This is a genomic window from Mucilaginibacter angelicae (genome assembly GCF_042434235.1).
GTDB lineage: Bacteria > Bacteroidota > Bacteroidia > Sphingobacteriales > Sphingobacteriaceae > Mucilaginibacter > Mucilaginibacter angelicae.
The window spans coordinates 691298-746232 of the sequence record NZ_JBHLTS010000004.1 but is presented as its reverse complement, the minus strand read 5'-3'; the positions used below and the strand labels follow the sequence as shown (position 1 = coordinate 746232).

The following is a 54935-nucleotide window of genomic DNA, read 5'->3' as shown; positions in this document are numbered from 1 at the left end:
GTAAATATACTCAACAACTCAGGGCGTTGAAAATAGACCGATTATTAGCAGACTAGGCTATTTCTATCAATTTCAAAAAAAATAATTTCCTTTTTTACCTTTCAGTTGTCCTGACTGCTATATAGTTCATGTGAATATTTATCCGACCTTATTAAGCTTTTTTTCGGTACTGCTAAAAGACAACTGGTAAAGGTCCTGAACCGGATCAAATGGAGATTGATAGATAAAACCCGCGGTCAGAAGTACTTTTTGTGCGGCATGGTTTTTTTTATTGACAACGGCCCCGAGAACCCGAATATTACGCTGACGGAGTTCTGCGATAATCTCTGGTAGGAGAGTAGTCATGATCTTTCTTCCCCGGGCTTTACCCGACAGGTAAAATTCTATAAAATAGGGGTATTGTTCCAATCGGTAATGAGCCCGAACAATCTGAGGTGAAATAATATCAATTATGCCAAGCAATTTACCCGAAACTTTTTCTGTAATAAAATGGACAAAATTATGACCACAATGAAAATTAAGAATAGTTGATTTCAGCCATGTATCCGCGTCTGCCATAGAGCCGAGTCTTTTCTCCGGTATAAAATGGAGCGTGTCATCATCAGACAGGATCTGATAAATATCAGTCACCATTTTTTCATACCGATTGAAATCTTCCGAACGGAAAGGATGAATATAGAGACGGTCGTTTTCAAGAGATACAGGTTGTAGCATCAGCGCAAAATATTAATCTTAACACCGCCTGTCAAACTTGGTTTTAAACATTTTTGATTTTATAAACCGGGTTATCGCCGTCTCTACATACATTTACTGCAGCCAGATCTTAACTTATCTTTTTGCAACTTTCAGCATCCCTCGGCCGTTCAACGCGCAGCAGATAACAATATTTGTTAGTATCAGGAACAGCTATACAATGCGATCTGCAATGATCATCAAGTAGTTTTGGTTTTGCGATCAGCCGGATCTTCCAATTGGGAATATCTTCATTGCCCTCATTCTTCGTCAGGAACTCATCGATGATCGTCGAAGGGGCTGTGCTGATGAGCTTAATTATCATTTTTTTGAGATAGTCCCGGTAGTCGGTGTTGGCTGCAAGGATTCGCAGATCAGCGATATCTTTGATCAGACTATGTTTATTCAGTCTTATCGCGGATGTCCATGACCACCAAAATTTATAAAATTCCATGTTGCCAATTGTAAGCATCGCCCGCCTAAATTCATTAGACACTTCATTGCCGTTAAAGTAGGTTTTTAAAACTTTGTTGATGTTCGCCATCTTCATGAAATCGTAACCCTCGTCGTTCTTTTTTTGTACGCAATAAAGGATGAATTCTATTTTACCTCTGCAGAAATTGGTGTCCTCGGCTTCAAAAATAACATCCATGTTAGACGGATTGATTATCGAAGCCTTGTCGGTTTCGTGTTTGACTTGCGCTGAACCAAAATTCGATTGAATGGATGATCCTGAGAGGAAAGGATAAATATTTTTCGAGCCGGGACTAAGGTCGTTTATGAGATTAATTGCCCCGGTAAAAGATTGTACGCTGTCGATGGTAGAGTTATAGATAATATTTCGGACAACCCTCATCCAGTGGCCGAATAATCTAGAATCAATGTCCTTTACTTTTGAAAGATAACTTGTTTGCGCATAAAATAATACGCGTTGAGGATAGGTAGCTTTACCGGAAGCAATAATTGAAAACAAGTTGTTTTCTGTCTTAGGTAAAAGAGTCCATAATGGAAAAGAAAAATTAGGCTGTTCGTCCAGGATCGCACTATAAATATCTAAATCACGGCATAAATTTTCATATGCATTAATATCAAAATCCTCAGGACTAACATCGCCGGGGTTGTTAAACAAATTCTGAATTTTCTTGTCGCGATCCTTTGTTTTATCCGGCCGGTTTGCCCATGAACATAGCACTGAGTTGCTTATAACATTGATAAACGCATTATCAAATGTCTTTTCTCCCTTTCCGTTGTCCCAGAAGAGATCCGTCCATGCGGTATCTGCCTTGTGGGATAGCGTTTCAATGGGCGGTTTTCCGTCTTCCCATGAATTTTTATCTATATGTTTAATAATGTCGGCCTTGAAATTTTCAAAAGAAGAAAGTTGTTTGCCACGAGCATTCATTTTAATGTACAGGTCATCGGACAGTCCGAAATCTGCGAGTGGTATATGATGGAAAGTAATCGGTCTGACATCTTCTCCTGTGAGATACTCCCATTTGATTGGCAAAACTTTGAATTTTTTGTGAATTGCGTCCAACATAATCAACATTGCCTTAATTGTTGGATCGTGTTCCCATGAAGAATAGAACCAGGCGGCATCTTTTATAATTCCGCTGATCGTATTTGTTGCGGGATCTATCGGGATATCTGCCGCTACGATTTTTCTACAAAAGTCGTTTGAGCTGGTTCTGATCGTGTAGGTAAATTTGGTGAGTTCTTTTCTTACTGTTGAGTCTAAAGAGTTTTCCTTGGATGCAATATACCAATGTAAAAGAAATAGTGTAGTCAGACGTTGTTGCCCATCAAGTGGCTGGAAGGCGTTTCCTTTGCTGTTACTCCCATAGACAAAATCCAGTTCGACGGGAGCGGTAACCAGAGCGCGGCCCAGAGCATCCAGGAATTTATTCCTGATTTTATTTTTGTCAGGCCTTCCCTGGGCGTAGTCCCGCTGTATGATTGGTATTTCAATCTTTTCGCTGGATTTGATCAGTTGCCAGAATGAAAGTTGTTTTGATATTTGTGTAGCGTTATTCATCCTTTTTGTCCTCCAGTTGTTCAGATAAGTATTTTAGTAAAACGCGTTTAATATCATCGAAATAATCCTTCTGTTCCTGTTCGCCCCAGAATGTCATTTGAGAGACCTGAAGACTGTTAAATTTGAGAAAGACATTCCGGGTGCATATCGGTATGAAAGTACCGTTCTTGTCTCTTTCGATGATCTTGCTTCTTTTTACCGGATATACAGAATTTTTGTAGCCACGGTTAGTTTTTGAATCCAATAGGACCAGATTTCCAATACCATCGGTGCCATCTGTTTTTCCACTTTCATTAAACCAGTCTATGATATCGTGATATAATTTGGAGAATTCCCCCTTTTGTAAGTTGAGTGCCCGGTCTTTTAATTCTCTGTTTTTCTCCAGAAACGGCACCGTTTCGTTCAGCCAGTCTTGTTGGTGTTTTTCGTTTTCCGGCATTTCTTCTCCTGCTGAGTTAATATGTTCGATATCCCAACGCTCCTGCTTATACCGGTCAAACGGAAACCTTGAATCTTCCTTACTATTATTGAGCATGGTCTGTATATTATGGAGCAGTAAAATTCGTTTTATAACTGGTTTTGGATAGGATAAAGTGCTCAACTGGACCTTACTTAGTTTCCTTTTTATTTTAGCGTTTAGTGCTGTTCTGAACTGTTTTTTAGTGAGCCCTTTAGATAGTTCAATTAGCGTAGGTATTTTTTCGCCAAAGGTGATCAGAAAGCCAATCTTATGATAAAGTTTCCGGTCGTCAAACCATTCGGTTAATTTCTGAAAATACAATTTAATTTCATCCCAGTTTTGGGTAACTTCCACAGTAGAGTTTGTTTTAAACTTTTTACTGAAGTAATCGAAGGTGAAGTTCTCGCTTACCGATTCGTCATTTTCCGGCTTTTCTGACATCAGATTGAAAATAAATTCAATGCGGGTGTCAAGCAGGTTTTCTTTCTCATTGATAAAATACCAGAAAGAGGGGTTTTGCAGTGAATATTCGATATTGTCCCATTCGTGGGCAATTTCTAACTGTTTCAGGTTAATATCGTATTGGTCAGATTTTTTAAAATTTGAGGTGTTTAGAAACAGTGCTTTGATTAATTCCGCGTTTGTAAGGGGGATTTTACCAATGTTGATGCGGGTAAATAGTGCGATCGAATCATCTTCGCGGCTTTCGTACCAGATGACTTTTGTTGATTTCAATAGTTTCGATTCAAAGATATTTTCGTCAAATCTTATGTCTTTTTGTTTTTCGGTAAACCAGTCGAAAACCGCTTTATACGCATTTGACATGTGCGAGAAGTCAATGTTGCTGTTGTCTATGACTTTTTCGTTCAATTCATTTTTTAAGAATGTCCAGGAACGTTCCCGAGTGGCGTAATGTATTTCAAATAGTGTTTTCCGGCGATTTTCGGTAAAACGCAAATTGAGATAGTGTAGAATAATGAAAATGGTTGTCAGCCTTTGTTGCCCATCGATTACTTCGAAACAGTTTTCGGGGTCAGAAAAATTATATTTTTCAATAATTTTCTGGCTTACTTTCTTCACAGCGAGCGGCTGGAGGCAATACCAGGTTGTTTGATCAGGTATGGCAGTTTCTTCCGGTTTGAAAGCATTGATATCGTTTAGTAACTCTGTTATTTGTTGCGGTTGCCATCTATAGCCACGTTGATATTCGGGGATATAATAGATATTGTTAAATAATTGCGAAACAGTTCTCAATGCGAGACTGTTTTTTGATGCTGTTTGTGCTGACGTCTCGACGGGTATATTTTCCATTCGATATGAAATAAGGTTAGTGTCCTAAATTAGAGATAAGAGAATTATAATGAAAATTTTATTCGTATTGATAATCGGGGGAAACAAATCCTGAAATTGAGCTAAAGGTTAGGACATCGTTTTATTCAGACCCGGTAACTAAATCTGTGCCTTTGTTATAAGCAACTCCCAGGCTGTAATTACACCAACCATATTCCCCTTGAAGCTCAAATGACCGTCTTGGTTGTAATCTGCATTGCTGGGGATTTTTTTTTCGAAGCGGTTGCCCGCAGAAACTATAAAGAGGACAACGGTGACTTCTGAGGCCATCCATCTCCGATTTGTAGTAATCAACATGACAAAGAAATGTTTTGAGATCATAGGACAGCAAGTGATCGGGTAAATAAGTCCCTAAGAAGTCTTTCATAAATTCATCTTTTCCTTCGAATTCAAATACCATATCACAAGGCGAAATTTGCTCTGTCATGCTTACCGGATCTGCCCGACGAACACAGTCTATTTCAAAAACGGGATTATTGATACGAAGATCGTATCCCTTGGCCATTTCGTTACAAAGGTGGTTTGCCGCCGCATATAGTGATGCCCTGTTTTTAAAAATACTGCGTATTTCATCCAGGCTGGATAAAAAATGCTGTTTTTTTGAAGAAAGACGGATAATAACCTTGTTTTTGATCTCTGCCAAATATCCTGGCAGGAACGGGACTGTAGCTGCCTCTTTTATCATGGTGATGAACATTTCGCCGCAGTTCCAATAGGACAAAGAGATGGAGGCAATCTCAAGAAGGGTGCGAAGATCGATCTTTGGAAAAATATAGGTCGCCACTTGCTCCATAATTTTGTATTCCGGGCCGACCTTACTTTCCGGTATCAGTGGTATACCGCGTTGCTTGGAAACGATCTGGTCGAGTAAATGAGCTATTCCTTCGTACAAATAATACTTGCCAAAATAAACAGAGGTGGTTCCTCTGTGATTGGTAGCGGGTTCTGCGTATTCATATATAACTTTCGGTGTATGAACCTTAATTGGTTTCGGATCAAAAGGATCAAAGGCATCAAATTGCTCCATTTCAATGCCCAGGATGTTGTAAACAATTTGTCCGCTCAGTTCTTTTACCGCACCGCCCAGCAATGCATCGGTAGTGAGCCTAATCAATTTAAGTTTTTCTGCTTTTTCGCCAGTGATTTCACTTACGGTCGAGCTTTCCGGTACATTTACATATTCAGAAAATATTGATCGTGATACAGCTTCCATGTAAAATTGCGTTATTCCTGTCATCGTCGTGATCTCGTGCGTATAATGAACCAGTTCGTGAAACACAGTTATGAAGTTTTGTTTGAGTAAATCCTTTTGGTCTTCGTCGGAAAACGTATGCTTGTCAAAATCATAGCTTAATATGTCCTCCCTGCTGATACCTGTGTTAATTTTTATCAGAAACTTATTTGTAAGATAAACACCCGCATAACGGTCGTTCAGAATCTGCATGTCGTGAAAAAAATCGCTGGTCATTTTTCTAAATTAAACACCAATGTAATCAAACAATTTGCATCACATCAAGGCTTGGTTAATTTATTATTCACGATAGCTTTGCCAGAGAATTAAACGCTGTGAAATATTTCTTCCACCTAAAATAGCGAGAGCTGAACCTTCTTAATCTGATATTTTTCGATAGCGTTTAATGTGCTTTGAATAATAGGTTGTTTGTAGTTTGAAGTATCACTATGGTTCAGTTTCTCAGTCATCATTGCCTCTAATTCGGCGATGCCCGAGTTTATTGCGGCTTCCCGGTGCTGAAATTGTTTTCCATATACGGACAGTCCACATCCTCCTCCGGCGGTTCCAAAACGATAACTCAGCGCATTAGTCCAGACCTGGGCAACACCTTTGCCTATGGATAAAGTGCTGTGCTCGCCGTATCTTGCTTCATTTCCGAATATCAGACTTTCTGTTTCAATGAAAGCCGGCCTTTTGAACCAACCATATTGATCGAAGGCAATGTCAGTAAATCCAAATTCCAGGCCTTTCCTGTAGGCATATACATTCATAAGGATGCTTCTGAAAGAATCGCCGAACTGATTGAACCAGTTGAGCAGTTTAATATCACGCTGTTGAGCCGCGGCAAGTATTTCATTCAGAATTCCGGGTTCATATCCGGTCAGGCGATTTTCATCCCGATAAGCGATGATTTGATTTTGTGATTGGAGATTTAAAATAAGCTTTTCCATGAAATTAATTTTTTATGCCGGTATAAAGCTGAGGGAATGACCTGTCAAGGGCCCCGGTATGCCGGGGTTTATATACCCTTGACAGATCAGGAAGTGCTTTACCTTAGTATCAAAAATTTATTTCATGGAATGTCGCCTTCAATTATTGAACAAACCGGATGTGCTTACGGAAATATGGATATTGTGGGTTTCGTTTTAGAATGGATTTTCATGGCCTTCCTGCTAATGCCCAGGCATACTATTAGTAACGAGTTTACTCCGGAACCTCGCTTGTTATTTTAGAATTATGAAATCCCGCTCCTGGTATTTTGACCAGACTTTTATATTTATATCAATTTCCCGTTTACGTACCTGTGTGATGCAGGCGTTCAGATCCTGAAATACCTTTTCATAATATGGTTGAAAAATTTCACCATCCGGTACAACAAAAATTAATTTATCCTGCTGAAAGGCGATCGTACTGTTATAGGCCGGAAATTTCTGCAAAATATACTTATGTACCCTTTGTAAATATTCGTTGCTCATTGTTGCTTCCGTTATTTAAAATTTCGTCCTTTATGGAAAGCTCCCTCAGTGGATACTGCAGGTGCCGTTGATCGCCCGTCATAATTGACCGGTTTAGTTGTCTCATCCCCGCGTGCCAGCGTTTGTGGCAGATCAGCCGGGGTTTCCGTTAAACTCCGCAACAAGGCCGTAAGGTTAAAGCAGCGGTGAACCACCAAATGCGTCACCCCGTTAGCAATCTGCAATTTCCCTGCTACCATCAGTAATCTTGACTGCACGATTTCCTTGCGATATTTATCAAACAGCATTTGCCAAACCACCAGGTTAGCCGAACCCGTTTCATCTTCGAGCGTCATAAACAGTACCCCTTTAGCCGTCCCCGGCCGCTGCCGCACCGTGATCAGCCCTGCAATACAAACCATATCGCCGTCTTTTTTATACAATAACTCGCTGACCCGTACATTCCTCATTTTCGTCAGTTGCGGCCGAACCAATTTGATAGGGTGATCTTTCAATGATAATCCCGTTGAGATATAGTCCTGAACCACATGCTCACCCTGCGTCATTGGCGGCAGTTCCACCGGTAACTCTAAAGCCGTTTCTGATAGCTGCCCGTCAAAAAGCCCGACCGGCCTGTCAGCCAATGCCGAAACTTCCCATAAAGCCATGCGCCTGTCTGCGCCCAGAGAACGGAAAGCGTCCGCATCCGCCAGTTTTTCCAGCGCCGCTTCCGGTACACCCGCCGCCCGCAATTGCTCGATATGCTGATAACCATCTTCCCGCATGACCGTTAGTTGCACCATGTCATCCTCCCGCAATCCTTTCACCTGTCGGAAACCAAGTCGTACCGCGTAGTAGCGATCGTTCTTCGTTTCCAGCTTATTATCCCAGTCCGAGTAATTGACATCTACAGGCAAAACCTGTACTTTATGCTCCCGGGCATCGCGCACAATCTGCGCCGGCTGGTAAAACCCCATAGGCTGGCTGTTTAATAAGGCTGCGCAAAACACATCAGGGTAATGACATTTCAACCAGGAGGAAATATACACCAACAGAGCGAACGAAGCTGCGTGGCTCTCCGGGAAACCATAACCTTCGAAACCCTGCAACTGTTTGAATACCCGCCGCGAGAAATCTTCCTCGTAACCCCGCGCCACCATACCCTCCACCATTTTCTTTTCGTAGAGATGCAGTTTGCCATTAGCCTTGAACGACGCCATGCTCCGCCGCAGCTGGTCGGCTTCCGCCGGGGTAAAGCCCGCAGCTACAATGGCGATCTCCATCGCCTGTTCCTGAAATAATGGTACACCCAAAGTCCGGCCTAATATCTCTTCCAGTTCTTTGGAAGGATAAACCACCGGTTCTTCGCCATCACGCCGCCGCAAATAGGGGTGTACCATATCTCCCTGGATCGGCCCGGGCCTGACAATAGCCACCTCGATCACCAGGTCATAAAAACAACGGGGCTTTAAGCGCGGCAGCATCGACATCTGCGCCCGGCTTTCGATCTGGAACACTCCGATAGTATCCGCCCGGCAGATCATATCATAAACCAGCGGGTCGTCTTGGGGCACATTCGCCAAAGTCAGTTGAATACCGTAATGAGCTAATACAAGGTCAAATGCTTTGCGGATCATCGTCAGCATCCCCAAACCCAGCACATCAATTTTTAAAATGCCTAAATCTTCCAGGTCGTCCTTGTTCCATTCCACCTGCGTACGGTCAATCATGCGTGCGTTCATGATAGGGCAGAAGTCGGATAGTTTACCCTCAGTGATCACAAATCCGCCGGTGTGCTGGCCAAGTTGCCGGGGGAAACCCATCAGTTCGCAGGTTAGCTGCAATACTTTCAGGATCAATGGGTCTTTAGGGTTCAATCCCTGTTCGCGCAAGCGCTTCTCATCAAATCCTTCTTCGTAGAAATCCCAGATCGTGGCACCGACTCTTTTGATCGTATCTTCCGACAAGCCCATCGCCTTACCTACATCGCGGATCGCACCCTTATGCCGTTCCTGCGTAACCGTTGCCACAATGGCCGCCCGGTCGCGCCCGTAATCATTATATATAAACTGGATGATCTCCTCGCGCCGTTCGTGTTCATAATCAACATCGATGTCCGGCCACTCGTCGCGTGCCTCAGACATAAAGCGGGAGAACAATAAACGGGATTTCGCGGGGTTAACCGCCGTGATCCCCAAACAAAAACAAACTGTAGAGTTCGCCGCCGAACCACGGCCCTGGTGCAGGATACCCAGATCTTCTGCCTTTTGCGTTTTTTTATATACCCGCAGAAAATACCAGGCCAGGTTGCGTCGCTCGATAAAAGCCAATTCAAATTCGATCTGCTTCCGGTGCTTTTCAGGGATCGGGTCGCCAAAACAGGCTTTTGCCCGTTTCCAGGTTAGTTTCACCAACTGCTGCTGCCTGGTCAGCCCGTTTACCAACTGCTCTTCCGGTTCCAGATATTTGAGTTCGTCGAGTGAAAAACGGCAGGCATCTACAATCTCTAAAGCATTAGATAAGGCAACCGGATATTGCCGGAATAGCCGCGCTACCTCATCTAAGGGTTTTAAAAAACGCTCTGCGTTTGGATATAGTTTAAAGCCCGCCGTGTAAATGGTGCATTTCTCCCGTATACAGGTCAGCACATCCTGTAACTCCCGTCGTTCCGCGATATGGTAGTGCACATCGCCGGTAGCTACTAAGGGTACACCTGTTTCCGCTAATCTAAATAAGCGCTTTGCATCCTGGCCCTGGTAATTGAAGGAAGCTGCTAAATAAAGCGAAAGCCCGAAGGCTCGCCGGTATTCCCTGAGGTCACGCAGAAAAACAGGATCTAACTCAAAACTACTATTCAGCCTGTCAGGTGGAACAACTACAAATAATATCCCTTCGCTATGTGCATATACATCTGTTTTATACAATTCACATTTGCCTTTTTCCGCTCGCAGGTTGCCTAAAGTCAATAAAGCAGAAAGCCGCCCGTAAGCTGCGATATCCGTAGGATAGGCTAATAAACTTGCCCCATCCGCCAAATCCAGCCGGCAGGCAGGGATATAACGGATACCTGCCGCTTTGGCCGCCATATGCGCCCGCACGATCCCGGCCAAAGAATTCCGGTCAGTGACCGCGATAGCTGAATAGCCCAGAGCCGCCGCCCGCTCCACCAGTTCATGCGGGTGCGAGCCTCCGCGTAAGAAGCTGAAATTAGAAGTGACTTGTAATTCTATGTAATCCATATTGCCGTTTTCTAAGCAAAAAAGCCATGTAAATACCAGCGTGCATCACCACCGTCATAATGCCCTGAACGAAACACCCAGTAACGTTGTCCCTCGCTGTCCTCCAACGCATAATAATCCCTGTGCTCGCCACTGTCCTGCCACCATTCCCGTCCGATGCGCTCCGGCCCGTCTGCCTTGATAATGCTGTGCCGCTTATCTTTATAAGTAAATGTTTTTGGGGGATTATCCGGCACCAGTGCCATCACCTCTATGGATTCGGGAACCGTTAACAGTCGGATCGGCCGCATTTGTCCCGGCCACGCCGCCGATGGTTCTTCAGTCAGCGAAGCAGCCACTTTCACCGAACGTTCCGGCCAGTAATGCTCCGCCGGTAAATAGCGCCGGATGGCTTCCGCGCCAACCCTGCCCGCAACACGGTCGAGCAGTTCAGCCAGCGCCGTATCTGCCAGCCCGCGATCCACCGACCACAGTTGTTCCTGCACCGTTTCCATATCTTCGACCCGAGGTGCCTCCAGGACAAACAACTCAATACCTAATGCCGGCTCGATCTTGCTGACCTGTAATTTAAATAAGCGCATTAAATGAGAGACGCTATGCGAACCTTTTGTAGTGGTAATGGCTGCTTGTACCTTTCGTCCGTCAACCCGGTGGCATTTGAGCAATGCCTTGCGTAGCCCCTTGTTTTCGGTTTGCAGACGCAGGCATAATGCCAGTAACAACTTTTCAATAGCGATCTCAATAGCGGGCGCTGTCCGGATCGGTTCCAGGCAAGGTAAACGTTCCACATAAGGTACAGGCGGTACCAGGGGCTCCAGTACCTCATCTATACGCCCCAGAGCCTGATCTAAACGGATCAATAAGTCCTTACCAAACCGCCGCCGCAAAGTAGGAGGCGGCATAGCAAGCATTGGCCCGATAGTACGGAACCCTAGCTTTTGCAGCAATTCCAGTACGCCAACATCCAGCCGCAAAGCTGCCGGCGGCAATCCCGCCAGTATCGGCGCTTGTCCGTTGGCAGGAACAATAGGCGATACCCGCGCAAAACGGGACACCGCCCAGGCGGCACCCGGCGTATCGGCTATCGCTGCGCGCACATCAAAGCCGGCTGCTCTTAATTTTAATACGATTTCTTTCAGGTAACCCCGCTCACCGCCCCAAAGATGGGCACAGCCCGAAATGTCTAACAGCAAGCCATCCGGTAAATCGACAGCCACAATGGGGCTATATCGGATACAACCCAGGCCTAAAAGACGGAGTAACTGCGCAGCTTTCCCCGGTGTATCGTCGATCACCACGAGTTCCGGCACCGCTGCCCGTGCGTCCGCTACGGCCATGCCGGTAAAAGCGCCCTGTTGTTCCGCTAAAGCGCTGGCTGCCGTAATGATCACCTTGTTTTTGACAGGTGCAGCCAATACAAAAGGCAACGCCCGCAATTCATGCCGGCGGAACGCCAGCCCGTCCGTCAGCAAATGCCGAAACCAGATAGCCATAAAACGCTTTTGCATCGATCACCCTACCTTCCTTTCTGATAACATCAAAACCTCCTCAACCGGTACAAAGTGTCCGTCCTGCCATTCCAGCACCCATTTACCGGGTTGACCGTTGCGGACTTTGAGCAATTCTACCTGCCAGCGCAGGAAACCTAAACCCGGCAGGCCGCCCAAATCAGCACTTGGTAAGGATTTTATCCGCCAGCGCGCCGCGCAGGCCGTGGATCCCATTTTAGCAGCAGTATTCCGCAGTACAAAGCCCGTTACCCGGCTTTGCTCCACTGCCAGCTGCAAACGCTGCGACAGTTGAAAATTCAGTTCGCCGACTTCACATACCACGGCTTTCAGTCCGGCGCATTTCAAAGCTTCCTCCATCACCCAAAGCGCATCCTTGTCTTTCGTCAAACTGATAAAGATCACCTTGTGCGGCTCCACGCCGAAGACAGTCAACGCCGGGGCAAACAAACGGCGCGACCGGCCGATCCAGACACAGATGCCGCCATTTTTCAGCAGTACAGACAGGATACCTGTTACCAGGCCACTTCCTGCCGCTGCCTGCTCGATTGAACCGCAAATCAGTTCATGTACTGCAGCTATCGGGAATATCCCGTTGGGAAAAGCCTCTTCCACCGGTCCCAGGCCTACAAGTGACCGCGTACCCGTAACCGGCGGTTTATAGCCCTCCCATTGCAAAATATTTTTGCGCAGTTCGCTGATGATATGGGCTTTACTTTCCGGCATGTTAAATAGTGGTTACAAAATTAATACTAAAAATATTAGCATTTTATTTATATTTGAAAATTATTTTTTGCAGTGATCAATTATGACCACCAACAGCTATTTAACCCGCGAAGCCAAAGCTTTTGTTAAGCGCAAGCATGGCCCTGATGAAGTGATACGGATAATACCCGACCGCTTTCACCCGAAAGCTGCGCAATGCTACCGGCTGTATACCTCCTTTGATGAAGACCCGGACGAACTCGGCTGTATCCTGTTCGACGCACAGGGTTACTGGATCTATGATGGCAGCTTTTTAGCTGTTACAGAGCAGGAACAGGTGGCAGATTTTATTATCAATTACGTAGAAAGGCAATGAAAAAAAAGATTGATTATCGGCTGACTATGCCGGAAAAAGAGATACTAAAAGCCAGGGGGGGCGAAGTCATTGAAGGATTATGCACCGGATCAAGGGGATTAGACCATGGAACAGTTAAGTTTTTTTGCAGAAAGCGGACAGAGCAAAGGATTGCCAAAGGAGCTATTAGAATACCACGCCGGATTTATTGATCAGCGAACAAGCGATGAACTATTGCAGCAATTCATTCGGACCACGCCCTGGAAACAAAGCACTCAGATAATGTGGGATAAGGAATACTTAACCCCACGGCTTACTTCCTGGCATGGAGATCCTGGTACAGACTATTCCGTTTCCGGAAAGATTTCCAATCCAAATCCCTGGACATCGGAATTATTGATGCTTAAAGAAAAAGTGGAACAGGCAACTGGTATCAAATTTAACAGCGTCCTGCTCAACTATTACCGCGATGGTAATGATTCTGTCGCCTGGCACAGCGACCGCGAAAGTGTATTAGGAAGGAACCCCATCATTGCTTCGGTCAGCTTCGGACAGGTACGCAGCTTTGATATCCGCAATAAAGCAGATCATAAAGAGCATTATTCGATTAAACTGGAACATGGCTCGTTCCTTTTAATGAAAGCCGGTTTGCAGGAGAATTGGGAACACCGCGTTGCTAAATCTACCAAACCGCTGAAGGCCAGAGTTAACCTGACCTTCAGGGTTATTGTTTAACAAATGATGAGGTCTTTCGAATATCTGCCTAACTTTATGCCGGAGGTAAAAAATGAAAAAGTATGCAATTGAAGAAATATATGACCTGGTAGGGCGGGATGACAGGACCGCATCTGTGACATTTATTCCCGGCACGGCATCTTATCAAAAATTTGGAGCGTATGTAACCGTGACATTTTTGTACACGCAGGATGAGCGGGAAAAGATGGATGAACTGGCTAAACAACAGGGCGCCCATTCGGGTAAAGTCAGGGCAGAATATCTGGTGGGTGATCTGACGCCTGAACTTATAAAAGAGTTGCAAACCACCGGCATTGACGCTGACGACATCCTGGATATTGCATATTTTCATGCCAAGCCAAAAAATACATTCCATTCGCAGGAAGTCCGGACGATCAAAAAAATAGAGATACCTCTTGAAATAAAACCTAAAGGCGGTGATTATGACTGGATTTATGGCTTCACCAAGAAGCTGATAACAGACGGTATCGGCATCACACCGAAACAACGGAATTTTTATCTGGCAGCCAAATTGATTTATGAAGAAGCGGAATTAACGGATGATGAAAAAGCGGAGATTTACGCTGAAGAAACTCAATTGAGGGAAGGAGTTGAATGGGAATACCTGCAGATCAAACTAATGCGTGAAGAGATTACAGCTGAGGAGACCAAGCGATTGGGATTTTTGCTTAGCGAAAAGAAGAAAAGTGACCAGGCGATACTGGATAAATATTTGCAGCAGGTGGGCAGCAGTATGCAAAAGTTAGTTCAGGCCAATATTGATCAGGCCGTTACCATGCTGCTGATGGTTCAGAGTTTTAAGGAACAAAAGTTTAATGTCATGGGTAAAGTTCCTGTTTACCTGGATATAGATGGCTTCATGCACGTTTATATGCGGCACGTGGAGGAAATGAAAGTTAATGACCGCTTTGAACATAAGGACAATTTTCAATGGGCGACCGAAGATGTTTTTACGGTAATGAAAAAGGTTATAACCAGTATTGATGAAGAGATCCAAGCTTTTTTTATCGCCCGCCCGAACACACGGTATAGCCGTTATGGAAATCAATCAGTTTACTTTGAAGGTGATTACTACACTCTTCATATAGAACTGGACGGGAGGATAAGTACTTTTCATAAAAACAGGAAAAAACGTACTGCAGCTGCCGAAGCTGCAGAATAGGCAATTTTGTTTTTCTGGGTACCGGGTCGAATTACCTGTGCTCATTTAACCGGTTGGGAGAGCGGCCAGTCATCAGATAACAGATCTTCCAAATCTGTAAAAGTAATATCTATGGGAGCGGCATCAGGATAATTCTATGAGGCCGCTTCCTACCTGGAACTGTATTTTATCAATTATACAGAATCCCATTGATCGGAAAGACCCTGGTCTCCGGTACAATATAAACGTATCCGTGCTTTACTCAGCCGTGTTTTCTTGATTTAGGATCTCCAATGCCTCTTCTTTGGTTTTAAGATGCAGCTTTTTGATATTATTCATCAGTATAGCAACCTGACCAATAAATTTAAGGCGGGTTTCGTCGTCTTCAGCCGTCATTACGCCAGCTCCTGCTGCTGCGATGATGCCATTGAAAGTCTCTTCTTCTATCAGTATATATTTAGGTGTTTCCATACCGTAAATATACGCCATGTTGATGTACATCCTTATGCGGTTTGAGTTTTAATAAAAAACCCCTGAACACTTGCTACCAGGGGATTTTAACCTAAACCTTATCACAATTGCGGACGGGTTGTCCGCGACTATAAAACGTAATATATAAATTAAAATTATCAGCGGCGAACAGAACTGCGGTCTTTTGATCGCATATATTCATTAAACATCCGTTCGTTAAGGCGTCTCGATGCTTCTTTTTTTGCTCTTCTGCTATAACCCCAGAGAAAGAGTGCCCATATGCCAAATGCCACACCAAAACAGGGAAACGGATTTTTCATACTCAGCGCACCAAAAAATGCGAAGGTGGAAATGAAGCAGGTCGCTATAAAATAGAATGCGGTTTTCATAATGATTCAATACCTAAATATACTAATTTACTTAGTATGTCGCAAATGTTCCTGTTAATTTATTTCGTAGATATTATTGTTTTTCCTGGCTTCACGGACATATTCCCTGATGGTTTCAATGAGTTCTGAAGCAGGAATTCCCGAAAGCAGCAACAACGGGTTTTCAGCATCTGTACTTCTCAGGGTTACATTCATCAGTCCAAAGACCTGCAGCAGAAACGGCCGGGTAACGATATAATCCCTGATGCGGTACATTTCCGTATAATCGGTTCTCCGGAAGAAAATACCGCTGCCTGTCTTTATTTCTCCGGGTGTAATGAGGTAGGAGCAGCTCCGGATATACACGAGGCGATAACAGGCTGTGGCGGCAACCGCGAAGCTGAACAGCAGAAAATAGGGGGAAAGAAACCATGCCAGCAGCAGGAAGGTCAGGGAAAGAAAAATGAGCGGCAGTATTTTCAGGAAAGCGAAACTCATCGCCGGCCTGAGCAGAATTTCATTGTTTTTTATCATGGATCAGTTGTTCTAAAAATGTATTGTGCCGTGTTGGTTTCCTGGTTCTGATGCATGTTCTGAAGCCTGCGGCTTTTTCAAACGAGTTCAGGCTTAGTTTTTCCGGGTCAGCTTCAAATACGGTATTATTCATGGTCAGCTGAACTTTACCGTTATGCCAGTACAGGCGGAGCGCCTTATTCCGGATGCCCGCGGCGACCGTGATGTCGGCCAGCCTGCCCAGCAGGTCGTTGCCGAAAACAAGGGTAATTTTTCTTTTTTGACAGTAAGCCCTTATCCAGTTCAGCTGCCGCGTATGCGGCAGATTACCTATTGCGATAAAGGAAAGCACCGTATTAGCCGGGTGACGCCATGCATTCAGGGCCATATAGGCAAGGGCTTCCATCGCGCTTGAAGTAATGATCAGTTCTGTAGCCGGATAGTTTCCCGCAAGCCACAGGTCACTGGTTGTAGGTACGAGATGAAAGCCGGGGCCAAAAAATTCCTGTTCATCCCCGTAATCAAAACGCAGTTCATCAATATCAAAATAAGCCTGGAGTTCCTCTGAAACTCCAAGCTCAGTTAACAGGGGATGCATCAGCGGGAACTGCGGCTCCTTCCGTCAAACCGGATATGATCGTTATTGATCACAGGCCGCTGGTCTTCCATATCTTCCACTGCGCTGTAATAACCGGGACTCAGGTATTCTGCTTCTTTCAGATCATGTTTCTTGCCGAAAGCTGCGTTCAATCCCTGGTAGAGCATATAAGATAGTTCGCCGTCGATCATGATTGATGCCACCAGGGCAAGCCGGTTAGACCTGATGCCATTGACATCGGTTGCTGAATAATTGAATACGGTACGATCAGCAAGTTCAACGGCCTTGCCTTTACGGTAATTGTCTTTCTGCGCGGGAGTCAGATACTCGCTGTTTACCATATCCGGAACCAGGATCTTTTCGGTATCTGAAACAATAAACTCGCGGGTTTCAGCATCGTATTCCACAAGCACCTCTTTTTTATTTCCCTTATTGTCTGATGTCACTTTGAGCAGGCTGGCGACCTCGCCCTCTTCCAGCTGCCGGGCATCGTTATCATCGAGAAAATCCGGTGTTGCCGGTTTCCGGTAAATCGGATGAATCAACAGATCGGTCTTTCCCTGCTCATTCCTTTTCAAAGAAATTTTGGCATCAATGGCCCCGATCTTAATACTTTCCGTTTCGAGGTTTTCCAGATGTATTAATTCCGTTCTTCTGCCGGAAAGTAAGGCTCTCAGGTCGGTCATATTCAATAAAAGCTGACCTCCTGAGGCCAGCCCGATCGTTTCCAATTCGCTGATCGGAAGCTCGTGCTCTTTAAAACTGATCAGGTTCATATTATCTCCCTATTTTATGTGATTGTTCCTGTTCCAAAACCGGCCCGGCAGCCTGCGGGTTATTTCTTGCTTCCACCAGGCTGGCAAAAACCTTGTCAGTCGGTTTGATCTTAAACCGTTCCCCGCTGTCCGTTTTTTCCATTTCAAAGGTTTTGCCTTTTTTGTCCAGTACCTTGTAGGTGGTGTTATTATAAGCTATTTCTTCACCTTTCGTCAGTGTGGTGTCTACAGCAGAACCCTGTTTTACCTCCCGCTGCTGACCAGCTCCAAGCAGGAGGTTTGCAATCTTCTGCGCATCGGCGGATGCCCGGGAGATCTCGAAGGGCTCATCCTTTAATATTTTTGCCCAGGAACCGGTGTAGGCCGCATGCTGGCCGAAATTATGTCCGATCTTCAATTGAGCACCAACTATCATAGCGCCGATAGCCGCACGCAATTCTTCACGGGCATAATCCATGGAGGCGAACTTGCCTTCCATCGGACGGTTTAACCGGCTTTCATGGCCTGACCAGTGTGCCAGCTGATGTATTGCAGCCTGGTAATATTTCGTTTCATTTTCGAAGGCACTTTTCTCCGGCAGATGGATCTCATCCTTTACCTTATCATAAAAAGCCTCCTGCCCGCCGTGGACAATAACGGCCCCACTGTCTGCAAGCAGTTTATCAGCTCTTTCCATCGGCGAGAGCGGCTGTTCGGGAAGGGATTTCAGCCAATCGTCCAACGGCGGAATATCCCTGATCTGGGCAGCATTGAACAGAAAGGCCTTGCCGTTCTGGACCTTATCGAATTCCACGGTTTTGGTTTGTGTTACACCTGCCTCATCTTTGACCTTTGCCCCGTCAGGCGTGCGGAGCGCCTGGATCTCGCTGCGTTTTGGGAAATTGATAAGGGTTCCCTTAGCGCCCTCTTTGACCAGATAACCGTTAAAACTTGCCGTGTCGGCTGACATCCAGCGCGGATCATCATAGCCCTTCAGGGATAGGTTGATGGCATTCAGGGCGCTGTATCCTTTGCCCGTAATCGGGTTAACGGGGGGAACAAATGCAGGCATCCCGTTTTCTTTTACCGGTTTCTGAAAGGGTGAGGTGCCTGCTTTGAATTCTGCGATCAGTTTTTCTGCAAGCTGCGCGTAAAGCGGTTTGAAGTTTTTACTCATGATTTTTTGTATTGATTAATTTTTGATAAATAAATTCGAGAGGATCTATGTAGCGTCCCCGGAAGCGGATAGAAAAGTGAAGGTGCTCTCCGGTAACGCGTCCGGTTTTACCGGTAATTCCGATGGGCTGTCCGGCTTCAACCGGTTCATCCGGCGCGACAAATACCTGGCTTAGGTGGCCGTAAACTGAAGTAAAGTCCCCGTGTCCGATGCCGATATGTATACCAAGCAGGCCATCATAGCCCGCATCGGTCACCGTTCCTTTCATTATGGCATAAACCGTATCAGATCTTGCCCTGAAGTCGATCCCGTTGTGAAATGCGTGGATCCCGGTAACGGGGTGCCTGCGGAAACCAAAGGAAGAAGTGATATACAATCCGGTGAGGGGCAGGCAGATCAGGCAGCAGGCTATACAGGCCTTCATCGCCTGATATATTGGTTATGGCGTAGGCCGAGGCTTTCTTCGACGGACACCAGGCTTGCCGGCCAGATTTCCGGGTTATCACGTGCGATCTCCAGCGCGTTCCAGATATCGGTGCTGCGCCCCATTTTCCGGAGCGTCGCGATCTTAAAAAGGTCTTTATATCCGTTCAGCGTTGCGGAGTTTGTGCCCGCTGATTCCCGGGAAAATAGCTGTTCACTCTCTTTCAGCAGAAAGAGGGCGTCGGATGGATAGACAGCTTCGGCTTCATCGGTGAAACGGAGATATACCTGGTTGTGTAGAGAATCCACATAAACGACGATTCCGATATCCCCTTCGCGTCCTGCGGGGTGGTCTTTAAGGTCAGGGTGCACCAGAACAAGGGTGCCCAATAGTTCGTGGTCTGTCATGGTGTTTCATTTTGGTTTTTGATAAATTGGGCGGCTGGTTTGAACAACAGGACCATATCTTCTATTTCCCGGCTGATCCGGTTAAAGTTCTGCCGGAGTTTCTCGTCCCCGCGTCCGTTAAAATCATAGTAAGCAGGCAATGGCCTGTAGCTCTTTTCCTCAGCGGCTATTTCTGCCATATCAAGATTGATCCTGCAGTTGACGGCGGATGTTTCAAACCGGCCGGTAAACTTTTCCTGCACATCCGCGGCGATGACCCCGACCATCTCGCCGGCATTCAGAGAGGCGATCTTTCCTGCCGGGATCAGTACTTCCAGTTTTTCATTAAGGGAGGTAGATGTTTTGTTGCGGTCGATGGACAAACCTTCCCCGATCTGTTTTGATTTGCCGAACAGCCGTTCCAGCCATTCCAGTGTTTCCTTATTGCGGACGGAGCCGGAGAGTACGTTGCCCACGACGGATGTTATGGTTGCGGCCGTGTCCTTACCGTACTGCTGGTTAAACTGCGGCAGTTCCTGCAAGCCCATCAGGACGGCGACCTTGTTGCTCCTGGCGGTAGCGATCAGATTTTCTACCTTATGGACAAACAGGGTAGGCACCTCGTCTATGATCAGCGCGGAGGGAAGGTTGCCTTTGGTGTTGATGAGTTTCGTCAGGCGGTTAATGACGATCGAGTAACATGCGGAATTGATATTCTGCGTGTTGGGATCATTGGCCAGTACAAGTATCCCCGGATTATCCCTGCCGGAAATTTTGAGGTCAAAATCGTCCCCGGAGAAAACCCAGTAGGTTTCTTTGGTTGCCAGCCTGCTGATAAATACTTTCAGCGTTCCGATCTGCCCTTCCAGCTGGTCAAATGCTTTGGCATGGTACGCCGTCATAAAAGGAGACATCAGGGAGCGCAGTTCCGGTTCTGATATGAGGGCATTGAATATTTCCTCATAAGAACGGTTCAGCATGGCCAGCACATGGGGCAGGCTGGAGTATTTACCGCCTGCATACTTGCTGAGAAAATAAATGCAGGAAGCCAGAAAATTAATGGCCGACTGCGTGAAAAACTGATCGCTTCCACCTGACTTATCCCCCTTTTTAAGCGCCTCTATCAGTCCTTCGGCGGTTTCCGCGGCATCTGCCAGTGAACGGATATAGTCAGCCCGCCAGGGATTGATACGCCTGCTTTTTTCAGGATCATTCAGGTTTAATACATGAAAGGTGTAGCCTTTCAGTTTTCCCTGTTGCTTTGCCTTGAGGTAATGGTAATAAGCGATCTGTCCCAGGTCTGGAAACTTAAAATCATAAAGACATACCGCGAATTCTTTGGCGATCAGCTGCCGGATGAATGGATTTACGATGGAGAAGCTCTTCCCGGAGCCGGGCGTACCGATCACGATGGTACCGCGAAAAACATTACAGATGTTGATCCATCCGGAGTATACCCGGCGCTTGTGATAGAACAGCATCGGGATATTTACAGAGTAGGGGTTTTCCGTTTTTTTAACGGGCTGCATAAAGCTTTCGGCTTCCGTATTCCATTTGTCCTTACCGAGACCTGACCTGATTATCTTGGATATATTATCCATCGACAGGCTGATGAGCACAGCACCGGTAAATGAGCAGAGCATGTAGAGCAGGTCATACCATTTCGTATATCCGCACGCGGGGGGTGAGGCCCGGCCCTGACAGGCTATGCTGCCAAAAAACAAAAGCAGTCCGGATGCCAGGGGATAAATGATCTGCTTCCCCGGGTTCAGTGCTGTATCTTTTTTCGACAGGGTGCCGATGCTTACGAGGCAGATCAGACCGAACGTAGCCAGCTTGCTGTAGATGAGCTTACTGTAAATTGCAATATGGCTGATCTTGTCAAGAGGGGTAAAAAAGATGCCCCAGAACGGGGCATCATGATATACAAAAATGGCGGCTTCCAGCAATATGGACAAATAGATACTGCATTGCAGGAAGCCATGCAGCTTCTGCTGTTCACGTGTTTCTTCCATGTAATGGTTTCAATTTCTTGGGGTGACGATTTCTGCCCGGTGTCATTCAGGAGAATGTTGATTGCCGGCATATGATCAGCCGTTTTTGCTGTTTTTGAAATGCCCTGTTTATTCTTCCTGTAAATAGTTTGCTATTGTTCCGGTTACCTCATACCTGAGAAAGCTATCATCCTCATCCAGCCCTGTCAGCAGTGGTGCGCAGATCTCCTGGATATTAGTCAGTTCGTAATGCAATACGCCATGGCTGATAAAGCGCAGGTAGGCTGCCGGGAATTCCTCCTCCAGGACCAGCCTGAGATAATCATAGGCTATCAGGGTTGTCATAAAAATCAATTGGGTAGGGTATCCGCGTTCAGGATATCCCGGTAAGAGATCTTCAGGGTCAGGATACGCCCCGAAATTTGTTTTTCGCTGAGTTCTGCCAGCAGTATCTTGTTGCCTGGAAAACTCATTTTTTTGAATACGAAGATGTTCCGGTAGTTCTTTTCAAATTCCGGGATACTGAATAGTACAAATTCCGGTTTCAGTTCAAAGGACTGTACATTGGAGGCCTTGGTTACCTTTTTGTCATCGATCCTGAACCGGAAATCTTCGATAGTATATTTCAACCTGGTTTTGTTTCTATAGCTGATATCCAGAAAAATGTAGTCCCCTGCGCTATATACATGGTTCAGTCTGCCGGTCAGGCCAAATGCGCTGACCTTTTCCATTTTTCTTTCCGGCCGCAGCGAGATGAGGTTGAGCGCCATGCTTTTCAACTGGTTCTGTGAAAATCCAATCCCGGAAATATCCAGCGGGCAGATATCCTCCGGCCCGATACAGATTTCCGTAACGGCATCCGCCGGTCCTGGAACCAGATGGTACTGTGCAATAAATTTTTCTCCGGCTATGGTGAGCACGGCATCGGTAAATCCTGCTGCGGAATCCCTGAGCCGGATACGGAGTACATTTTTCAGCGGCAGGTCGCCTGCCAGTTCTTTGGAGGATATATCCACGTATTGTATGGGTTCCGGTGAAATAAAGTGGAGGGTCAGGCTTTTCGGAAGCGCGATCTCCCGCACCTGATGCTGCGCATATAAGGCATTGGATAACAGGGCAGCCAAACAGAATAATAGCTTTTTCATGATTTTTTGGTTTGATAAATTTGTTTGCAGCACATCCCGGCGTCTGGCCGGATGCGCGGTTAATAAGATCTCTGCGTATTCTGCAGGGCATCGGTATCGATCAGGTAAATGCGGGAGTTATACTTCATCTTCGCCTTGTTTTTGCGGATCAGGCCTGCGATGGCTGATGAAGTGGATTGGAACAGTTTATCTACAGAGCTCATGATAAACTGGCTTCCGGCAGAATTGCCATCAATGGTGACACCCTGAACGGAGCTGCTGCCAAGATCTTTGGTAAATTCACGGAATGCCGATGAGGGAACATAAAGGCCGGGCATACCGTCAAGGTCATAGACCTCCAGTTTTACCGGGAGTATCTTTCCTCCCGATAAAATGGTCGTAATGGTGAGCGTAACCCGCTGCTCCGAGAAGCCGCTGATTTGTGCGAACAGGTAAGTCCCTTTCCTGATCAGGTTTCCTCCGGCTTTGATATCCTCCAGCAGTTTCAGCCGCAGGCGTGAACCGGCATAACCGGTTATGTTCTCGTCTATGACGGCAGTGATAAATTGATCTTCAGCCGGGGGCTTTACCGTGTTGAAATCAGCGGGTATCGTATCGGCCCTGGTGACAGTCAGCCGTTTTTCAAGTGCCTTTTGCTGTGCTGCCTTTTCAGCGGCCTGCTGTTTTAGTTTTTCCGCTTTATAAGCCGGGTCGTTCATTTTGCCGGCGCTGTCCATATATGCCATCTGCTGCCGGAAAATATCCATAGGATCTTTTTCCTTTGTTGCAGGAGGCTCAGGATCCGGCCCCGGCTCCCTTCGGCGCTGCATCGTATTCAGCGCAGCCGCAAGCGCTTTGTCGTGGCTGACAAGCTGCGGCGCATTATATTTCGCCTTTATGGCACGGTCAATAGAATCCAGTGTATTCTTTTCGCTGCCGGTATAATTGTCTTTAAAGCCCGGATTACCGGAGGCCTCTTTGGGGATTATATTGACTGCGGAATACCCGTCGGCTTCCTTATAGGTATTTCGGTAGGCATCGAGCTTATCGGCCAGCGCTTTTTTACGTACGCCGGCGGATACCTTCCCCACGCTTCCGTTAAGCCCTGCCTGCTGTTTTATTTCCTGTTTCGGTTTGTTAAATGTGCTTTGCCAGACATAAAAGAACAGGAACAAAAAGGGCAAAGCGAGCAGTGGCAGCACATATTTGGGCTGTTTAAAATTGATTTTCATAACGAATTATTTAGGAGGTTGATGAATTTGCTGCAGGCGGCTGAGCGCGCTGTCGAGCAGCAGGCTGTCCACCCGTGTGAGGTTTTTCCTGGCGGCAAGGCTGTCAACGGTATTCTTCAGCCTCAGCGTTTCCCTGAGCTGTCCGGTAGCCAGCATGATCTGACTAAACCCGTCTTTAACCACGTTCAAATGTTTCTTTTCGGGGACAGCACCAGCTTTTTCGGGATGCCTGAACACGGTAAAGGACAGCACCATGGAAACGAGCAGGAGAATGACCATCCCCGAGAAAAAAAATCGCGGGTAATCCGACAAGGCGGCTGAAAAACACCGCCGGGCTTTGGTGAACCAGGGTTTGAATTCGTTTTGGAGTTCACTGAACAGCGTATCCCTTGGATCGCGGTTAGAATGTATTTTTCTCCACATCTTCGAGGTCTTTATTTTCCAGGGTTTTCCATCCGGTGATGAGTACACCGTGGGGGTTATTATTACTGCGCGGTATATCTTTCAGGTATCCTTCAGTGATTAGCGAGCGTACGACCGTTGAACTTCGCCGGTCGATCTTCAGCCTGCCATAGTACCGGAAATAATGTTTCGGCATATCTATCGCCACTGAATCCGTTTCGAGGGTGAGCACCGAACTTGATGAAAGGATCGAGTTGAAGAAACCTTTCTCCTTCAGGTCATTATACTGTTGCATGCCCGATTCATCGATCAGGTACATCGCTTTTTTCATTTGGTATTCCATATAATTATCGTCCGGGGTAAGGGAAAAGAAGAGGGAATGAAAGAGGTCAACATGCGCACGGTATTCAGCGGGCCTGTTCAGCTGCATATCGGTCTGCCGGGCCAGTATGGGCACGCTTTTATCCAGTATATAAATACTTTTCTGGGCATTGGCTACCATTTTATAAGCATAAAAGCAATTCATGCCGACGATAATGAGCGCTGTCAGCAGGCTTCCTGCAGATATAAAAACCGCAAGCCGGATCCTTGCTTCAATATTTTTGATAATCATAAACTGGGGGTTAAAAGAAAAGGCTGCCGGGAGGGGGCAACCTTTATCAGGTTAATGGAATGAAGAAGTTTAGAAAAAGCTTCCAGAGACTTTCCTGGTTGCGCTCATCACGGTACCGGCACTGCGCCCGAAGGTGGAGGCTGCAGAACTGATGCCGGATGTAGAAATGATCCAGGTGGAGATGCTCGGAACCGTAAACATGCAGATCGCACCGATCAGGAACACGATGATCACGGTCCCGAAGGACAGGATACCATTGCCTGCAAACCAGGCCATCTTTTCGAGATTGGCGCTTAATCCATCCTGTCCTACGAGCTCCTGATATTTACTGATCTCAGAGGTGAGCGCATATTCCTGCATCAGGCCGACGATATACATGACCAGATAGGCGATACCGGAATAAAGATTAACGGATATGAAACGTGCTATCCAGGTGCTGAAACTGTCGCGGAACGCAGGCAGGATACTCACCGAAACGGCAAAGGGGCCGAGGATGATCAGTATGGTGGAATAAATGATCTGCAGCATAAAGATAATATATACCGCCAGCCGCAATATCCATATCCCCAGCAGTTCCAGCAGCTGGGTGAGCAGGAGCTGCATACCGATCTCCAGCCTGTTCTTCAATTCGATCAGGGGAGACACTACGGTGCTGATGCCCTGCTTCACTGTACTGGTGACGGAATCCCATGCCTGCCCGTACCAGGTATCGCTTTCTTTTTCGGCAACCTCGGTCTGCGCCTGAAAGGTATAAAGCGAATTGGCCACGGCAAGCATCAGGTTTGCCCGGTTAAGGCGAAGGTTGTTAATGATGGTTTGTTCGCTTTCAAACATCTGTTCCGTACGGTTGGCGACCAGATCTGTCGGAAAGGCGATCATCTTAACGAAAGGGCCCCACCATAAGATGATCATAGCCAGACCGAAGGGGCGCAGCAGCGGCATAATTTCCAATCTTTTGTCTCCTACCATCATTTCATAGGATTTAATGGCAAAGAAAATGATCATGAAAATGGCGGCGAGTGTTTTCGCATCGCTGATAAAAAGATCGAAATGCGTCCAGACAGAATCCTTCAGGCCTTTAAGAAATACCATTACACCTGTTTCATAAACGCCGTCCCCCTGCAGGTATTCGAGGGTTTTACTGTTACTGATATTACCGGCCGGCTGGGCTGAAGCCACCGTCATCCCTGATGACAGCAGCAGGATTAATAATAATTTCCTCATTATTGCAGGTGCTGGAGGACTTTTCTGGCGATCTCTATATCGGTCTGCGGGGTCCAGTCGCTTACCGTAACCCGGTTGCCCTGCAGTCGCTGCTGCCTGGCTTCCATATCGATGGTCGTTTGGGCCGATGAGGTCCGGATAGCCCAGACACCTGCCAGCCGGCGGTATTCATTCAGTAGTCTGTAATAAGCCATGATCCGCGATCCGCGCTCCATATCAGCGGTATGTGCACCCTCAATCCTTTCTTTCAGCCGGTCGAGTTCATTTTTATACCAGCTGTATAAACCTTCCGAAACCAGCCGGGTACTTACCCGGGGCGGTAAACCTGAAAGAATGCCGGCCATTGAGTTATTGAGCACAGGTTTGAATTCATTGCCGTAATAAAACATCCATAAAGGATCGGCACCGGCAGCCAGGCGGGATTGCCCGGCGATCTCTGAAAGCGCTGTTTTCCGAATGGTATCTGCCTGAAGCTTGTATTTGTTATCCGTACTGTTCATGGCTGCGACCATGCCGAGCCGCTGGGTTTGCGGGCCGTTAGGACTTAAGGGCCGAAGGTCAGTTTTATGATAATTAGGGTAGAAGAACCCCCAGGTCAGCCAGTACCAGGGGTTTAATCCTAAAAAACCGGATGTAGGTGTGAATTTTTTCTGGTCCCACTGTTTGAATACCATGCGCTCCTGCTGGTAGCGGATGCTTTTGTCGGAAACGATAGATTGCGCGAAACCATTGGCCGTGCAGAACAGCCCCGTAATGAACAGGAATATTGTTTTTTTCATGATCTTAACTTTTTTTAATTATTGTCTGAGATATTTTGCGTTCTGAATGATCTGTGCTACAAATACCTGATCCCTGCTGATGTAACCGGCAAAGGGGTTTAGTGAAGCGATGATACCGCGTTCCTTTGCCCAGTACATCGCTTTCCAGGCCCCGTAAGCCAGGCCGTCAAGGATCTGCAGCTGTTGAGTTACTTTCCGGAGCAGCTCATCCCGGGAATTATAATCGGCAAGCATGTTATTTCCCTCTTTCAGCACATAGCCGGAAACGTCGCTCACGAGAGCGAGTGCCCTGGCTTTCATTTCTCCGGAAAGGTTACCTGCGAATGTCAGAAGGTATGGCTCAGTCTTCGCCATGTCAAGTGCCTGATTGATGTAGCCGGTCATATCGGCAATGATGACTGCCATATTCTTCATTTCCAGCCCGTTCTTAAGCGCGGAGTTCACATTGGACAAGGCCTGATAGATCATCGTTTGCGCAAGAATGACCGAACCGGTGTTCGTATTAAGGTCATTGATATTGTTATTGATCCTGCCGAGGTACTGGGCGTGCGCGGATTCCGCTGAGCTCCGTACCGTGCCGTTCTCAGTAACAGCAATAAGGTGCTGATAATCGATAACATACCGCTGGGCCATGAGCCTGGCTGAAAAGAAGAAACAACAGCATAAAAAAAGGCATTTTTTCATTTTTTAAGGTATTTGGCGTTTTGAAGGATGTCACCGGCAATGGCCTTATCGGCATCAATAAAATACTGAAAGGGATTGGCCGCTCTGAGCAGGGCGGAGAGGCTGGAATACTGCATCATGCTCAGCATGTTCCCGGACAGATCCTGAATACTGCTCAGTTCGGATATCACATAATCGAACAGCAGTTTTCTGTCGGAAGGCTTCATCTGGTTAATATCACCGATGGAAAGGCTCAGGCCGGCCACGTAGCTCAAAAGACTTTTTGCTTTCCCGGCGAACTGCAGGGCGGATTGGTATCCGATTGCGATCAGGGCCGGGTTCTTCTGAACAAGCTGCATGATCTGTTCCTGGTTGCTGATGATCCGGCTTACCATAGGTGAGGCATAAATGCCGATATCTGCGATATTGATCGCCGTACCCAGTGTGTTGTACCGCTGCTGCAGCGCACGGTAGGTTGCTTTCAGTTTTGAGAGCATGGTCAGATTAGCCTCTTCATTTGCTGAAGTGAGCGCCTGTCGGTTCCGTGCTTTTACCTGCAGCTTATTTTCAGCAATGGATTCATCCACAAGCTGATGAATACCGGCAATATCCAGTGTGTTCTTCTGGGCGCATGCCAACCCGGTTGCGCAAGCGAGCCCGAATGTTACAATCAGCTTCTTCATGGTTTCAGGTATCTGGCATTCGTCAGTACATCATTGGCAATCCGCACATCGTTATTCTGCCATTCCGCCCAGGGGTTGAGGGAATGAAAGATCCCGTTCATCCGCGCCCAGTACATGGAGCGGTTCATCCCGTAGGCGATACCGCGGAGTATCCGCATTTCCTGGGCGATATGGTTCAGCAATTTGCCGCGCTCGCCGGAATCCATCAGATTATTGTTGCCGCCCCTGAGCACGAATGCGCTTACATCTGCCGCAAGGGTAACTGCTCTTGTCTGAAAATCCCGGGCGCCCTGTTCAGCGAACAGCAGCAAAGCCGGGTTTGACCGGGCAAGCTGTACCGAATTTTCGACGTCTTTAACGATATCGCTGCCGCAGGCTGTTATTTCCTTTATGCTTGTCAGGTTACTGATCACGGATGCCACCTGGCTCAGGCCGTTGTAGATCTTGTTTTGCAGATTGTTGACGATAACCAGCTGCCCGCTGACGGCAAGCTGGCCTTTCTGGATCAGGTTGAGCCTGTCATTGGTGGTATTGAGCTGGCCATTGATAATTCCTGCGTTTACGGCGATTGCAGCGGATGTGGCCGGATCAAAGACAATTTCCTGTGCGGCGCAGCGCATAACGGCATGGCACAGCAGTATAATGAGTAGTTTTTTCATAAAGATTGGTTTTGGTTAACATTTCGGATAAACTGCGGAAGGGACAGCCCGCTCCGGATGAAATCAGTGACAAATGCGTCAAGTCCTTCCTGATAAGAACCATAGCTGCCGGTGTAGCGTTCAACGGCGGATTTTTCCGGCTTTTCGGTTGTGTAAGTGAGATATTGCTCCAGCGAGACCTCTACACCGTATACTTCACCTACTGCACCCCTGCGTATATAAACCTCTTTAAACCGCCCGCGTCCTTCGGTGTTCTCCAGCTGATTGATCGAAAATATCTTACGCCGTTCGGTTTCATTGATCGACAGCAGGGCGGCGATCTGGTCGTAATTATCTTTAAATTTGGTTTGGTCCAGCAGAAAAATGGTATCTGAATTGTTGATGATGCTGTCTTTAACGACAGCATTGCCGATGATGTCACCCAGTTCCTGCGTTACAACGATAGCTTCCCCCCAGAACTTGCGGACTGTCTTGTAGAGATACAGAATATAACCGGCCATAAGCGGACTTGCTATTGCTTTCCACGCTTCTTCAATGATCAATGTTTTGCGCCTGTCGGAACGGTAGCGCATCTTTTGGATGAAGACATCCATGATGATGAGCGTCACAAGCGGAAAGAGAATCTTATGTTCTTTTATACTGTCAATTTCGAAGACTATAAAGCGTTCGGTAAACAGGGATTTATCAGTCTCATTGTTCAGAATGGCTGCAAACTCACCTCCCTTATAGAATTTTTTAAGTACGTAACGGAACTCATCAAAGTCAAATGGGATTTTTTCTTCTTTTTTGATCTCCGGTATTTTTTCCAGCGCGAACTCATAAAAAGTGTTAAAGTTCAATTTTTCGCCGGTGGTAAAGAATTTACCATAATACGCTGAGATCACATTGGCAATTACATCACGTTCAACAGGACTGAATATTCCTTCGGCCCCTTTCCAGGCAACGGCGATCAGGGTACACAGAAAATCCTTTTTTTCAATATTGTATTCTGCTTCAGTGATCTGAAAGGGATTCATGGTAATCGGCTGCTGATCGGTGTAGGTGATGTATTTGCCTTTATAGTATTTACATAATCCGGAATAGGAATGGCCGGTGTCCACAATCACCATATCCATGTTGTAATTCATGTAATTTTCTATTAATGAACAGGTCAGAAAGCTTTTGCCGGATCCTGAGGGGCCTAAGATGAAGCGGTTTCTTGAATTTATGCGTCCTGTCCGCATAGGGAGGTCAGACGGATCAATGGCTACCGGTATTCCCTGCCGGTCTGTAAACCTGATCAGGAAATCAGAAGGCTCATCTTTCGGCAGCGATTCCTTAAAAAAGAAGCAGGCTGCAGCGTCGCAGGTGGTCAGGAACCAGTCATAGGGTTTCAGCTCAACCGTGTTCCCGGGCAGAATACTTCGAAACAGTTCAAGCTGGTTATAGGCATTTTGACTTGGAATAATGCCCAACTGGAACAGGGAGCTTTCGATATAGTTGGCCGCTTTCTGTACGGTGCTTCCCGGCGCCGCCACCAGTATATTGAAATGGCAATTGACCAGCAGCTGGTTTTCCCTGGCAACATCATTCAGCAACTGATCTATATCCTCAACGCACAGCTGGTTAGCCGGATCAGGAATGCCGGAGTGCCGTTTCTTTTTCTGTTCCAGTTTGCGGAGCGTTACAGACTGGTTGGGGATCTCTATGACCTGGTTATAAACAATGACATCACAGGCAGGAACCTTAAAAAGAAAAGAAAGAAAATCCACGGGAAAACCACGGATACTTTCCTTATCGTTAAGCTCAATATGCGTGCTTACTTCGGGCGGCAGATCGATGCTGTCAATATTGACAAGGCTGATACTTCTAATGGTTTTATCCCCGATGCTGACCCCTGTTTCTGAGGGCGACAGGTTATTCAGGCTGATATGGCCGGGTCGAAAGTTCATACTGAGCGTCTGCAGAACCAACAGGTTGATGCCGCTTTCTTTCAGTACTTCAGGTGACGGAAGGATTTCGAGGACCTTACCGACTGCCTGGCGGAAATCGCGGAGCATTTTAGCGTCATAAACAAAAAAGGCCCCTTTTTTTACCTGCCGGGTGATGGTGATCCAGGTTGCGACCTGAAGGTGTTTCCTGCCTTCGAAATGCGTGTTGTATTTTTGCTGCAGATATTCAGTTGCGGGCTTTCCTTGCCAGGCGGAGCGGCTGATGATATCCTGTTTCTGGATAATGTACCCGTCTCCCAGAACCTTCACGATATTGAGCAGCAGGTGGTGAAATTCGTCGTAACCTGCAGGATCCGCGGAATAGCGGATGACGGGATTTACAATACGGATGATCACGGAACATTCACCGTTTTTTCCGATGAGCAGATCGTACTCACCGCTTTTATCCACACCCGCGTAGGGAATGTTAAAGAGAGTTTTTACGGCCATAATGGTTAATGATGTTGATGCCGGTACTGCGGCTTTTGGCGTGGAGACCGCCTTTCTGCTTTCCGGCTGTGAACAGCAGGCCGCCGACAATGCAGCCGGTGAGCACCAATGCGCCCAGCCACATATTGATCAGGGACATGGTCAGTGCGCCGAGGACAAGCCCCGTCAGCAGGAAACCCAAACCCCAGTAAATGAATTTTCCTTTGAAACCTTTGAAAATAAGGGGCTTCTGCAGCCCCTTATAAACAGCATACTTCCTGGCCATTTTACAGGCCGAAGAAGGCTTTGATCACCAAAGCGGAAACCACAAGGAAGACGCAGCTGCCCCCCCAACCCATAATCTCTTTGTTGATATCCTGGTCACCGCTGTTCCACTTGGAATAGACGCGGACAGCACCAACGATACCGACAATACCGCCGATCACAAGTGTGATGTTGGTAACCGGTGCAACGTAGGTTTTCAGGGTTGAGGTAGCAGTGTTCAGGCCGTTAACACCGCTTTGGGCAAAGGCCGGTAGAGACAGGGCCAGCAGGATCGCTGAAGCCCACAATTGTTTTGTTTTGTTAAACATTAAATCAGGAATGATAATGAAGGCGGAGATCTTTTAAAGGCAGCCGGAGAGGGAGCCGTGGTATAATAAAACAGGCGTTCAGATCACGAACAACGCCATCAGGATACGCAGAAGCGATAGCCGGCAGCTTAGCTGACAAGCTGCAAAACATAATTGAGAAGTGGAGACAGGGATCTTTTATAGCTATCAGGGCGATAGCTTTATTCAGTCAGAAGGCGTTCAGATCCCGAACAATGCCTTCAGGAATGCACCTGCAAGGAGCATAAAAAAAGCGGCATAGAACCATGCCGCTACGTCTGAATCAATCCGGTCTTTTCCGGCTTGCCAGTTTTGGTAGATCTTTGCCGCGCCAGTCAGTCCCAGGAGGGTTGCAATGACGAGCGAAAGGTCGAATAGGGAGAAAAAGTCTGCAGCAAGGTCACTCCGTGCCCGCTGCATTTCATCAATTCCCGGTTGTGCGGAGGCACCACATGCAAGCAGGCAGCCGCAGAAAAAGAGTATTGATTTCATATTTAAAAGCTTACCGGACGCGTATATTCGATAGCTTCTTCGCGTGCGAGATTAAATAATTGTTTCAGGCTCACGCCACCGGAAGAGAGTACCGAAGAATCGTAGATCTGAGGTTCAGTATCGGGGATTTCCCTGACCGGTTCTGAATATTCCTCAAATGACAACTCATGGGAATTTTTGTCTTCCGGCAGTTTACTGCTCCGTAGAAAATCCCAGCAGATAAGGGCCGCGTAATAAGCGAAATAAATGGCGCTCAGCCAGAGCGCAAATCTGATCCAGTTCATAATTCTGTGTTTTGAATAAATTGTTTGATTGTTGTTTTGAGTTCCGGGCAGGTATCGAAAAGGTGCTTGACCGCGAACGAAACGAGGCGGGTTACATCGATTCCGGTGGCCATTTTAAACTGGTTCATTGTCCTGACCGTTTTTTCATCGAATCGGGCGTGCACCATGCTTTTGTTACCGGAAGTATCGTAAGCAAGAATTGCGGTGATGATCGCCGCTTCCTCTTTCGCTTTTGACTTTACTTTTTTACCGGGTTTTTCAGCAGATACCTTTTCCTCCCTTACTGCGGGTTTAACCAGTTGTTCCCGTAGCTGATCGGCCAGTGATTTCATGTTTTCCATAGATAATCGGTATAAATCTGTTCAAGAACAGGGGTGATGACCAGGGACAGGCTGACAGGCGTATAAAAGGTATTCACGCGCTGAAAGTCTACCCGGTCAGGCAGGACAGGAGTGATCTTACCAAACTTCGAGAGCTGTTCATTGACTTCCAGCATGATCTCATACCTCGCGTTGGATTTGATCCTGTTGGGAACAAATACCATCATGATTTTTGGGTTGATCCGTTTCATGACCACCGTGAAAAGCACGGTTGACTGAAAAGTAAACTCATCATAAGCGAAAGGGCAGATGACCAGGTCAGCGGAAGTAAACACCGGGATCAGGCCGTCATCATCCAGTTTTCCCGGCAGGTCGATCAGGATGACATCTTTGGCACTTTTACAAAGGAGGTCACGGAGATACGGGTAACTTTCAAGATTTGCCGGTACTACATCATACGGTTCAGCATTCTCTAAAATCTTGGCTTTCTGAAATTTCTGTGCGATAGACTGCTGATAGTCCATGTCGATCACGGTAACCGGGCAGTTCTTTTCCTGCGTCAGAAAATTGGCCAGCACCAGGGCGAACGTACTTTTTCCGGCACCACCTTTTTGGTTTCCTATTATTATAATCATATATCATATTGTTTTTATCTGGTATTGGTGCGGGCTTTTCGCTGCCGCCTGCGGCGCATGCCGTGTATCTGCTGGTCATCCACATCATCCGCGATGCTTACCGGTTGAACATATACCGAAGGTTCCGGGACAAAATTGTCCGTCAGCTCTTCAGCAGGTTTGCCGGTGTTAAAGGCATCCGGTACCACATTCAAAAGTTCTTTCAGCGGAAGTACCTCGCTGCCCTTGAATACCTGTTTGGTATCGTGATCGATAATGGAATAGCCGTATGGCTTCTTTCCTTCGGCGGAGTGAAATAGCAGGTCGATGTGGAACCGTTCTTTCATCATGCCGGCCAGCGCCGGAGCATTTCTGTGCCGCCTCAGCAGGGCTGCAACGTCTGCTGCCCTTTGTTTATCGGGCAGATGTCTGCTGATCTTTTCTTTTATTTTAGCTTCATCAGGGTCAATCCCCGGATAATTCCGGGATTCCAGGATCATAAAGAACTGCGCCCTCGTACTGAAGCTGTACTGCATGGCCAGATCATAACCGAGCACTTTACTGATGCTCTTTTGTGCCCTTACATGCTCAAAAGCGCTGCTGATCTTTTTTCCTTCCCGGTTAACACGGGTGCTTACGATGTGGACATGGTTATTGTCCGTATCCTTATGGTAAACGATCAGGTACGGCTGGTCTCCGTAACCCATTTCTTTCAGCCAGCTTTCAGCAATTTGGGTTAAGGCGGTCTTATCATATGTCTTTCCTTTTGCTGAAATGACCGCATGAAATTGCGGAAGCTTCACATTTTTATTGAGGGCAGAAAGCGCTGACAGGTAGTTGATATAATCCTGCGGTTTCAGGTGCCCGAATGCCATTAAAGGGCCGAAGTTCGCGGTCTTCTTCAGTTCACCCTTGTTGCGGTCAATTTTCCGGGTGTTGTAGTTTACGCCGCCAAACGTGGCTGTCGGATCCAATATTTTAACGATCATACCGGCAGTTTCCGGGATATTATCCCGATATCGTCATAGCTGGCCTGTACCGCTCCAGGGAGGCTATGGTGTCATGTATAGCGCCGCCATGGCTGAAAAGTGCGATTCTTTCCAGTTCAAACTCCCTTGATCTTCCCATGACAATGGAATGGTAACCGAAGGTGATCACGATGCCTTCCGGCTGCAGGCAGCTGAGGGCCGCATCTTTCAGTTGCCGGAAGGGGCTGCAGACTATCCCTTTGTACAATTCCATGCTTTTGCGGAATGCGTACGGCGGATCTAAAAGTATCGTATTGAATTTTGGTCCCTGCCAGGTATTCAGAAACTGCACCGCGTCAAGATGGTAAGCTGCGGGCATGTCAAAATCCAGATCATTGCGGGTTTCGTTCACCTGCAATATGGTTTTGCCTGCAAACAGGTTAAGAACGCTGCCCTCACATCGCTGTTCAACCCAGGAGCGGACCGGTTTTATTTGAAAGGTATAGCGGTGAAGCGGACAGCGGATATGCTCAAAAATGACCATCGGCATTCAAGGTTTTTAAAATGAATAATGAGATTGGAAGAAGTGATATTTTGCGGGCAGTATATCTGCAGAGCTTGCTGACAAAAGAGCCTGGTAACCTGCTATCGGTATAAATCCGGATCAGCATACCACCGTAACCATGCAGCCAGGTATCAGAGCAGCTATATAACATCTGAGCGCTGTATCAGGCTAACATTGCAGCACTATAACTATATAACACTGTATTGCGGTAACGGCAGAACATTACAGCTTAACAGCGGCTGATCTTTATAGCTGAATATCGATGAACCCGGATATCGTTGTACCTGCATAACCACATATCGTTATACCTGTAACGGCGTAACGCTGTAACTGTATAAGGGAAGAACAATGTATCTGTACACCGGAAAAGCTATTTACCCATTAGCTGAATAATCTTACGGAGGGATGTTTCCAGCAGCCGCTGAATGGAGATATAGTCATTCAGCAACGTGTTAAACTGAACAGCTACATGCGGCTGCAGCGATCCTGCGAGTTTCATGGTATTGGCATGTTTGGCCAGCTGATTGATATTGTTCCCTGCACGCCCCATTTCAGCACCGATCCTGTCAATGGATCTGATCAGTTCCCCGGAGTTAAGAAGAATTTTACCCGAATCGTTTAAAGCCCTCATGCGTAACAGTTCGGTTTTACTGATACCCAGTTCCTTTTCAATGGCCAGTATGATATCGTATTCTTCCTGGGTAAATCTTATGTCCAGTTTTTTAACCCGACGACCATCTTTGAGTTTTGGCCTTCCGTTAAGCTTTTTAAATTCAGCCATAAAGAAAAACGAGTTGCGAAGTTTTGACCGGGACCCCGTAGGGCAAGATACTTTTTGTCTGACAAAAAGACATCTTGCCTTTACGGAATCAAAGTTGATTCCGGTATTTAAAACGGTTATTCAGACAGATAAATTCCTGCGGTTTCGTTCAAAAGGATCGTTTGCCGGTAGTGTCCTGAGCGTGGCAATGAGCTTATCGTTGTAGTCATTGAACTTCTCGTAAACGGACGATTTATCCGAAGCATAAGGGAGCGATTCCAGGAATTGCTTTGTCGCCTGAAACCCGGAATTATCCCGGTCCAGGTAGAGATCAATAAAAGAGAACTGCTTAGCCCTGCCGATTCCTTCATGCAGTAAGGACAGCGTATTCAGGACGATAATGCTGTATCCGCACTCCGGATTATCTTTTAACCAGCTGAGGTAATTGATGAAGCCCTCGAATACCGCTACCCGTTTTGGGTCGCCCTGAATAAAGCTGATCGTCTTTTGTCCGAGGCATCCTTTGAAATACTTGTTGCGGACCTCCCAGCTGCCGGACTCATTTTTCCATCCGGCGGCAAAAAACTGTTTTTTCCCGCCTTGCCCGTCTTTTACGTGATAGTAGACCTCGCTCAGGTGCTTTTTGGCCAGGTCGAATATGCCGCGTCCCTGCAGGTAACCGGTGATCGCCGGATGTGTGCCCAGCGGCTTTACGTATTCGATGACATAATTTTTGGCTTTAACCGGTAATCTCGGCCGGTGTTCCTTACGGACCGGGGAGATATTACAGGCGGTCTGGATTTTCTCAATCACTTCATTGAATTTGAGGCCAGGCCAGTAGGCGAGGCCCAGGTCGATGATATTCCCGCCTTTACCGGTTCCATGATCGTACCATGTTCCTATTTTATCATCCACGCTGAATGACGGACCGTTATCGCCATCTCTCAGCATACTATGGTACATGTGTTCCTTACCGTATTTTTTAACGGGTTCATGGCCCAGCCGGCTCAGCAGTTCTACTATCGACGCATGTTCTTTAAGTTCCCGTGCATTTAATAGCTGCGTCATAATAAATTTGTTTTTTAATTGATGTTTCAGGAATCCGGGCCATCAGCCCGGATCATGGTACCGGCAGCGGGCAGCGAACCCGTATAATCCGATTCTGCCGGTATATTTTTTCGGGACTACTCACGTCGGCATCTACATGCCGGGCTCTCGCCTGCCAATGCGCTTTCGGTATTTTGATATGATCTCACCTTCGCAGAATTTTCCGCTCCTGCGGAATAATGCTTTGTCCCCGTATGTCAAAGAGCCTTCGGAAACCTGTAAGGGTTCCTTTTTTCTTCTGCATCTGGCAGAAGTGAATGTGGCTGGCGATGAGTTTTTCGGACAGCACCGGAGTTAACTCCGGTGCTGTCCGGCTGATTTCAGAAAACCTGATCCTGATTGAGCATTCCGCTTTAAAGCCGGATGCTCAATCTGCTGATCTGCAGGTGTCTGTCATCGTCAACGGGATCAAAAGTGAGGGTATCTCTGACGGGGAAATGAGGAGCTTTTCGGTACTACCGATAAATAAATTTGAAATAGTAAGCTGCTGAAAGGCACATCAGCGGGGATTTCGATGCCGGGTTAGGGAAAAGCATATCGAAAGATGTTTGAATTTTGAAAATCAAATGATTGCGGATTTTTTTCGTTTCTGTAAAGGCCCTATTTTATGAGCCAAATCGCAACAAAAAGAGGCAGATTCGGTATATACTTAAATGGGAAAAACTACTATGATCACAATTTATTTCACTAACGGAGACTTTGATTGTCTGATCATTAAAAGCAGCGATCAGTTAAAGGTAGGTAACATCGATATCACCGGATTGAGATCCGTACGGTAGTAAGAAAAACAAACGTTTTATCTTGATGCTTTTTGATTAAAAGGCGCTTTACTTGAGATATGCGTGCTTTTTCTATCATTAATCAGAAATTGATCTAACCCATTCGGATCTGTTGTTATTGATATCATTATAAAAAAGTTATGAGCCGGCGGTGTGCTAATCGCATCAGGACGAGAAATCGTCCAGCATGTTAAATGACGGTACAAAAAACATCGTCCCGGTTTTCGCGGTGCTGAAATCCAGGATCCGGTCATAGTTCCCTTCCGGGACACCGATGAACATATTGTTCAGCATTTTCTGTACGGTAGAAAAAGTACTTGCATAAGCGATAAAATAGGTACCCATATTATTGGTAGACATGTTTCCGAAGGGCATGTTATCCCTGACAATTTTTAAATCGTCGCCGACGTTGGCCAGCGCACTATGCGAATTAGATGGTTTCACATCATCGGCCATTTCAATATCGTTTTCTTTTGACCTGCCGATCACCTTCTCCTGGGCCTCGGTGGATAACCCTTTCCAGGCGCTCAGGTTGTGCATGTATTTCTGTACGAAAAGATAACTGCCGCCCTTGTAATCCAAATCGTCATCGCCCACAATAGCAAAGAACTCGCGGTCTATGCCATGCGGGTTTTCAGTCCCGTCAACAAAACCTAGAATAGACCGGCTATCCCAATACCGGAAACCATGAACCTCTTCGGCACAATCTGCCACTGGTGTCAGGATCTCGGCAATCGCTGCTGCCATATCATAACAGATACTGGCATTGTCAGCCCTGATATGCAAATGCAGATCGCCCCGGGTTGCTACAGCGGTATGCTTTGAGCCCGTAACCGGGGCAAAATTTACCAGCTCTTTGGGTAGGGGGGCAGGCAGGCCGAGTCGCAGCCAGGCATCATGCCCGATCCCGAGTACGCAGCTGGCCCGTGATACCGGGAACCGCACATTGGCGGAGTTATTTAAATTAATGACCAGTTTACAAAGCCGGTTGAACTGCTCTTTGACCTGAAGATCATCTTTAAAGTTCCACACCAGGAAAATGGTATTATTGTTAGTATAATCCGTTACATTCTGTGAATCTGGTGTCATTAGGTGCGATTAGATGAATGATAAAAATAAATCAGGGCCCAGGGAAATCCCCGGAATTGTTTGATATGATAAATATAGACAAGAAAATATAAAATTAGAAAAAGGGAAGAACGGATCAGGGTAGCCCCCCTTTGGTGGCAGCTTTATGATTGAAACTGATTCTCCAATTGACTCCGAACAGATCATAACAGATCCAAAGTAAGCGTCCCTGAAAGTATCCGAAAGCGGCTGCTTACCTTTGCAGTACCGCGAAAGTTTATGCGAGCTCCGGCATTAAAATAAAAATGGTCATCCTAAGTTGGCGAAAAATAGCGGATAAACGCCGTTTGTCCATCAGAACAACAGTTTGCAACCTTTTAACTGTTTTAGACGGGTACGGGGCCATTACATATAGTTTGATTTTTTAACCAGCCGCTTAATATCTTTGATCCATATTTTCCGGCCATCCGTTTCCAAAATACCTTCTTCTTTAAATTCCTTTAATAAGCGAATGACATTTTCCTGGGCGATCCCGGCCAGATTGGCCAGATCCATCCTGGAGATATTCAAAATAATATCTTGTTCACCAAAGCTATCATCTTTAAACTTTTCCCTCAGCACGATCAGCGCTATGGCAAGCCGTTCTGTCGCTGTCCTTTGTGAAATCACCGAAATACCATTGGCCAGCACACTAAACTCATGACTCAATGTTTTCAATAATCGCCGGGCAAAAAGCGGTGATTTATCAAGAATAGTTAAAAAATCTTCTTTAGGAATAAAACTGATGAGGCTATCTTCCAGGGTGGCAGCAGAATCAGGGCTGCGTTCTTCGGCTAATATCGCGTGGTAACCGATCAATTCACCTTTGTTGGCTACGTATATAATCTGCTCTTTGCCGCTTTTGTCAACTTTATATTTCTTTATTTTCCCCTGGTGGATAAAATAAATACCCGACGGCACGACACCTTCCCTGAAAATAATTTCCCCTTTTTGATATCTCTGTGCGCCCTGCCGCGAGATCAGGAAATTGTACTCTTCTTCTGAGAGGGTATTGAGAACAGACTGTGTTGTGAATTCCCATTTGTCAATCGGAAAAATTCCAGATAGGCTCATAATTCAAAGATACAAATTTATTGAAGCCTATGTTTATTGGCTGCGGCACGCTGCAAGCATGCGAAAAAAACGCCGCTTTTAGGGAGGCGTTAAAGTTCATATTTATCAGCAAAAACTGATAAATATCAGCTTGCATACTGATGTCATACCATGCCGCTCCGGTTACTATCGTTCTAAATTTGTTTGCGATGAGAGATGACCTGTTTTCGCCTCTGCCGCCTGGCGCCAGGGATCAAACCCAACCAAAGATAAACCTACCGCTGAAAAGCAAGATGATTAAAAGTCTCTTATTCAGCGATGATGCGGAATTTGATGGGATATGCCCGGAACATTTACAATTGTTATCGCACACATATTTCACTCCCTTACCCATTGCCAGAAAAGCCGCGGCTTTTCTTTCCTTTCCTAACGCGAGGGTGCTTGATATTGGCAGTGGCATAGGAAAATTCTGTCTGACCGCAGGTTATTATTTTCCTGAAGCTTTTTTTTACGGTGTTGAGCAACGACATGAATTGTATCATCTGGGAGAAAATATCAACAGATATTTGGATCTGTCTAACGTGAATTTCATTTACGGTAACGTCACCCAGATTAATTTTAAGGAGTTTGATCACTTCTATTTTTATAATTCATTCCACGAGAATATTGATCCGGTAAAGCAAATTGATAATAGTATCGAATTATCGGAGGGGTTGTATAACTACTATACCCAATACCTTTATATAGCATTAAGCGCAAAGCCCTCAGGAACGCGCCTTGTCACATTCCATAGCTCAGAAGACGAGATCCCGCCCGACTACAGGCTGGCAGATGTTTCCTATGATACATTGCTTAAAATGTGGATCAAAGAATAGTGCAGATGAATGTATTCAAATTTTTTAGCCGCTCCCTTCACGGGTTTTGAAACCGATAAGAAAACAACCGCATGCTTCATGATATTTTAAGTCCGTCCCTTTTCCGTAAAGACCATGTTTTTGATGAGCTTTACCCCGAACATATCCAGGCATTATCATCTATGCACTGGACTCCCGTTGACATAGCAAAAAAAGCAGGTGAATTCCTGGCCATTCCAAACACCAGGGTATTGGATATCGGGAGCGGTGTCGGAAAGTTCTGTCTGGTAGCGGGGTTTTTCTATCCCGAAACGACATTCTATGGTATTGAGCAGCGAAGCGAACTATTCACTTTTGCAGAAATAGCCAGGGAGGAAATTGATTTACCTAATGTAAATTTCACTCATGGCAATCTGACCGAATTGAATTTTGATGATTACGATCACTTTTATTTTTATAACCCTTTTTACGAAAATATAGAACCCGATAGCAGGATCGATTACGCGGTAAAAGCTTCATTTGAACTCTATGATCGCTATAGCTGGTTTGTTTACGAAATGCTGGACAAAAAGCCCCCGGAAACAAGGCTCGTAACATTTCATGCGACCGATAGCCAGGTTCCGCCATGTTACAAACTGGTCAGTAATTCCTATAGCAGGTTTTTGAAAATGTGGATCAGGGAATAGGTGCAGGTGATTTCATGCCTGCTATAGGAATTATAACGGATATACCGATCGGAATAAAAAACAAACAATAGTACAATGCCAAAAACATCAAAATCATGGGCCATGCTTAACGCCAAATGCCCGCGCTGCCGCAGGGGAAATATGTTTGAAGGGGGGATATATAAACTCGGCTCCAACGGCATCAATCTGAATTGTCCGCATTGTCAGATGGTTTTTGAAATTGAGCCTGGTTATTTCTACGCGGCGATGTATGTGAGCTACGCCATGAATGTAGCAGAAGGAGGGTTTTTATGGGTAGCCACCTTCCTGATCACCGGAAATAACGATTCACCCTGGCTATATCTTGCCACGATCCTGGGCGGCTTATTCCTTCTTTCGCCGTTGAATTTTCGTTATTCCCGCGTGATTTTACTGTACTGGCTGTCTCCAAAGGTGCATTATCACCCCGAACTGGATACGGATATGCCTTTAGACGGGAATAGCTATAAATGGTTTCGATAATGAACAGCAAGATAAATTTGTTCAGGCTAAAGCTTTTTAAAACGGGCAAACGATGTTTTATCGGAAGCAATCATTTACTAAATGCACAATAGGAACGGCAGATAACTCCCGGATAAGTAAAAGCAGGCTGATTATCTAAAGGTGATAACGTAGGGTAATAGACCTGCTAATGGCTAAGATCAATCCCGGGGCGAGCGTTTTGTTTTCTTCAGCGGGTTGTTCTATCCACAATTTGTTTTCATTCAGAATAAAAGTATAGTTTTTACCCTCCAAAAGAATTTCAATGATAAGATTCTTTTTACTTGGCGCAGACAGGATATAATAGACATAGTCGCGTTGATTATAATTAACACGTAAAGGAACTCCGATCATAAGATAACAGGAATGGTTTTAAGTCTTTGAGTATATAAGAGAGAATTATTGGTATAGGCCCCAATGTAAATATTTGTCTGGAATATTTGGAGGTGATGTGGCGTCAACGATAAGCACGATAAAATATTAAAAAGACTCGTCAAACAGTTCATTAAACAGCTGGCTTTTTCTATGGGTGATCTTCCCTGCGATGACTCCTTTTTTATTGAGTGCTAAAACCACAATAAAGTGCTCTTTCCTGACTGCCGGCAAAAGTTTAAGTAGTTCAGCGATGATCTCATCTTTCTTTATGCTTATCCCGGCTTTGAATACCGCTACTTTTACAAAGTCAGCGGCGATCCCGCATAACAGATCCAAATTAAAATTACAGGCTATACGGGGAGGATCAAAAATAAATCCGGCTTTGTAAAGATCATATCCCGTGAAGAATTGATTCTTGATGCTACCGCCTTTTTTTGATAAACTCATCGGGTGTTTTGGTATCCGGTTATCCCTGTTTCCTTAATGGTCGGGGTTTTCCGGTTGTCAAAAGTACTTCAAACTTAGTCTGTCAAAGGGAACAAAATATCAGCCCTGATACTGATATTTATCAGGTTGTATTCTTATAAACATTTGAATCACCGCCATAAAATAAGCCCGGCCAATTTTGGCCGGGCTTATTTTCCCAAAACAATTCTTTTATTATTGATTGTTTTTCTTTTCCGTTACTTCCTTACGAATATCCGTTGCAATAACTTTTAATTGCTGCATCGCATTTCTAACTCTGGTTCCTGCAGCTTTGTTGCCTTTTTCATAAAAACTGACTACGTCGCTTTCCACAGAAGCCACCAGATCTTTTACCGATTTGAATTTTTCCATATGTTTTTTATTAAGTAAATAAATGATGTTTGTTTCCCATTCTTTTTAAAAACAAACATGCAAAACTAAGATTTCTTAGAATAAATAGTTTTTTTTGATCATAATGTTGCCGGTTATTGCCATTACTAGATATTTTTTCGCTGTCAAAAGGGATTTCCCGTGGTATGCCCGGGTTATCAGACTTTGATTATCCAAAGCCGTAAGGATCTGTTTGGCCAGCCATCATATCAAATTGGCTGAGTATCAGAATCACAAGTTGGCATCACTCAGGCCCTGGCCTGTAAACTCAAACAAATGCATTTCAGCGGAACATATCTGCATCAGGAAAGGAGCAGTAAAAGCGCAATACCGAATAAAAGGATTGAAACGATCAGGAATTGCCGCTCTCGATTTTTTTAAGGATCGCGTCTTTCATCTGATCAATGAATTTGGTAACGCTTAAACGTTTTCGCCGTTCGATTTCATTAAAGCGACGCTGAATGATGCCAATTGATATATGGAGGGTGCTTTCCAGCCAGCGAACAATCTGGTTAAGGCTTGCATTCCCGTTATTGAGCTGTCCGGTAAGCCAGATACCATACGCAAGTTCCACCATATTTACTGAATCGCCGGTCCAGCTAAGTTCAAATGTCTGGTTGTTGCTTTTTGACTGCTGCAATTCGGGGTGTGCTATCCGGGCTATCTGTTCAAGGATATGGCACTGTATGTGCTCATAGGCAATAAACTTCGCGAAAAGAAAGGTCATGGGTGTTGAAAACTCATTATCTGATTCCGGGAGGTCGGCAACAAGTACGGAAAGCGGTCTTGCACCGGATAGAAAATAGATCCGGTCAAGATCGGAAAGCCCGGATTTGAAATACTGGTAATGAAAACTATTCATGCGAAAAAAGCTTGTACGTGCTTTAAGTTCATCCTCGTAGTATTTGAGCCGGCTTTCATCTGTGCCGATAGGTACATTCCGGTGAATGTGGTATTTCATAACCTCTTCTATTCTGCAGGCGAGTAATTCAGGCTTAAATTGCTTGAAGAAGTGAATTTCTTCCGTTTCATCTGTAAACTGCAGGCTTTCACTGAGGTTGTTCAAGGCCATTTGCGCCTCATCCGTTATTTTGAGAGCCTGAATGAGCCTGTCAGATCCGATTTCCCAACGGCTCAGTTCATATAAACTGTCATTTAAGTCCGATTTGATCTTTTCAAGGAGCTGGTTCATAATAGTATTATTAATTTTTAGACAATACTATTCCCTGAGGCGGGAGTATCGCCTGTTCCAGGAATAGGTTAATAAGCAATGGTTTATTCAGATATTCAGGTATCTCCGGGCAAGCCGGGAACCTTCGGATATTACGGAAAATACATTACAGACCTTCGGCATGAGGGCGGTAATAAAATAACTGAGAATTACCTCAGCCATAAGCGTATTATAGGATATAGCCAGGTGCCTGATATGGTACAGGCAAAAAATAAAAACAGCAATAACGTTAACCGTTCCCAGCCACTCATACCATAAATTGAGCCTGCTGACTGCTATGGCCAGTGCTTTCGCCCGTTTCAGGTACCTCGTTTGATTTTGCAGATGTGACTGCAGGGTATCGGCCTGCCGCTGTATATCCGGTAAGTTAAATGCGGCGCTGAGCAGGGCATTTTCACCGGATACTGACATTTCATTGAGCGCTGCGTGCTGATAGGAAAGTTCCGGTGAAGTTCGAATGGCGAGAAAAGTTACCAGGATCAGGTAAGCCGTATTGATGAAACCGACGGCTGGATCGAAATACCATAAAGCAGCGGCAATAAGGGAGATAATGCAGCCTTCGGACATCATTACCATGATGAAGGCAGACAGCGCATTCTGTATTTTTTGAATATCGGCGAATCCCTTTTTGATGATATGCTCGTTTATACCCGGCATAAATTCCGCTGAAAGAATTTTCCTGATAAAGCCTCCTGTAAAATATTCCCTGACCGCGCCGTTGAGCGTGATCAGGATATGCTGCCTGACATAGCTGAGTAGGCTTTTAAAAAGCATCATAAAAAGGAGTAATAAAACGACAGCGATAACCAAGCTGTTCTTTTTATCCGCAAGCGAATCATTCATGCCCCGCTGCAGCAACCAGGAAAGGGCGATCCCGAGAATGGTAGAACAGATATTTAAAAACGGAACACTGATCAGTAATGCTTTCCGGAACGCTTTGATTCTTAAAAGACCAAACCATGGATGGCCTGTTATTCCATAAAGACTTAACTTAATCGGATCAAAGTAAAGGGCTGCAGAACCCGGCCAGGTTTTAAGCAATTCCATTTCTGGAATAAAATGCACCTGCGTGGCCGGGTCGCCGATGAGGTACCTGTAATTGGCACTTTTCTTTTCCGCCCCAAAGCAAACTACAAAATGACCTTCACCTTTATGGTTGATGGTGTGCAGGATACATGGAGTCTTAACTCCCCGGATCGAGCTGAGATCCATTGTCACACAACGGGATGGGAGCTGCAGATTTCCGGCCAGATTGCGAAGTTCCAGAAGTGAAAACCCGTCTTCGGATGCTGAATAATCCGAGATTAGCTTATCGGCGTCATCATAGCGGCCCCCGTAGTTTAAAAGCATGCTGAGGCATGCGATGCCGCAATCATTTTGGCCGGCCTGGCCGACAAAAGTGTTATAAATGGTGTATATATTTTTCATGGGCATTAGGTAAAAAAGCAAAAGAAGAAGCGATAAGCCACATTTTAACCGGTGGCGGGAAACAGTATCAAACTGAAGAATGTTACGGCAGCAATCCAGACCAGTAAGCCCGGTATATAGGAGAGGGCAACCAGTTTCAAAGACTCGTCATAGTTAAGTTCAGAAATTTTGGATATGCCCAAAGCCAGCAGGAACCAGTAAGCGACCTCAAAAAGGTTGAAAGTCTGCAGGGCATAAAACCAGTCCGCCGGAGCATTATTAAACAGGCTCAGGGCAGAGAGAATATAATACCGGTGCCAGTCCAACAAATTTCCGTGTTCAAACGTATAATGAAAACTAAGGATCTTTATGGCTGCAGGGATGAGAAAAATAAACTCGGCGAGAATAGTGATTTTCAGGACGCTGCGAAATGAAACCTCTTCATTATGCATAAAAAGGGCGGTATGAATGATCAGCGCGATGACGCTGATTTTCATAAGCAGGTAAACAACTGATGAAAAATACACCCATTTTTGCAAAGCCTGATAAATGCTGAGATCCTGTCCCGGGATACCGGACAGCGGATCTCCGTTATTTTCATAAAATCCGGCGGTAAGGATATAATGATCTGTAAGATAGATCAGCAGAAAGGTGAGCAGCAGGAGTAATGTCAGGCTCAGCATACCATATTTATACAATAATTTCATGTCCGTAGATTTTCAAGTAAAATTCTGCCGGGACAGTGCCATTTACAATAAGAGGGAATTGTAAATTATAAGTAAAACTGATAGTGTAATAAAACTAATATCCTATGCCTGACCTGATCAGAACACTCAAAGACATCCCCGTTACACTGGTCATCATGGGGATTATGATGGTAACCAGCATCGCTGCATTCCGGAAACATGATTTCTATTTGAAAATGATACTTCATCCCAACAGTATTGTCAAAAGAGGAGAATATTACAGGCTGGCAACTTCCGATTTTGTACACAATGATCCGATGCACCTGCTGATAAATGAGGTGATGGCTTTTTTCGTATGCGGGCAGTTGGAGGGATTTTTAAATACTGCAGAGGATCACGGCAGCCTGATATTCCTGCTGATTTATTTGCTGAGCCATTTTGCCGGCGTACTTTTGGTCACCTGGCGGCACAGAAACAGCTATGTGTATTCCAGTGCCGGGGCGTCAGGCAGTATACTGGGTTGTATGATGAGTTTTATGATTATCAGGCCTGACTTTATCGCATTTTACCTGCCGGGCGCAGGCGGAATTAAAAATATATTTGCAGGATTCATTTTGATAGCCGGCCTGATCGTTTATCAGTGGAGATCCCGGAATCAGATGATGGATCATGAACTGCATTTCTACAGTGCGCTGGGGGGCATTACGGCTACACTGGCGATATTTCCGGAGGTGCTTTAACGTCACCGGGAAACCACAGTTCCCGGTGACGGACTGTTTACCACCAGCCCAGGCAGGACGGGCCGGTTGCTGCAGCGATGGCGCCCACAGCCGCTCCGGCTCCGCCGAACAAACCGCCGACAGTAGCGGATACCACAATGTTGTAGCCGCAGGAAGCTGACCCGCCTCTTAACTCGTTTGCTTTCGCGTCACTTAGATCTTTCATATCTCATTATATTAAGTCAGGTCCCAAAATCGGGAGTTGAAGTAAAGGTCAAGAGAGGCGGTGTTGTAAGCTAAAACCTTAACTTGTAATTTATTACTTTTGCTTATAGGAATATTATTGATGGGATATATATGATGGACAGCATCGGAGATAAAATAAGAATCCGCAGGCTGATGAAAAGCTACAGTCAGGAGTACATGGCATTCATGCTGGATATTTCGCAGGCAGCCTATTCAAACCTGGAGCGGAACGAAACAGAAATGACCATTAAACGCGTGTTTGAAATAGCTGAAATTCTGGAGATATCGCCGTTTGAGCTGATGCCCAAACCAAAGTTCGGGAGTGGTATCAACCACCTGCAGTTCTGGCGTACGATCAGGAAATTAAGCACGATATGGAAGGATGATATCAATACCAGGAGGTCAAGCCCTCCGGTCTTATAACTGGTAGTTACAGTGACACAATAAATATGAAATGCAAATAATTTATAAGTACAGGTTATAGTATTTTACCTCCCGATACTCCAAATTCGCTCCTGCCAATTTGAGAAGGGGTGCTATGGATTATTTATCTTATGGAAAGCGGCTGGATTACATCCTGGAACTGATCAGAAAAAATCGTTTCCTGACAACGGAGGATGCAGCAGCCCGCTTTAACTGCAGTACCCGGACAATAAAAAGGATGCTCAATCATCTCCGTGACAAGGGCTATGATATCCAATACGACCGCCTTCAGAAAAAATATTTCATCAAAGAAAAAGAGTGACATTTTCTGTCATTAAGCCCGGTATACCTTTATGCTATACATCGGGTTATGGAAAAAGGCACAGACAGATTCTTAAAATACGCCGCGGGGCTGATCTCCCTTTTATGGTTTTACGCAGCTGTCAGTAAGCTGCTTAACTTTCAGTATTTCGAAGAGGCAATGCACAAGCAGCCGCTGGGCGGGTCACTTCAGACACTTCTGATCTATGGACTGCCTCCGGTCGAGGTATTGGCGGGGATATTGCTGATTGTGAGAAAGACTATGCTGCCCGGACTTTATATTTCCGCAGTCCTGTTCCTCATTTTTACGATTTATACAGGCCTGATCCTGTTTCGGTTTTTTCACCACATCCCCTGTGCCTGCGGCGGATTAATTGAACATATGGGATGGAAATTTCATTTGGGGTTCAATATTACATTTTTGGCGCTTAGCGCTGCCTCGATCATAATCTTCAAAAGAAAGGAGGCAGGTGACATATAGTATTTATTTGCAGACCATCGCTTTTATGGGGGAGTTTGTGAAAGCGAAGCAGGGGCTGCCGAAAACCTGCGATCAGAGTAGGCGAGAGTTAATTAATCTATTATAAAACACTAAAGTTTTTTCTGATGCTTTTTGATTTAACAAAGCATTGTACAAAATGAGGAAATTATTCATTCCTGCCGCAGCCATCGTTATGGCAATCGGCTCAAGTGCTTTTACTGCTAAAAGAACCACCAGTAATTTTTTTCTGTACCAGGGAACAACCCACTCGCAGACAGATATTCAAAATATCAATAACTATGTCGCAAGCGCGACGGATCCCTGCAATGATGTAGCGAACGTTTGCGGGCTTACTTTAAGTACAGCAAAAAATGTCGGTTCAACACCGACGCCGGCCGAGTTTAACGCTGAAAAGACGAACCTGTGGACATCACAGCAGAATCATGCGCCTGCTGATGCTGCGATTGCCATGGAGCCGTAGATAAATGAACAAGGGGGCAAATGCCCCCTGTTCATTTAAGGATTTTGCTGTAGTCCGCTAAGATTAACAGCATTCTGGTCAATCTGGAAAACATACCGGAGCCCATTGGGCTCCAACGTATAGGTAGCAGTACCTAAATTTCTGGTCAGGGTTTTAGCATAATCAGGTTCCATATTGAGCCTTCTTAAATCGGTCCATCGCAATGACCTAAAGAGTAAATCCTTCCTTCTTTCCTTTAGAATAACCTGAAGCAGCTCTTTCGGATCAGTGATGTTATAAGCGATAAACGTGCCCTTTTTCCATCTGGTGAAAAGCAGCATATTTAAAGCGTTTAACGCTTTGTTGCTGTCACCGTTCCTCACTGCTGCTTCTGCTTTTATGAAATACAATTCATTCGTTGCAATTCCGGTAAATAAACTGGCGCCTGCCACCCCGGTATAATTACCTTTAAAAGCCATACTGCCATTGGCATTTTTCTTAAACAGGATTGTTTTCCTGAGATCCTGCGGTGCATAAGAGGCATAAAGATTCGTATCAGTTTTTGCTTTTGCCTGGGACAGCGCCTGCGGCCCGCCGGCTCTCGCATCATAAATTACTTCATCATTAAACTGCCTGAAGGGTATGGCGGCCGCAGGGTTTAACGTGTTATAATCAATCAATTTGCTGTATAGGTTTAAAGTGGAGTCAGCATACGAACCCGCGTTTTTGAAATCGCTCATGGACAGATATACCCTCGCCAGCATACCGTAAGCAGCGGCTTTACTTGATTTATATTTCAAATCCGGGATCGGTGGCAATAGGGAAACGGATCTTTGAAGATCGTTTAAAATGGAGTTATAGGTCTCCGATACCGTTGAACGAGCAGGCTTGACCGTAATATCCGATGTCAGCCGGAGGGCTATTCCCAGATCACTATTGGCCGATGTCCTGTTATAGGCTTTAGCATATAGTTGAGCCAGGGCATAGTGATATGATGCGCGGACAAACAATGCATTGCCTTTTATCGTATTCCGCCGGGCTTCATCTCCGCCCGAAACTTTGGGGAGTGATTCAAGTAAGATATTCGTGTATTCAATTGCCAGATAGGGTGAAACATAATCCCCTACAAAATTTGGCGATTTCTGCCAGCTATAGTAAAAACGCTGCGGGTCGATCAGGCTGTTAAAATCGGTTGGCGTCAGGTAAAAATCATCCGATGCCACTTCCGATGCCGATGGATACCGGCCGTTTATGATGCTGTAGGCATTCAGAATACCTTCGAGGTCATCAATAGTTGAAGGCGTAGCAATGGACTGATCCGGTTTCGTATCCAGGTATTTTCTGCATGCGTTCAGGGATAGCAGCAGCAGGAACCCGAATAGCAGGAAGTGGAACCGGGAATTACTTCCGGATTTTGGTTTATGTGAATTTTTCATGTCTGAAAATTTAAAGGTTGGCTTTGATTCCGGCAGAAAGGGATACCGGCGGTTTATAACTATAAAGTATGTCCGGATCAATTCCTGCTTTGTTTGCTTTCCATAGCATCAGGTTCAGCTGATTGGCGTACAGGTAAACCTGGAGCGATTTTATCCCAAACAATCGCTTCATAGGAGCAACAGTGTAACTCAGGTATACTTCTTCCAGTTTAACGTTGTCCGCTCTTTCCACATTGACCGATGCAAAGTGGTAGAATTGATCCCGGAGATCATTCGCGGGGTAAACAAAAGACGGTACATTGGTATGACTTTCATCACCCGGATTTTGCCACCGCTGGTCGTAATCAGTGTAGCCTGCTCCATATGTTATAAGGCCGGTGTAGTTTGTTACCGGGCGTCTGAAGTAGTAATTGAACCTGTACGACAGATTAAAGGCCAGTGAAAACCGGTTCCAGTCGAAACTGTTCCTCAATGTTCCGAATACCGGGGGCAGCGCCGCGCCGCTTTTTACCTGCTGGTCAAACGGGTTTTGTGTAATCGCTGCATAATCTTTACTGACGGCACCATTAACATAGCCCTGCGGATCCCCGGTTTTGGGGTCAAGCCCTGCCCATTTGTAACTGACGATCACATATGGATTTTCGTTCAGCACCGGAAAGATGATGTTGCCGTCGCTGACCAGTCCTGCTGTGGTTGGCGGGTTCAGGTTTTTGGTGGTTTTAAAATTGATATAGCTGAACAATAAGGTCGACTTCCATTTCAGTGATCCGTTCAGATTGACAGAATTTAAAACAACGTCAATGCCCCTTGAAAATATCGTAGCCGAATTTTGGTTTGCACTTGCAAAGCCAACGGTAGCATCCAGTAAGACGCTGTTGATCAGATCTACGGATTTTTTGGTGTAATACTCGAATGATCCGCTGAGCCGGTCATCAAACAGGCTGAAATCGAGACCTGTGTTAAAGGTTTTTACCTGTTCCCAACGGAGATGCGGATTAGGCGGAGCGGTAATCCCGACAAAAGGAACCCTTATCGGCGATGTTGCGGCGGTATAATATTGAATTTTCGTCAGCCCTGATTCGTTAGGGGACAGGTTGCCGCTCACACCGTAGGTCATTCGCAGGCTCAGCCGGGGTAGCCAGGAAACATGATAGAAATGTTCGCGGTCAATTTTCCATAACGCGCCTGCCGACCACAGTGGCACCCATTTTTGATTGGTTTCAACACCGAACAAATTGGAAGCGTCACGTCTGGCCGAACCTGATAAGGTGTATTTGTTATCAAAGGTATAAGCTGCATTGGCAAAAACCGAAACAAACCGGTTCAGGTAGCTGGTATATTTGGTGTCATTGTTAATATAGCTGTCGCCGAATATCCCGTCATAGGTAGGATATTGGTTGGCATAATCCACCCCGATCGTAGTGAGTGTGTTTGGATCATAACCATAAACCAGTTGTGTCGCTGAATTGCTGCGGGTTTCCCTTATTTCGGAGCCCGCAATTGCGGAGATCTGATGTTTATCGCCCCATAATTGATCGAAGCTGAGTTGCCCGCGTACAGCCTGTTGTTTGTTAACCTGATCATAGGTGTTCAGTATCCCCTTTTTTGGAACAGCATAAGTGATGCTGTTATCTGTGAGCTGGGTAAATGTATTGATATAATCACGGGTCGAGTAAGAATTCAGGTTCTGAAGATTGTTTGCTGATGACCACGATTGTTCATACTGATACCTGATGTCGGCTTTCAGCCAGTTAAAAACCTTGTACGAAGAGCCCATATTGAATAAGATATCAGTCATTACAGACTTGTTGTCATTATTGGCGAGTTCCTGCAGCGGCCGGTATTTCCAGTCCAACAGACGTCCGTTACCTGCTGTATCCGTAAAGGCACGGCTGTAGTACAGGTCTACCGCTGCAGGTGATCCTTCGCTGTTCACGAGTTTAGCATAGGGGGATATGGTCGTATTGTTGTACCTGTATGCTCCGTAACCACCCGGGCTATTGGCCGTTGAATTTGTCCGGGTCAGGATGACATCGGTGCTTAACAACCATTTTTTTGTGAGATCAACCTGGCTATTCGACCGGATGGTCAGGCGGTCATTATTGTTGCCGCGAAGGTTAGCCTGGTCTTTATCATAACCCGCCGATACGAGATAACGGATACTGCTGCCTGAGCCGCTGAGGTTTAAATAGTATTGCTGGTTCAGAGCATTACGGTACAGGTACTTTTGAAAATCATTTCTGACGTCCTGTGTGCGCAGGATATTTATTTGCTGATCAGCCTGAACGGTTGTAATTTCACCGTTTTTTGCCTGGTTCAGCAGCGAGACAACCTGTGAAACAGCAGGAAAGGAAGGATCTGAAAACAGGTTGTCGTAATAGCCCAGACTGAAAAGGCTTTTCTCCAGGTCAATATAACTGTTCACCGGTATTTGGTTCCCCGAGAAAAGGTTTGGCCTGGGTTTCAGCGTGAGGTTGGAGTTGAAAGACACTGTAAGTGGCTGGTTTAGCTTCGCCTTTTTGGTGTTGATGACAATAACGCCGTTTCCTGCCCGCGCGCCCCAGATCGATGATGCGGCCGCATCCTTCAAAACAGTGATGCTTTCAATGTCATTAGGGTTGATATTATTGATATCCCCTGAATACGGGAAATTATCAAGGACGATCAGCGGCGATGATGCATCATCATTGAGCGTGCTTAATCCGCGAATCTGAATAGTCTGCCGGTTCGGATCGCGCTTGTCGATAAGTAAACCGCTCGTCAGGCCGTCAAGCCTGCTCAGAATATCAGGGCCTACCCGCTGACTGATCAGGTGATTGTCAAGCTTGTAGTAAGAGCCGGTGGCTCTTTCTTTTGGAATATCCTGATAGCCTGTGCTTACCACTACCTCCTTTAGTTCATTGACCAGCGGCTCCATGGTAATACGCAGGAGGGAAGCCAGTTTTGAATCGATGATCCTTGTTACGGGTTTATATCCAACATAGGTAACAGTTATGGTATCTGTTCCCATTATGGTCATTTCAAAACGACCGTTTTTATCAGTAGTAGGACGAGGGTACTGATGTTTAGCAGTTATCGTCGCGCCTTCAATTGGCGTATTTGTTTCAGATTTTACCTCACCATAAATCTTTACAAAGTCCTGGGAGAAGGCAGCATGCAGATGAAATGCAAATAATCCGAAGCATAAAAGAAAAAATCTGCGTTTCATATAGTCACCTTTCTTTGAATTGACCGGTTTCTTTCGACCCTGTGTTTAAGTGTGACTTTCTCGCCGGCCAGAACCTTTGCTATATTTTCTGCTGTCAGCTCGCTTTCATCAGGAATGGCAACAATTGTCCCCTCCGGGCCGATCCAAACAGCATATGGGACTCCGTAAAAGCTGAAATTTTCCGAAAGTGCTTTGTCCCGGTAAACTATAGGAAGTGTAAATGACCGGGCAAACCATGAATTCATGCGGTCGATCACTATATTCATACTTCTTTCGGTTTCCTGGTTATTATCGGGATTGACCAGAAATACCTGAAGTTTCCCCTTGAACTGGCGTTGAAGTGAATCCAGTTTAGGGAAACCGGCTATACATCCACCACAGAAAGAATTCCAGAAGTCAAGAATGATCATCTTCCCTTTGAAGTCTGAGATTTTTGCGGTTTTTGATTTCCAGTTCATGATGTTGCTGATTTGAACATCAGGCATTTTGTCGCCGACTTCGAGAAATTTGGTTGTTGGTTTTGTTTGAGATTTCGCCTCAAAAAAAAGGCAAAGCAATCCCAGTAAGCATATTTTTAGCTTCATTTTAATTGGTTATATGGTTAATACAGATTAATTTGTCCTGAACCGGACTTGAAGATGGTGCTTAATTACTCTGGGGGAGATATTAACAGCAGCCAGGTGTGTTGGCGATAATTATTCATTGTTATCCCCTTCCTGCGAATTTAACAAAGCCCCGTTCGCCTGGTGTACGACGTAGACCGCCCCCACCAGGTCTATTAACTGATCGAAGAACAGGGCTATTTCTTCATCGGAGACTTGCGCCTTAATTTTACAATCTTTCAGCGCCCAACATTGTAGTAGTTTCCAAAAAAGCACTTTTGCCGATTCAGGAGTGTTATCTCTAAAGAAGGATTCCATTACTTCTTTTAAAGT

The 54935-nt window shown here is 45.7% G+C and carries 64 protein-coding genes (2 of these 64 running past the window's edge); 13 read left to right on the top strand and 51 right to left on the bottom strand.

Annotated features, from left to right (window positions below; all coding sequences use genetic code 11):
• On the top strand, positions 1-56 hold the 3' portion of the coding sequence (locus ACFFGT_RS03155) for a hypothetical protein (RefSeq protein WP_377021051.1). The gene continues 136 nt to the left of window position 1, outside the view; 56 of the gene's 192 nt are visible here — the last part of the coding sequence; the start codon falls outside the window, past its left edge; it ends in the stop codon at positions 54-56.
• An 82-nt stretch (positions 57-138) separates the two neighbouring features.
• Here ACFFGT_RS03155 and ACFFGT_RS03150 read toward each other — a convergent pair whose 3' ends face one another.
• From ACFFGT_RS03150 to ACFFGT_RS03110, 9 genes are all read right to left on the bottom strand, one after another.
• Positions 139-714 (bottom strand): GNAT family N-acetyltransferase, encoded by a 576-nt coding sequence (locus tag ACFFGT_RS03150; RefSeq protein WP_377021050.1) that lies wholly within the window; start codon positions 712-714, stop codon positions 139-141.
• A gap of 109 nt (positions 715-823) precedes the next feature.
• Entirely contained in the window at positions 824-2767 is a 1944-nt protein-coding gene (locus ACFFGT_RS03145; protein ID WP_377021049.1) for a DUF262 domain-containing protein, read from the bottom strand.
• Entirely contained in the window at positions 2760-4538 is a 1779-nt protein-coding gene (locus ACFFGT_RS03140; RefSeq protein ID WP_377021048.1) for a DUF262 domain-containing protein, read from the bottom strand. The genes ACFFGT_RS03145 and ACFFGT_RS03140 overlap by 8 nt, the downstream gene beginning before the upstream one ends.
• A 121-nt stretch (positions 4539-4659) precedes the next feature.
• Positions 4660-6045: a hypothetical protein gene (locus tag ACFFGT_RS03135; RefSeq protein WP_377021047.1), complete on the bottom strand. Its 1386-nt coding sequence runs from the start codon at positions 6043-6045 to the stop codon at positions 4660-4662.
• Positions 6046-6161: 116 nt separating this feature from the next.
• Positions 6162-6761 carry a hypothetical protein gene (locus ACFFGT_RS03130; protein ID WP_377021046.1) on the bottom strand — a complete coding sequence of 200 codons (600 nt, stop codon included), beginning with the start codon at positions 6759-6761 and terminating at the stop codon, positions 6162-6164.
• 273 nt (positions 6762-7034) lie between these two features.
• A complete protein-coding gene (locus ACFFGT_RS03125; protein WP_377021045.1) occupies positions 7035-7286 on the bottom strand; it encodes a hypothetical protein in 252 nt (83 codons plus the stop codon).
• Between the two features lie 11 nt (positions 7287-7297).
• The gene (locus tag ACFFGT_RS03120; protein ID WP_377021044.1) at positions 7298-10504 is read right to left on the bottom strand and encodes an error-prone DNA polymerase; all 3207 of its coding nucleotides are present in this window, start codon (positions 10502-10504) and stop codon (positions 7298-7300) included.
• Positions 10505-10515: 11 nt separating this feature from the next.
• Positions 10516-12012, bottom strand: a complete 1497-nt coding sequence (locus ACFFGT_RS03115) for a Y-family DNA polymerase (protein WP_377021043.1) — start codon at positions 12010-12012, stop codon at positions 10516-10518.
• A gap of 3 nt (positions 12013-12015) precedes the next feature.
• On the bottom strand, positions 12016-12738 hold the full coding sequence (locus ACFFGT_RS03110; protein WP_377021042.1) for an ImuA family protein: 723 nt from the start codon (positions 12736-12738) through the stop codon (positions 12016-12018).
• A gap of 82 nt (positions 12739-12820) precedes the next feature.
• Here ACFFGT_RS03110 and ACFFGT_RS03105 point away from each other — a divergent pair, with 82 nt between their 5' ends.
• The 3 genes from ACFFGT_RS03105 to ACFFGT_RS03095 all read left to right on the top strand — a co-directional run bounded on the left by ACFFGT_RS03105 (position 12821) and on the right by ACFFGT_RS03095 (position 14990).
• A complete protein-coding gene (locus tag ACFFGT_RS03105) occupies positions 12821-13093 on the top strand; it encodes a hypothetical protein (protein ID WP_377021041.1) in 273 nt (90 codons plus the stop codon).
• A 105-nt stretch (positions 13094-13198) separates the two neighbouring features.
• The gene (locus tag ACFFGT_RS03100) at positions 13199-13807 is read left to right on the top strand and encodes an alpha-ketoglutarate-dependent dioxygenase AlkB family protein (RefSeq protein WP_377021040.1); all 609 of its coding nucleotides are present in this window, start codon (positions 13199-13201) and stop codon (positions 13805-13807) included.
• A 52-nt stretch (positions 13808-13859) separates the two neighbouring features.
• The gene (locus ACFFGT_RS03095; protein ID WP_377021039.1) at positions 13860-14990 is read left to right on the top strand and encodes a hypothetical protein; all 1131 of its coding nucleotides are present in this window, start codon (positions 13860-13862) and stop codon (positions 14988-14990) included.
• Positions 14991-15227: 237 nt separating this feature from the next.
• On the opposite strand, the gene ACFFGT_RS03090 is transcribed toward ACFFGT_RS03095, so the two are convergent.
• The 30 genes from ACFFGT_RS03090 to ACFFGT_RS02945 form a co-directional block, all read right to left on the bottom strand.
• On the bottom strand, positions 15228-15440 hold the full coding sequence (locus tag ACFFGT_RS03090; protein WP_377021038.1) for a hypothetical protein: 213 nt from the start codon (positions 15438-15440) through the stop codon (positions 15228-15230).
• 158 nt (positions 15441-15598) lie between these two features.
• Complete coding sequence (locus ACFFGT_RS03085; RefSeq protein WP_377021037.1) at positions 15599-15829, bottom strand: hypothetical protein; 231 nt, start codon at positions 15827-15829, stop codon at positions 15599-15601.
• Positions 15830-15883: 54 nt separating this feature from the next.
• Positions 15884-16342, bottom strand: a complete 459-nt coding sequence (locus tag ACFFGT_RS03080) for a PH domain-containing protein (RefSeq protein ID WP_377021036.1) — start codon at positions 16340-16342, stop codon at positions 15884-15886.
• Positions 16326-16919 (bottom strand): hypothetical protein, encoded by a 594-nt coding sequence (locus ACFFGT_RS03075; protein WP_377021035.1) that lies wholly within the window; start codon positions 16917-16919, stop codon positions 16326-16328. The genes ACFFGT_RS03080 and ACFFGT_RS03075 overlap by 17 nt, the downstream gene beginning before the upstream one ends.
• Positions 16919-17695 (bottom strand): DUF4099 domain-containing protein, encoded by a 777-nt coding sequence (locus ACFFGT_RS03070; RefSeq protein WP_377021034.1) that lies wholly within the window; start codon positions 17693-17695, stop codon positions 16919-16921. Before ACFFGT_RS03070 ends, ACFFGT_RS03075 begins: the two co-directional genes overlap by 1 nt.
• 1 nt (position 17696) lies before the next feature.
• Positions 17697-18851 carry an ArdC family protein gene (locus ACFFGT_RS03065; RefSeq protein WP_377021033.1) on the bottom strand — a complete coding sequence of 385 codons (1155 nt, stop codon included), beginning with the start codon at positions 18849-18851 and terminating at the stop codon, positions 17697-17699.
• The gene (locus ACFFGT_RS03060; RefSeq protein WP_377021032.1) at positions 18844-19275 is read right to left on the bottom strand and encodes a M23 family metallopeptidase; all 432 of its coding nucleotides are present in this window, start codon (positions 19273-19275) and stop codon (positions 18844-18846) included. Before ACFFGT_RS03060 ends, ACFFGT_RS03065 begins: the two co-directional genes overlap by 8 nt.
• Positions 19272-19682, bottom strand: coding sequence for a hypothetical protein (locus tag ACFFGT_RS03055; protein WP_377021031.1), 411 nt, complete (start codon positions 19680-19682; stop codon positions 19272-19274). Before ACFFGT_RS03055 ends, ACFFGT_RS03060 begins: the two co-directional genes overlap by 4 nt.
• Positions 19679-21676 carry a type IV secretion system DNA-binding domain-containing protein gene (locus tag ACFFGT_RS03050; RefSeq protein WP_377021030.1) on the bottom strand — a complete coding sequence of 666 codons (1998 nt, stop codon included), beginning with the start codon at positions 21674-21676 and terminating at the stop codon, positions 19679-19681. The genes ACFFGT_RS03055 and ACFFGT_RS03050 overlap by 4 nt, the downstream gene beginning before the upstream one ends.
• Before the next feature lie 108 nt (positions 21677-21784).
• A complete protein-coding gene (locus ACFFGT_RS03045; protein WP_377021029.1) occupies positions 21785-22000 on the bottom strand; it encodes a hypothetical protein in 216 nt (71 codons plus the stop codon).
• 5 nt (positions 22001-22005) lie between these two features.
• Positions 22006-22800, bottom strand: a complete 795-nt coding sequence (locus ACFFGT_RS03040; protein ID WP_377021028.1) for a DUF4138 domain-containing protein — start codon at positions 22798-22800, stop codon at positions 22006-22008.
• A gap of 59 nt (positions 22801-22859) precedes the next feature.
• Positions 22860-24011: a conjugative transposon protein TraM gene (gene traM / locus ACFFGT_RS03035; protein WP_377021027.1), complete on the bottom strand. Its 1152-nt coding sequence runs from the start codon at positions 24009-24011 to the stop codon at positions 22860-22862.
• Between the two features lie 6 nt (positions 24012-24017).
• Positions 24018-24434 carry a hypothetical protein gene (locus ACFFGT_RS03030; RefSeq protein ID WP_377021026.1) on the bottom strand — a complete coding sequence of 139 codons (417 nt, stop codon included), beginning with the start codon at positions 24432-24434 and terminating at the stop codon, positions 24018-24020.
• On the bottom strand, positions 24412-25026 hold the full coding sequence (gene traK / locus ACFFGT_RS03025) for a conjugative transposon protein TraK (RefSeq protein ID WP_377021025.1): 615 nt from the start codon (positions 25024-25026) through the stop codon (positions 24412-24414). Before traK ends, ACFFGT_RS03030 begins: the two co-directional genes overlap by 23 nt.
• 69 nt (positions 25027-25095) lie before the next feature.
• A complete protein-coding gene (locus tag ACFFGT_RS03020; RefSeq protein ID WP_377021024.1) occupies positions 25096-26250 on the bottom strand; it encodes a TraJ family protein in 1155 nt (384 codons plus the stop codon).
• The gene (locus tag ACFFGT_RS03015; protein WP_377021023.1) at positions 26250-27029 is read right to left on the bottom strand and encodes a hypothetical protein; all 780 of its coding nucleotides are present in this window, start codon (positions 27027-27029) and stop codon (positions 26250-26252) included. Before ACFFGT_RS03015 ends, ACFFGT_RS03020 begins: the two co-directional genes overlap by 1 nt.
• A gap of 18 nt (positions 27030-27047) precedes the next feature.
• Positions 27048-27713: a hypothetical protein gene (locus ACFFGT_RS03010; RefSeq protein ID WP_377021022.1), complete on the bottom strand. Its 666-nt coding sequence runs from the start codon at positions 27711-27713 to the stop codon at positions 27048-27050.
• Positions 27710-28375: a hypothetical protein gene (locus ACFFGT_RS03005; protein WP_377021021.1), complete on the bottom strand. Its 666-nt coding sequence runs from the start codon at positions 28373-28375 to the stop codon at positions 27710-27712. Before ACFFGT_RS03005 ends, ACFFGT_RS03010 begins: the two co-directional genes overlap by 4 nt.
• Positions 28372-29034, bottom strand: a complete 663-nt coding sequence (locus tag ACFFGT_RS03000) for a hypothetical protein (RefSeq protein WP_377021020.1) — start codon at positions 29032-29034, stop codon at positions 28372-28374. The genes ACFFGT_RS03005 and ACFFGT_RS03000 overlap by 4 nt, the downstream gene beginning before the upstream one ends.
• Positions 29031-31454: a TraG family conjugative transposon ATPase gene (locus tag ACFFGT_RS02995; RefSeq protein WP_377021019.1), complete on the bottom strand. Its 2424-nt coding sequence runs from the start codon at positions 31452-31454 to the stop codon at positions 29031-29033. Before ACFFGT_RS02995 ends, ACFFGT_RS03000 begins: the two co-directional genes overlap by 4 nt.
• Entirely contained in the window at positions 31432-31719 is a 288-nt protein-coding gene (locus ACFFGT_RS02990; RefSeq protein ID WP_377021018.1) for a plasmid transfer protein, read from the bottom strand. Before ACFFGT_RS02990 ends, ACFFGT_RS02995 begins: the two co-directional genes overlap by 23 nt.
• A 1-nt stretch (position 31720) precedes the next feature.
• A complete protein-coding gene (locus ACFFGT_RS02985; RefSeq protein ID WP_377021017.1) occupies positions 31721-32026 on the bottom strand; it encodes a DUF4134 domain-containing protein in 306 nt (101 codons plus the stop codon).
• Positions 32027-32245: 219 nt separating this feature from the next.
• Positions 32246-32536 (bottom strand): DUF4134 family protein, encoded by a 291-nt coding sequence (locus ACFFGT_RS02980; RefSeq protein ID WP_377021016.1) that lies wholly within the window; start codon positions 32534-32536, stop codon positions 32246-32248.
• Between the two features lie 2 nt (positions 32537-32538).
• Positions 32539-32820 carry a hypothetical protein gene (locus ACFFGT_RS02975; protein WP_377021015.1) on the bottom strand — a complete coding sequence of 94 codons (282 nt, stop codon included), beginning with the start codon at positions 32818-32820 and terminating at the stop codon, positions 32539-32541.
• Positions 32817-33161, bottom strand: a complete 345-nt coding sequence (locus ACFFGT_RS02970) for a hypothetical protein (protein WP_377021014.1) — start codon at positions 33159-33161, stop codon at positions 32817-32819. Before ACFFGT_RS02970 ends, ACFFGT_RS02975 begins: the two co-directional genes overlap by 4 nt.
• Positions 33149-33775, bottom strand: coding sequence for a ParA family protein (locus ACFFGT_RS02965; protein WP_377021013.1), 627 nt, complete (start codon positions 33773-33775; stop codon positions 33149-33151). Before ACFFGT_RS02965 ends, ACFFGT_RS02970 begins: the two co-directional genes overlap by 13 nt.
• Before the next feature lie 14 nt (positions 33776-33789).
• Positions 33790-34743 (bottom strand): relaxase/mobilization nuclease domain-containing protein, encoded by a 954-nt coding sequence (locus tag ACFFGT_RS02960; RefSeq protein ID WP_377021012.1) that lies wholly within the window; start codon positions 34741-34743, stop codon positions 33790-33792.
• 19 nt (positions 34744-34762) lie between these two features.
• The gene (locus tag ACFFGT_RS02955) at positions 34763-35272 is read right to left on the bottom strand and encodes an RsmD family RNA methyltransferase (protein ID WP_377021011.1); all 510 of its coding nucleotides are present in this window, start codon (positions 35270-35272) and stop codon (positions 34763-34765) included.
• 385 nt (positions 35273-35657) lie between these two features.
• Positions 35658-36068, bottom strand: a complete 411-nt coding sequence (locus ACFFGT_RS02950) for a plasmid mobilization protein (protein WP_377021010.1) — start codon at positions 36066-36068, stop codon at positions 35658-35660.
• A gap of 120 nt (positions 36069-36188) precedes the next feature.
• Complete coding sequence (locus ACFFGT_RS02945; protein WP_377021009.1) at positions 36189-37115, bottom strand: DUF8464 domain-containing protein; 927 nt, start codon at positions 37113-37115, stop codon at positions 36189-36191.
• Between the two features lie 308 nt (positions 37116-37423).
• Here ACFFGT_RS02945 and ACFFGT_RS02940 point away from each other — a divergent pair, with 308 nt between their 5' ends.
• Positions 37424-37645 (top strand): hypothetical protein, encoded by a 222-nt coding sequence (locus ACFFGT_RS02940; RefSeq protein ID WP_377021008.1) that lies wholly within the window; start codon positions 37424-37426, stop codon positions 37643-37645.
• Between the two features lie 453 nt (positions 37646-38098).
• Here the strand turns inward: ACFFGT_RS02940 and ACFFGT_RS02935 are convergent, their stop codons facing one another.
• Together ACFFGT_RS02935 and ACFFGT_RS02930 are read right to left on the bottom strand one after the other, a co-directional pair.
• Positions 38099-39022: a Dyp-type peroxidase gene (locus ACFFGT_RS02935; RefSeq protein ID WP_377021007.1), complete on the bottom strand. Its 924-nt coding sequence runs from the start codon at positions 39020-39022 to the stop codon at positions 38099-38101.
• Between the two features lie 384 nt (positions 39023-39406).
• Positions 39407-40114: a Crp/Fnr family transcriptional regulator gene (locus ACFFGT_RS02930; protein WP_377021006.1), complete on the bottom strand. Its 708-nt coding sequence runs from the start codon at positions 40112-40114 to the stop codon at positions 39407-39409.
• A gap of 272 nt (positions 40115-40386) precedes the next feature.
• On the opposite strand from ACFFGT_RS02930, the gene ACFFGT_RS02925 reads away from it, so the two are divergent.
• The 3 genes from ACFFGT_RS02925 (at position 40387) to ACFFGT_RS02915 (ending at position 42134) form a co-directional block, all read left to right on the top strand.
• Complete coding sequence (locus ACFFGT_RS02925; protein ID WP_377021005.1) at positions 40387-40968, top strand: class I SAM-dependent methyltransferase; 582 nt, start codon at positions 40387-40389, stop codon at positions 40966-40968.
• A gap of 71 nt (positions 40969-41039) precedes the next feature.
• Positions 41040-41633 carry a methyltransferase domain-containing protein gene (locus ACFFGT_RS02920; protein ID WP_377021004.1) on the top strand — a complete coding sequence of 198 codons (594 nt, stop codon included), beginning with the start codon at positions 41040-41042 and terminating at the stop codon, positions 41631-41633.
• 75 nt (positions 41634-41708) lie between these two features.
• Entirely contained in the window at positions 41709-42134 is a 426-nt protein-coding gene (locus ACFFGT_RS02915; RefSeq protein ID WP_377021003.1) for a DUF983 domain-containing protein, read from the top strand.
• A gap of 498 nt (positions 42135-42632) precedes the next feature.
• Here the strand turns inward: ACFFGT_RS02915 and ACFFGT_RS02910 are convergent, their stop codons facing one another.
• The 5 genes from ACFFGT_RS02910 to ACFFGT_RS02890 all read right to left on the bottom strand — a co-directional run bounded on the left by ACFFGT_RS02910 (position 42633) and on the right by ACFFGT_RS02890 (position 46727).
• On the bottom strand, positions 42633-42974 hold the full coding sequence (locus ACFFGT_RS02910; RefSeq protein WP_377021002.1) for a hypothetical protein: 342 nt from the start codon (positions 42972-42974) through the stop codon (positions 42633-42635).
• Between the two features lie 213 nt (positions 42975-43187).
• Complete coding sequence (locus ACFFGT_RS02905) at positions 43188-43364, bottom strand: BF3379 family histone-like protein (RefSeq protein ID WP_377021001.1); 177 nt, start codon at positions 43362-43364, stop codon at positions 43188-43190.
• Positions 43365-43734: 370 nt separating this feature from the next.
• Entirely contained in the window at positions 43735-44574 is an 840-nt protein-coding gene (locus ACFFGT_RS02900) for an RteC domain-containing protein (protein WP_377021000.1), read from the bottom strand.
• Positions 44575-44661: 87 nt separating this feature from the next.
• Positions 44662-46041 carry a cysteine peptidase family C39 domain-containing protein gene (locus ACFFGT_RS02895; RefSeq protein WP_377020999.1) on the bottom strand — a complete coding sequence of 460 codons (1380 nt, stop codon included), beginning with the start codon at positions 46039-46041 and terminating at the stop codon, positions 44662-44664.
• Positions 46042-46085: 44 nt separating this feature from the next.
• Complete coding sequence (locus ACFFGT_RS02890; protein WP_377020998.1) at positions 46086-46727, bottom strand: hypothetical protein; 642 nt, start codon at positions 46725-46727, stop codon at positions 46086-46088.
• 104 nt (positions 46728-46831) lie between these two features.
• On the opposite strand from ACFFGT_RS02890, the gene ACFFGT_RS02885 reads away from it, so the two are divergent.
• A complete protein-coding gene (locus ACFFGT_RS02885; protein ID WP_377020997.1) occupies positions 46832-47446 on the top strand; it encodes a rhomboid family intramembrane serine protease in 615 nt (204 codons plus the stop codon).
• A 37-nt stretch (positions 47447-47483) separates the two neighbouring features.
• Here the strand turns inward: ACFFGT_RS02885 and ACFFGT_RS02880 are convergent, their stop codons facing one another.
• Positions 47484-47651, bottom strand: a complete 168-nt coding sequence (locus ACFFGT_RS02880; RefSeq protein WP_377020996.1) for a hypothetical protein — start codon at positions 47649-47651, stop codon at positions 47484-47486.
• A 131-nt stretch (positions 47652-47782) separates the two neighbouring features.
• Here ACFFGT_RS02880 and ACFFGT_RS02875 point away from each other — a divergent pair, with 131 nt between their 5' ends.
• The 4 genes from ACFFGT_RS02875 (at position 47783) to ACFFGT_RS02860 (ending at position 49377) form a co-directional block, all read left to right on the top strand.
• Positions 47783-48094 carry a helix-turn-helix domain-containing protein gene (locus ACFFGT_RS02875; RefSeq protein ID WP_377020995.1) on the top strand — a complete coding sequence of 104 codons (312 nt, stop codon included), beginning with the start codon at positions 47783-47785 and terminating at the stop codon, positions 48092-48094.
• Between the two features lie 115 nt (positions 48095-48209).
• A complete protein-coding gene (locus ACFFGT_RS02870; RefSeq protein WP_377020994.1) occupies positions 48210-48416 on the top strand; it encodes a DeoR family transcriptional regulator in 207 nt (68 codons plus the stop codon).
• Positions 48417-48464: 48 nt separating this feature from the next.
• Entirely contained in the window at positions 48465-48896 is a 432-nt protein-coding gene (locus tag ACFFGT_RS02865) for a MauE/DoxX family redox-associated membrane protein (protein WP_377020993.1), read from the top strand.
• Positions 48897-49053: 157 nt separating this feature from the next.
• Entirely contained in the window at positions 49054-49377 is a 324-nt protein-coding gene (locus ACFFGT_RS02860; protein WP_377020992.1) for a DUF6520 family protein, read from the top strand.
• A 35-nt stretch (positions 49378-49412) separates the two neighbouring features.
• On the opposite strand, the gene ACFFGT_RS02855 is transcribed toward ACFFGT_RS02860, so the two are convergent.
• From ACFFGT_RS02855 to ACFFGT_RS02840, 4 genes are all read right to left on the bottom strand, one after another.
• Entirely contained in the window at positions 49413-50792 is a 1380-nt protein-coding gene (locus tag ACFFGT_RS02855) for a RagB/SusD family nutrient uptake outer membrane protein (protein WP_377020991.1), read from the bottom strand.
• Between the two features lie 10 nt (positions 50793-50802).
• Positions 50803-54000 (bottom strand): SusC/RagA family TonB-linked outer membrane protein, encoded by a 3198-nt coding sequence (locus ACFFGT_RS02850; protein WP_377020990.1) that lies wholly within the window; start codon positions 53998-54000, stop codon positions 50803-50805.
• A complete protein-coding gene (locus ACFFGT_RS02845; RefSeq protein WP_377020989.1) occupies positions 53997-54584 on the bottom strand; it encodes a TlpA family protein disulfide reductase in 588 nt (195 codons plus the stop codon). Before ACFFGT_RS02845 ends, ACFFGT_RS02850 begins: the two co-directional genes overlap by 4 nt.
• A gap of 111 nt (positions 54585-54695) precedes the next feature.
• Positions 54696-54935, bottom strand: the 3' portion of a protein-coding gene (locus tag ACFFGT_RS02840; RefSeq protein WP_377020988.1) for a hypothetical protein. It continues 42 nt past the right edge of the window; the window shows 240 of its 282 coding nt (coding positions 43-282); the start codon falls outside the window, past its right edge; the stop codon is at positions 54696-54698.

Bases quoted from the DNA above. Each gene is read 5' to 3' on its own strand.
- ACFFGT_RS03150 (WP_377021050.1), bottom strand. From the start codon at position 714: ATGCTACAACCTGTATCTCTTGAAAACGACCGTCTCTATATTCATCCT.
- ACFFGT_RS03145 (WP_377021049.1), bottom strand. From the start codon at position 2,767: ATGAATAACGCTACACAAATATCAAAACAACTTTCATTCTGGCAACTG.
- ACFFGT_RS03140 (WP_377021048.1), bottom strand. From the start codon at position 4,538: ATGGAAAATATACCCGTCGAGACGTCAGCACAAACAGCATCAAAAAAC.
- ACFFGT_RS03135 (WP_377021047.1), bottom strand. From the start codon at position 6,045: ATGACCAGCGATTTTTTTCACGACATGCAGATTCTGAACGACCGTTAT.
- ACFFGT_RS03130 (WP_377021046.1), bottom strand. From the start codon at position 6,761: ATGGAAAAGCTTATTTTAAATCTCCAATCACAAAATCAAATCATCGCT.
- ACFFGT_RS03125 (WP_377021045.1), bottom strand. From the start codon at position 7,286: ATGAGCAACGAATATTTACAAAGGGTACATAAGTATATTTTGCAGAAA.
- ACFFGT_RS03120 (WP_377021044.1), bottom strand. From the start codon at position 10,504: ATGGATTACATAGAATTACAAGTCACTTCTAATTTCAGCTTCTTACGC.
- ACFFGT_RS03115 (WP_377021043.1), bottom strand. From the start codon at position 12,012: ATGCAAAAGCGTTTTATGGCTATCTGGTTTCGGCATTTGCTGACGGAC.
- ACFFGT_RS03110 (WP_377021042.1), bottom strand. From the start codon at position 12,738: ATGCCGGAAAGTAAAGCCCATATCATCAGCGAACTGCGCAAAAATATT.
- ACFFGT_RS03105 (WP_377021041.1), top strand. From the start codon at position 12,821: ATGACCACCAACAGCTATTTAACCCGCGAAGCCAAAGCTTTTGTTAAG.
- ACFFGT_RS03100 (WP_377021040.1), top strand. From the start codon at position 13,199: ATGGAACAGTTAAGTTTTTTTGCAGAAAGCGGACAGAGCAAAGGATTG.
- ACFFGT_RS03095 (WP_377021039.1), top strand. From the start codon at position 13,860: ATGAAAAAGTATGCAATTGAAGAAATATATGACCTGGTAGGGCGGGAT.
- ACFFGT_RS03090 (WP_377021038.1), bottom strand. From the start codon at position 15,440: ATGGAAACACCTAAATATATACTGATAGAAGAAGAGACTTTCAATGGC.
- ACFFGT_RS03085 (WP_377021037.1), bottom strand. From the start codon at position 15,829: ATGAAAACCGCATTCTATTTTATAGCGACCTGCTTCATTTCCACCTTC.
- ACFFGT_RS03080 (WP_377021036.1), bottom strand. From the start codon at position 16,342: ATGATAAAAAACAATGAAATTCTGCTCAGGCCGGCGATGAGTTTCGCT.
- ACFFGT_RS03075 (WP_377021035.1), bottom strand. From the start codon at position 16,919: ATGCATCCCCTGTTAACTGAGCTTGGAGTTTCAGAGGAACTCCAGGCT.
- ACFFGT_RS03070 (WP_377021034.1), bottom strand. From the start codon at position 17,695: ATGAACCTGATCAGTTTTAAAGAGCACGAGCTTCCGATCAGCGAATTG.
- ACFFGT_RS03065 (WP_377021033.1), bottom strand. From the start codon at position 18,851: ATGAGTAAAAACTTCAAACCGCTTTACGCGCAGCTTGCAGAAAAACTG.
- ACFFGT_RS03060 (WP_377021032.1), bottom strand. From the start codon at position 19,275: ATGAAGGCCTGTATAGCCTGCTGCCTGATCTGCCTGCCCCTCACCGGA.
- ACFFGT_RS03055 (WP_377021031.1), bottom strand. From the start codon at position 19,682: ATGACAGACCACGAACTATTGGGCACCCTTGTTCTGGTGCACCCTGAC.
- ACFFGT_RS03050 (WP_377021030.1), bottom strand. From the start codon at position 21,676: ATGGAAGAAACACGTGAACAGCAGAAGCTGCATGGCTTCCTGCAATGC.
- ACFFGT_RS03045 (WP_377021029.1), bottom strand. From the start codon at position 22,000: ATGACAACCCTGATAGCCTATGATTATCTCAGGCTGGTCCTGGAGGAG.
- ACFFGT_RS03040 (WP_377021028.1), bottom strand. From the start codon at position 22,800: ATGAAAAAGCTATTATTCTGTTTGGCTGCCCTGTTATCCAATGCCTTA.
- traM (WP_377021027.1), bottom strand. From the start codon at position 24,011: ATGAAAATCAATTTTAAACAGCCCAAATATGTGCTGCCACTGCTCGCT.
- ACFFGT_RS03030 (WP_377021026.1), bottom strand. From the start codon at position 24,434: ATGTGGAGAAAAATACATTCTAACCGCGATCCAAGGGATACGCTGTTC.
- traK (WP_377021025.1), bottom strand. From the start codon at position 25,026: ATGATTATCAAAAATATTGAAGCAAGGATCCGGCTTGCGGTTTTTATA.
- ACFFGT_RS03020 (WP_377021024.1), bottom strand. From the start codon at position 26,250: ATGAGGAAATTATTATTAATCCTGCTGCTGTCATCAGGGATGACGGTG.
- ACFFGT_RS03015 (WP_377021023.1), bottom strand. From the start codon at position 27,029: ATGAAAAAAACAATATTCCTGTTCATTACGGGGCTGTTCTGCACGGCC.
- ACFFGT_RS03010 (WP_377021022.1), bottom strand. From the start codon at position 27,713: ATGAAAAAATGCCTTTTTTTATGCTGTTGTTTCTTCTTTTCAGCCAGG.
- ACFFGT_RS03005 (WP_377021021.1), bottom strand. From the start codon at position 28,375: ATGAAGAAGCTGATTGTAACATTCGGGCTCGCTTGCGCAACCGGGTTG.
- ACFFGT_RS03000 (WP_377021020.1), bottom strand. From the start codon at position 29,034: ATGAAAAAACTACTCATTATACTGCTGTGCCATGCCGTTATGCGCTGC.
- ACFFGT_RS02995 (WP_377021019.1), bottom strand. From the start codon at position 31,454: ATGGCCGTAAAAACTCTCTTTAACATTCCCTACGCGGGTGTGGATAAA.
- ACFFGT_RS02990 (WP_377021018.1), bottom strand. From the start codon at position 31,719: ATGGCCAGGAAGTATGCTGTTTATAAGGGGCTGCAGAAGCCCCTTATT.
- ACFFGT_RS02985 (WP_377021017.1), bottom strand. From the start codon at position 32,026: ATGTTTAACAAAACAAAACAATTGTGGGCTTCAGCGATCCTGCTGGCC.
- ACFFGT_RS02980 (WP_377021016.1), bottom strand. From the start codon at position 32,536: ATGAAATCAATACTCTTTTTCTGCGGCTGCCTGCTTGCATGTGGTGCC.
- ACFFGT_RS02975 (WP_377021015.1), bottom strand. From the start codon at position 32,820: ATGAACTGGATCAGATTTGCGCTCTGGCTGAGCGCCATTTATTTCGCT.
- ACFFGT_RS02970 (WP_377021014.1), bottom strand. From the start codon at position 33,161: ATGGAAAACATGAAATCACTGGCCGATCAGCTACGGGAACAACTGGTT.
- ACFFGT_RS02965 (WP_377021013.1), bottom strand. From the start codon at position 33,775: ATGATTATAATAATAGGAAACCAAAAAGGTGGTGCCGGAAAAAGTACG.
- ACFFGT_RS02960 (WP_377021012.1), bottom strand. From the start codon at position 34,743: ATGATCGTTAAAATATTGGATCCGACAGCCACGTTTGGCGGCGTAAAC.
- ACFFGT_RS02955 (WP_377021011.1), bottom strand. From the start codon at position 35,272: ATGCCGATGGTCATTTTTGAGCATATCCGCTGTCCGCTTCACCGCTAT.
- ACFFGT_RS02950 (WP_377021010.1), bottom strand. From the start codon at position 36,068: ATGGCTGAATTTAAAAAGCTTAACGGAAGGCCAAAACTCAAAGATGGT.
- ACFFGT_RS02945 (WP_377021009.1), bottom strand. From the start codon at position 37,115: ATGACGCAGCTATTAAATGCACGGGAACTTAAAGAACATGCGTCGATA.
- ACFFGT_RS02940 (WP_377021008.1), top strand. From the start codon at position 37,424: ATGAGTTTTTCGGACAGCACCGGAGTTAACTCCGGTGCTGTCCGGCTG.
- ACFFGT_RS02935 (WP_377021007.1), bottom strand. From the start codon at position 39,022: ATGACACCAGATTCACAGAATGTAACGGATTATACTAACAATAATACC.
- ACFFGT_RS02930 (WP_377021006.1), bottom strand. From the start codon at position 40,114: ATGAGCCTATCTGGAATTTTTCCGATTGACAAATGGGAATTCACAACA.
- ACFFGT_RS02925 (WP_377021005.1), top strand. From the start codon at position 40,387: ATGATTAAAAGTCTCTTATTCAGCGATGATGCGGAATTTGATGGGATA.
- ACFFGT_RS02920 (WP_377021004.1), top strand. From the start codon at position 41,040: ATGCTTCATGATATTTTAAGTCCGTCCCTTTTCCGTAAAGACCATGTT.
- ACFFGT_RS02915 (WP_377021003.1), top strand. From the start codon at position 41,709: ATGCCAAAAACATCAAAATCATGGGCCATGCTTAACGCCAAATGCCCG.
- ACFFGT_RS02910 (WP_377021002.1), bottom strand. From the start codon at position 42,974: ATGAGTTTATCAAAAAAAGGCGGTAGCATCAAGAATCAATTCTTCACG.
- ACFFGT_RS02905 (WP_377021001.1), bottom strand. From the start codon at position 43,364: ATGGAAAAATTCAAATCGGTAAAAGATCTGGTGGCTTCTGTGGAAAGC.
- ACFFGT_RS02900 (WP_377021000.1), bottom strand. From the start codon at position 44,574: ATGAACCAGCTCCTTGAAAAGATCAAATCGGACTTAAATGACAGTTTA.
- ACFFGT_RS02895 (WP_377020999.1), bottom strand. From the start codon at position 46,041: ATGAAAAATATATACACCATTTATAACACTTTTGTCGGCCAGGCCGGC.
- ACFFGT_RS02890 (WP_377020998.1), bottom strand. From the start codon at position 46,727: ATGAAATTATTGTATAAATATGGTATGCTGAGCCTGACATTACTCCTG.
- ACFFGT_RS02885 (WP_377020997.1), top strand. From the start codon at position 46,832: ATGCCTGACCTGATCAGAACACTCAAAGACATCCCCGTTACACTGGTC.
- ACFFGT_RS02880 (WP_377020996.1), bottom strand. From the start codon at position 47,651: ATGAAAGATCTAAGTGACGCGAAAGCAAACGAGTTAAGAGGCGGGTCA.
- ACFFGT_RS02875 (WP_377020995.1), top strand. From the start codon at position 47,783: ATGATGGACAGCATCGGAGATAAAATAAGAATCCGCAGGCTGATGAAA.
- ACFFGT_RS02870 (WP_377020994.1), top strand. From the start codon at position 48,210: ATGGATTATTTATCTTATGGAAAGCGGCTGGATTACATCCTGGAACTG.
- ACFFGT_RS02865 (WP_377020993.1), top strand. From the start codon at position 48,465: ATGGAAAAAGGCACAGACAGATTCTTAAAATACGCCGCGGGGCTGATC.
- ACFFGT_RS02860 (WP_377020992.1), top strand. From the start codon at position 49,054: ATGAGGAAATTATTCATTCCTGCCGCAGCCATCGTTATGGCAATCGGC.
- ACFFGT_RS02855 (WP_377020991.1), bottom strand. From the start codon at position 50,792: ATGAAAAATTCACATAAACCAAAATCCGGAAGTAATTCCCGGTTCCAC.
- ACFFGT_RS02850 (WP_377020990.1), bottom strand. From the start codon at position 54,000: ATGAAACGCAGATTTTTTCTTTTATGCTTCGGATTATTTGCATTTCAT.
- ACFFGT_RS02845 (WP_377020989.1), bottom strand. From the start codon at position 54,584: ATGAAGCTAAAAATATGCTTACTGGGATTGCTTTGCCTTTTTTTTGAG.